Below are 55,558 nucleotides of genomic sequence, written 5' to 3' on the forward strand. Positions count from 1 at the left end.
ACCCAGAGGTCGCATGGAAGCGGCTTACTGTTACCAATTCGTGACTTTTACCATGGCCCTGCCTCTTTTGGCCTTTACCCATACTTTCAGAGGCGCAGTGAATCCTATCTTCCCGTCTCATCGTGCACTGGCGCGTTAACAGCAGGCTTTGATGGTGAATCCGACCATCACACCTCAGAGAAGCCGGGCCAGCTTACAACGGTCATATAAGCGTTATTGGTGCCATCAGTGATCTGCGTGTATTCGCTATCGGTAAGCGTAATCGTCTCGGTCGCCATCGTTATGCCTCGTACTCAATGCGCGTCATGTATCTCTCGCCCCAGTGAGTAGTAGCAAACGGGACGGTTACCGATGCGGCACCGTTAAATGGAATAGTGGTGTTGGTGTTGTCGCTGAAATAAATCTTGATGCCGCTGGCGTTGCCGTCTCTCTGGACAGTTACCGATGATGCCGCGCGCGTGACCGTTGAGGTTGACTCAGTGACGATCGGAGACGTTGCATAGGGATAGTTGCCCATCTCTATCATTTCCAGGCCGGGAACGTTACGCCGTCATCGCTGGCTTTAACGAACCATGAGAAGACATAATTACCGGCGGTCACGTTAGCGCTCTGCGTTAATCATAGAGAAGGCTGGCCGTTGCTGGCATCTGCATTGCGTCCCAACCAGATTCAGACACGGCTGGAATCAGTCACCCTTGCGGCTGCGGCCATGCGCTGCCACTTGCTGGCGAGGTTGTATCGGGCTAGCGGCACTATCTGAGTACCGCCCACATCCTGGCTGACTATGTAGCTACTGGCGGCCACCGGCAGGCGCCCAATCGCTTTACCGTCCGGTGCGCCGGTCTGGTCTACCTCGATAGAGAACGTGCCGGACTTCTGCACGTTGGTGCTTTCCGCAATTGCTCGCCCGTTCACCTGAATGTTTGTACTGGCCGGTTCCGACTGATGCCTGCCGATCGCCACGCCATCACGGTATTCGAGAGGCCAAGCATTAGTGGCTGAGGTTGACAGCTTGCCTGAGGCGTCCCAATAAAGATGTGCCGGGCCATTATATGAGATGCGGCTGTCAAGGCTCTGCGCGGTCAGGTCAATGGCCTTAATGCCAGCCTTTACCGCCCTGCCAATGCTTATCGCGCCAGGCACCCAGATACCGCTGAATGACTTCGACCCGATTACCGGAGCACTCGGGATTGTTGCCATATTCACTCCAATAAAAAACCGCCCGGAGGCGGTTACGATCATTGCTTAACGAGTTAACTTTGCTTTCTTTTTAGAACCATCCGCAATTTTTTTCCGTCAAACTCTACTTCTTCATAATCTTTAAAGAGCGCAACAAGCAACCCAACCCCTAAAAAGCATGCGGCTATAATTGCAGCAATTTCGAATCCAGTTAAGGCTGCCACAGGCGCAGCAGCAAACATAGATAGCCCGCCAGTAACAGGGGCAGCAGCGACTGCTGCTCCAATCAACCCTAATGTTCCTGCTCCTGCATAAGCGATCTTTTTACTTTTTTTTACTTTGCTAGCTAGCTCACCCTCAATAATTATTATTGAGGATTTGTTTTTCCTTGCGGTATCAAGCTCGCTTTTAGTTCTTACCAATACCTCGTTCATAGCTGAGTTCCCCCTGTCATAAGTGATTGACGACAACCTTGAGAGTACCATCGGCCATTATGTATAAAAGTTTAGATTCTATTATCAGGCGTATTCGTAAATGAGCCTTGTGAAGCCCTCTGTGACCGTAATCTGGTCGTGCCGCTGGCCACAGGCTTAGGTCGCCTGATTTGATGAAGATGCCAAAGACATTAGTCTGGCCAATGTCAAACAAGCGCTTCAGCACATAATCAGCATTAACCTCTACACGATCATTGCGCTGTACTTTTAGTTCAGCGATTCTAGTCTGAACGCCATGCTTTGACAGGTTATCTAACGTGGTACAGTTCGCTGCCTATCACTGAACCCCACCCGAATGGCCGCTTGCGTGGCGTTCAAATCGATGAGGCACTCGCGACAGAAAATCTATTTTTTGTCGGTGAGTGCCATGGTCAGCTCATTATTAGTTATAGAGGTTAGCGGATATATATGGATCAAGAAAAATTAGACATAATCAATGAAATTTGCTTAAAAACAAGGCGTTATCTCGAAACTAATCCAGCATTTTACACGCAACACATCAAAAGTCCGTTCCCAAAAGGATGGTGCGGAAAATCAGTCGAATTGCTTATTATCGCACTCTCTAAGAAAGGATTAAGTGTTGAAAAATGCTCTGGAAATGTCTTCCCCAACGCGAAAGTAAAAATAAATCACGCTTGGCTTGAATGTGAAGGTTACATAATAGATATCACTGCTGATCAATTTAATGATATGGGGTATTCAAACCCTCCAGTAATGGTAACTGATGATGACACCTTCCATAGAATATTTGTCAGATAGAGCGTCATAAATAGTTCATCATCATGCGCACTCGTAAATGCGCATGATGATGATACTTACAGTTAGCATACGTCTCTGTGATAGCCTGCAAGGCAACTCGATCCCGCTGAAAGACTTAACCCCGAACGCCGGAGCGTTCGGGGTTGCGAGCGTGTTCTATCCACTTTTAAAAAGCTATATAGTGATTTTTTATTTTTACATAACTTACCTGGATAATTATTCTTTTTTCGCTTGCTCATTTTCGTGTTTGGTAAATGACCAAGTTATTATTTTATTTGTATCTAACTTATCTCTCTTACCTTGTATGTGCTTTCTGAATAAAATTAAAAATTCCCTATAAGACCTTGCATTCTCATCGTGTCCTAGCATCCTAGATAATTCTTCGGCCAAATCGGCAGGTAACCACAAAAATGCTTCGTTTGTCAGTTGCCTCAGCTTTTTCCTGTCCTGAGGCATGGATGCCCATTCAGCCATTAATTCAGCTATTAACGCCGATTTCATTTTTATTTCATGCCTACGCTTGAACGATTGTTCAATCCAGCTTTTAACCAATATTTGGCCGATAAAGAGTACAAGGGCGATAACTGCTGCCCAATCACCTAAGTCATAACCTTTTAAGTATTCCACATTACCTCCTGCACCTGTTTACCTAACAAATCGGCTTTCAGGAGGATAACTTTAATTATGTTAGTTTAATTCAATCTGCCTGATAGCAGCCCTATCAATGTTGGCCTGGCCCAGCAATCCGTACAGCTCAGCGGATAACTCCACCGCCAGGCCGAACATAATATTGTCCGGCACCGGAGGTACGTTAATCGGGCCGGTTAACTCAGCAGGTAGCGGAAGGCTTGGTTGGCTGATTGTCCGGTACTCCACCAGCGGTTTTTGCTGCGTCGCACAGCCGGTCAACAGCGCCAACCGAATCGGGATAGGCCAGGAGCCCTTTCCCTCTCTTCGCCTTGATGAGAATAATTCTCGATTGATGGCATTTAATGATATTTCAACAGGTTGATAATGGATGCGCTGATACCGGTTTATCGTACCCGTCAAACTCTTCCAGCCAGGAAGAAGCTGCTTTTCCGGGCCGCCTATGAGCTACAGAACCTCACGTTATCAGGCTGGCAGGTAAATTTGTCGGTTCAAAACAGCCTTTTGTTGGTTCAGTGTTGGTTCAGTTTCTGAATTAAAATTCTTATAAATCATTACTCTTTAAAAATTGAACTAACTGAACCAACTGAACCAACATTATTTCTCTTATGTGTGAGATTTATTCCTCGGCTGATTCATCCTCTGGACGGTACTGGATCACATAGACGTTGTACTGCCGCTTGTTAATCCTCGGTGATTTTCGTTGGTAGCCCCTGCCGCTGGCTGGTGGTGTCAGCATCCCGCTTTCCACCAGCACACGGGCAAACTGCTTGGGATTGAAACCGCAGGCGATCTCCTGCTCAAATGTTGCCGGGAAGGTGTAGAACACTATCGGATCATCGTCATGGCTGCCGCTGGCGCGATAACCCGCCATATCGCGTACAGGCAGCGATTGAGGGTCATACGGGAATGGCGCAAATCGGCTGTAGCCGTTGGCGTTAAGAAACGCCTCACATTGGGCGATGATCTGCTGATGTTCTTTGTTGCCGGTGCCGAACTCTCTCACCCAGGCGTTATAGCTGTGCTGAATGGCATCCTGGCACGTCTGCTCGTCCCACCCGGTAATAACGCGGCCCAGCAGCAGCGCGGCCTCAAGGATGGCAAAGCGAGCGCCTACGCGGTGAACCTGCTCACCGTATTCTGCCGGTATCAGACTGCGCCAGCGTTCCTCAGCGTTTCTGACCGCTTCCATAGCCAGACGCTGATTATCCGCTAACCACTTAATCCATTCCTTACCCGCTGAGCCGTGGTGGTTCTGCCAGGCATCTTTGAGTGCGTCAGCGTGCTGTTTGCCGTTCGCATACTGATGGAATCGCACCGCCTTACTCAACGGAATGTTCAGCAGCCTGACCAGCTGGCCCGCTTTGGCTTTTCGTCCGGCCATAGCGATGAACGTTTCTAAATCCATTTCGCCAGTGCTGATGGCCACGGTGCGCCAGCGCTTCAGGTCACGGTTACCACCCTCTTTGGCTCCCTGCAGTTTCCCCACACCGTTGAACAGCGCATAGGCAGACTGTGAGACGCTAACCGGATCAGCACCCTGACCCACCTCATCCAGCGGCATCAGCGCATCGTTGTGGGCAGCAGCTTCGTTAGCCAGCCCTAATGCGGTGCCGTACCACGTCAGGCGCAGCTGGTCAGGATTACCGTAGAGGCTGCTGGCAACGTTCGCGGTTGTGGTTTTACCGGCGCTTGATTGCTCATAGAAGTGAATGCCGAAGCCATCCGCACCTGCCAGGCCAATCAGGGGCGCAGCCAGCGCGGCAGCAATGCCAGTCATCATCGAATAATTACCGGCAGCCAGTGCCCCAACATTTTGACGCCAGCTTTCTGCGCTTCCCCGGCAGGTGTAACCGGCTGCGGCAGAACTGCGGCCATTGAAGAGTACCGGCTTATCAGGTATGCCGATAACCTCCCCATCCGGCATGATATAAGCGCCGCACTGCCACCCTGTAGCGTGCGCCACTCTCCAGACTTCTCGTGACCCATTTCGCTGTAGCCAGTCCGCCAGAATCGCTCTCAGGCCGCTTTTGGTTGTGACGTTCACACCACCAGCTTTGAGCGTTCTCCATCCCTCACGTTCGCCGATGTCAGCCAGCGGGATTGCCTGTATGGTTTCACTGTCTGAACCCCATGCCTGCCAGCGCAGAATCAGAAACTGGTCTTTATCATCGCGCCCGGTGCCGATAACCTGTAGAGGGGAACACAGCCAGCTTTCGCGGTTGATGATTTCACCGGTCTGTTTATCGGTATTTGGCTCAATCCAGTACACACCATCCTGGCGGCTTTCAATCCGGGGCTTGAGCGCATCGCGATCCGGCGTTGTTGTTTTGCCACCCTCAATCACTTCCAGTTGAGCGCCCATGTTTTCCTCCTGCGGTTGATACATGCCGGATGCAAAATATTTTGCTGCTGCTTCCAGTCCGTTTTGCTGACGGTAATCGTCCCAGTCCGCCTTATAGCTGGTCGGGGGTAATGATACTGAGCCATTGACGGCTTCGGCGGCTCTTTCAGCAAACACCTTGCCGCTGTTCACCTTCGGCTTACCGCTGGCATCGGGTTCTCCTGCCTCATGCCAGTCGTTATCACCGGCGATGATGAATGTGGCATTCGGATGCAGGCTGCGCATAGCCTCCGCGACGGGCGACAGATTACCGGCGTCAAGCGCCACCACTGCCAGCGCATCAGGACGCATCAGGTGAGCGGTGAGGGTTGTTGCCAGCCCTTCACCAATGATGATTTCCTTCACTTCCTGCGGCTGGTTAACGAGGTACCACGCTCCGCGCTTGGCTGAGCCATAGAGCACTTTCTTTTCACCCTGCGGCGTGATGGTCTGTGCTGCGGCCACATCGCCGGATTCGTCCACCAGCGGCAGCAGAATTGAACCATCGGACAAGCAAGGCAGCATGAAGCCGTTCAGCCCTCTGGCAATTAGATATTCGCTTTCGCCTACCTTGGTTTGCGCTGCGAGCCTCTGATAGTGACTCACAAAGCTGTCGCGGCGCTGTGCTGCTTCTGTCGCCTCCTTCTGCTGGCGCTCCTGCTCATGCTGGTGGCGCTGTTCGTCAAGCTGCTGCCTTCTCTGGCTGGCGGCTTTCTGGTCTGTTTCTGTTCCCCGGTAATCAATACCCAGCACATCAGCCGCCATGCGGGCGGCCTCAGTGGTACCGCACTGATTAACCTTCTGGATTAGGTCTAAGCCATCACCCGCGCCGCACTGGTTGCAGAAGAAACTACCGCGCCCTTTATCATCGAAACGGAAGCGATCTTTACCGCCACAGGCGGGGCATGATGCGTGCTGGCGGGGTGAACGGGGGACGTCAATGCCCAGCTGGCTCAGTACCATCGGCCAGCGGTCAGCCGCGGCGGCAGTCGTCTCCCGAATAAGGTCATAGTTACGCATGGAAACTCATCTCCCCTTTAGAAAGAGAGGTGCTCATGTCATTAATCATGCTCTGCCAGATGCTTTCACCGCGATCAGTGAGGCTGCTGCCGTCTGTGCAAAGAGTCAGTAGATTGCCCGCCAGCGCCTCCCAGTGCGGATATTCCTGCTTTATCGGCTTAAGCAGATAGCTATTCACCAGCAGCCTGATACCGGCTGAACCGTCCACAATGGCAACCTCAACTCGCTGGCCCTTGATTTCCATCGGGAACCAGTCGCCGCCGTTCTGCCGTTTGAGATGGTCATAAATTGCTGCTGAATACTGGTTCGCCAGCGCATTAAGTCGGAAGTTTTTGGTAATTAGCGTCATTGTTTGGCCTGCCCTTCCTTGTATTTAGAATTGCGGCCAGCATCTACTGACACTTTGTACGTCCTGGATTCTCTTTGCGCATCGCACTCTTCAAAGCGGGTCAGGTTATGGATTTCTTCCACCCAGCGATAAACCTCTTCACGCAGAAGCTCGGGGGATGTGTTGGGGATCACTTCCGTCAACAGGTGGCATAACCCGGCCTGCGCACGCAGCAGTCGGTCGCGTGAAATGTTCTCTGCCGTGGCGGGAACAGGCGCAGATTCACGGCCAACTACAGCCAGAACGTGGCGCAAGTTGTCTTTGTATGAAGAGAGGTTGTTATCACGCATGAGCCACCTCCTGAACCGGCAGGCGGGCAGCTAATGACAGGATGAAATGGGGTGCCAGAACGCGGCGGGCTTCTTTCTCGCTGGCGGCCTCAACGGAGACGCGGCACGGTTTAGACAGCATGTCAGCGCGTGACAGTGCCAGAAAGCGAAACTGAAATTTGGGTATAGCTTGGGTGAGGGTAGTAGCCATGATGGCAGCCTCCAGTAGATAGCGGGTAACGCTACCACCGGAAACGCCAATTTCACTGGTGGTAGCCCAGACAGGGTTGGCGTAACCGGCTCTACTGGATACCGGCGAACCTTTCGGTTCCCCTGCCTGAGCCACCATTGCTCTTGAAAGGCACCGGATTATATCCGATTGCCAGAAAAAAGGGTGAGTCAGTCTTACGACACAAAAAAAGACGCCAGGCGCGTCGTGTGTCGCCAGTAGAATTCTCAGGACGCCAATCCCGGCACTGAATTTTGCCAGTGCAAGTTGAGGATAGTCCGAAGTTTGCGGAGAGGGCAAGCGGTTTTTTAACTGTTTGTAATAACCCGCACTACCAGTGTAAGACGCTGCCTTACACAATATGGAGTTAGCTGCTGTCAGGCACAAAGCCAAATTTTTGGCTGAGTGGATGTCAGGTTTTGACAGGTTCCCAGGGCTAACTTTTGCTAACAGGCCAGCCAGCGGGAAAGATCCTTTCTGGAAGGCGTTCATTAGTGAACCTCTGGCAACTGAGGTTGGTACTTCAGCCAAAGCGCAGCCTCTTCAACAGCAAGGCTGGCTTTCTCCCCCTTACACGCCTGCAGGTCTTTACCGCGTTTGCTGGCCTTCTTGTCATAAGCAGCCTGGCGCTTACTGTGGTTGTTCAGGAATGCGAATGGCACGCCGTATGAGCCGGTTTTACGGATTGATGGGATAACCTCACGGAATACCCAGTTGCTGAAGCGGTGGGCGAATGTGCCAGGCGTGGTGGCCTTGCGGCTGCGTGCAATCAGCTTGTAAAAGCCGGATTCACCAACCGTACGCATAAGCTGCTGGCCTCCGGGGGTGGGTGTTAAACACTCCCCCTTCTCATCATTATCTAATCGACGCAATGCGACTTTGTGATCGGAAATTTCCAGCGCCTCACAAATATCTTTGGCAATAAACCAAGGCTCACCACAGACGCTGACGATTCGCACCGATTTACCCTCGAATTTAATCACCGAAATATTATCTTCATCAGCGATGAAAGTAGTTGTCATGCTGGTGGCGGGCTGAGGGGTGGCCTCAAAAATTAATCTGCTTTTTTCATTTTTCATTTATCAGGCTCCGTTAAGCGGCGTTGAACGCATCCGGGTAGAGGGAAAGAATGTCGTTAATCTCACGCCGAGACAGGCCGGTATATCCACCAGCAGCGGCATTACTATTAACCAGTTGAATCACTCGCATCACGTCAGCGCGGCAGGTGATCCGGTAACGGAAGTGGCTACCGATGCCATCACCGTTAGGCTCGTCGATGCGCTCCAGGTGAATATCAAGCCTTCTTTCCAGTTCTGTCGCGTAGTTACGGGCGCTGGATAAGCGGCAGTAGCGAAGGATCTCGTTCTCAGTGAAGCCATTAACGCCGGTACGCATCATGTAAACGCGAGCGCGGTGTTTCTTTGGGGTTGGCTTAATGACTGCGGCAGGCGTAATATCAGAGGCGTCAACTACCTGATTAGCCGCCTGTAAGGGGCGGTTTTTCATTTTCATCATGCCACCTCGCCGCGAGATTCAGCGATGCGCTGATTAATCCACTCGTCAATTTCACTTTCGATAAAAGCAATGGCACGGCTACCAATTTTGATGGAAGAAGGGAAGCGCTCTTCTTTGAGTAAGCGATATATCCAAGCCTTACTGTAGCCAGTGCGGCGTTGTACTTCTGATAAGCGAATTAATGATTCAGACATATTTACCTCGTAACGTCTATTGCGGTTTACGAGATTTATTTCATCAAAGTTGGATTACTTATAGTGGAAATTAACAAAAGAAAGATGGAAGGGTTCATTAGAAGACGAAGCTAAAAATGATACTTTTGTTGAGGGTTTTGGAAATGGAGAGGCGGCAAATGCGGGACTTTAGAAATCGCGCCCGCATAAAATTTATGGTTGGAAATGTCCACTACTCACTTTGAGGAAGAATCGTTTCTAAAGCCTCTTTGATAAGGTTCGTCATTTGCTTATCTGTCACAACCATCCCTTGATAATTGTGGCTCGCAAGGTTTTGAGCCACAGTCCGAGCTATAGCAAGCTTGTTTAATTTTTCACCATACTTAAATGACTTACTTGATTTTTCTAGTGCTAAGGCCATGCCAGCAATCATCATTAGAGCAGTATTCTTCCCCGGGAACTCCCCCCACTGATCAAGATATTTGGTCTCTAATACCTGCGTAGTTTCTGAATTTTTACGGGTAACCGGAAGAGGCCAATGAAAATCATGCTTTCTTACCCAAGACTCAACTTCAGTGCGAATTAATACACAATCCCTTCGGTCATGATCATAATTGTCATAATGAGTTATATCCTTTGCATTTAGCTCGCCGCTGTCTACGGCATCCCATAATGAGTCTTTGTATGAGTTAACAACTGTCTGCGCTTCGATTTTCAAACCAAAGTTCGGGTTTTCATCCGCAATGAAGTAAGCAGCATTTTCCAATGAGATATTAACCCTAGATAAATATGGAACCATCCACTTAGGAAGACTATTTTTTAAAGCCCACGAGTATTCATCTAAATTGTCGTGCAGGTTAATACCCAAAAGCTTCTCAATTTCAGAGCGATCAAACCCCACAAAGTCAAAAGAATTCATTCTCCCCTCCTCAAAAAGGAACGTTGTCATCAAAAATTGACTTGCTACTATTTTGCAAATCCTGCTCGTTGGTTCTTGATGGGGACCAACCTTCGTAAGGCGCTTCATCCATGTCAGGATTTACCATTACCTTATTAAGAAGCTCATAAGAGTTGAAACTCGGATCGCTATAATTCGGCCTTCTCGTTAAACCGCGGGAGTCCTGTATAAGCAATTTAGGTGCATATTCTTCAGCTTCATCCAATTTTATAATTATCCAATTTGCAATTTGATCTCGAGTCATGTTAGGAAACTTACTTTCTATCCTAATGATTAACTCTCGGATGCTAATAAACTGCTGCTTTTTGGCCTTTAACTCAATTATTGGATTTGTCACACGCCACCTCACGCCCTCTTAATTTGGCGGCTATGTCAGCCCGCAGAGGTGTGCGGGTTTTCGGGGATCAGCCTAGACATAGCCTATTCTTTGTTCGTCTACAGAAGTCTACTACCTTCGCCTAATACTGTCTATTCATCCAGTTAAGCGCGTTTCCCAAACGACCCATGAATCACGTTATCGCCCTTTTCCAGCGCATCCATATAGTCGGCATACCACTGGAGCATTTCTCTGCGGCCGTCCAGATATTGGGCATGGTTATAGGTACCGCGAATGCTGTTCTTATCGGCGTGAGCCAGCTGCGTTTCAATCCAGGCAGTGTTGTAGCCCTGCTCATGCAGAATGGTACTCATGGTGTGCCGGAAGCCATGCCCGGTAGCTTTACCGTCATAGCCGATACGTTTGATCACCTGATTAATACTGGCCTCGCTCATTGTCTTACCGGCATCGTTGCGTCCTGGGAATACAAAGCGCCCTCTTCCCGTTAGCTGGTGGATTTCTTCAAGGAGGGATTTAGCCTGGATGGAAAGCGGCACTACGTGAGGGCGGCGCATCTTCATCCGCTCTGCAGGTATTTGCCAGATTCCTTTCTCTAAATCGAATTCAGCCCACTCAGCAGCACGCAATTCAATCGTGCGCGTACCAGTAAGCATCAGTAATCGGGTGGCGTTTTGTGTAACCTTACTGCCAGTATATTCACTGAGTGCGCGAAGAAAGCCGCCAATCTGCTCGGTGAGAAGATGAGGAAAGTGCTTTTGCTTTGGCGCTTTGAGTGCGCCGGCGAGATCGGTAACAGGGTTATGCTCTGCCCTACCAGTGATAACGGCATAGGTGAAAATCTGGCGGCAAGCCTGACGAGTTTTCTTCAGCTTATCCAGAACGCCGCGCTGCTCCATCTTTCTGAGCACCAGCAGCATTTCTGCCGCTTTGATTTCTGCGATGGCACGCTTACCGATAAACGGGAAAACATCTTTCTGCAGGTATTCCAGGATATCGCTGGCATAGCCCTGTGACCAGTTAGGGCGCTTATGCTCGTGCCATTCAATCGCCAGCGCCTCGAAGCTATTGCTGACGGCCAGAATCTTAGCCTGCTTTTCTGCCTGTTTAACTTCGCCCGGATCACCACCAGCAGCCAAAGTGCGCTTTGCTTCGTCACGCTTTGCCCTGGCATCAGCCAGAGATACATCAGGATATACCCCCAACGCCAGCAGCTTTTCTTTTCCCGCAACGCGATACTTTAAGCGCCAGTAGCGTGATCCATTGGTGTTAATGAGAAGGTAAAGACCGCCGCCGTCAGAGAGCTTGTAGGCTTTATCTCTGGCCTTTGACGTGTCCACTGTACGGGCATTGAGTTTCAATTTGGGGGTATCTTATTTCATTGAACAGAACCATACCCCCAAATGTACCCCCACATGGCTGTAGATTTCAATAGATGTGAGTAGACGTTGAGATAATGATATTCGCGAGAAAGTGCTTACTGGCTGGGGTTTTGTGGGCTTTGGTAGACTACGGGAGAAGTAAGAATGGTACGCCCTACAGGATTCGAACCTGTGACCTACGGCTTAGAAGGCCGGTGCTCTATCCAACTGAGCTAAGGGCGCATGGGGAACAGGGTCGGATTATACGGCGCGAAGCCGTCGAGTCAACGATTTTGCTTACTAAGCCAATCTGTTGCTGCACTATTGAACAGCCTGCTCCGAATCTGTGCCTGACAGCGGCGCGCGCTTCTGCCAGAATAGGCGCCATCTCACGTTTCAACTCAACACAGATGGATCCTCTCTCTGATGGCAGCAAAGATTATTGACGGTAAAACGATTGCGCAGCAGGTGCGCCTTGAGGTTGCAGAAAAAGTGCAGCAGCGTCTGGCCGCGGGTAAACGCGCGCCTGGCCTGGCGGTGGTACTGGTAGGTGAGAACCCGGCTTCACAAATCTACGTGGGCAGCAAACGCCGTGCCTGTGAAGAAGTGGGCTTTATCTCCCGCTCTTACGATTTGCCGGCCTCCACCAGCGAAGCGGAGCTGCTGGCGCTGATCGATAAGCTGAACGACGATAGCGAAATTGACGGCATTCTGGTGCAGCTGCCGCTCCCGGCAGGCATTGATAACGTTAAGGTGCTGGAGCGCATCTCGCCGTCAAAAGACGTCGATGGATTCCATCCTTATAACGTTGGTCGCCTGTGCCAGCGCGCGCCTAAGCTGCGTCCCTGTACGCCGCGCGGCATCGTCACGCTGCTAGAGCGTTATAACATTGACACCTTTGGCCTGAACGCCGTGGTGGTTGGCGCGTCCAATATCGTTGGTCGTCCAATGAGCATGGAGCTGCTGCTGGCAGGCTGCACCACTACCGTTACCCATCGCTTTACCAAAAACCTTCGTCACCATATCGAACATGCCGATCTGTTGGTGGTGGCCGTGGGTAAACCAAACTTTATTCCTGGCGACTGGATCAAGCCTGGCGCGATCGTGATTGACGTGGGCATTAATCGTCTGGAAAGCGGCAAAGTGGTTGGTGACGTAGATTTTGCTGCAGCTTCCGAGCGGGCAGCTTATATTACGCCGGTTCCAGGCGGTGTTGGCCCGATGACCGTGGCAACGCTGATTCAGAATACCCTGCAAGCCTGCGAAGAATTTCATGATGGAGCAGTACAATAATGGCAACTTTTTCTCTGGGTAAACATGCCCACGTCGATTTATGCGATCTGCTGAAGCTGGAAGGTTGGGTGGAAAGCGGCGGTGCGGCAAAAGACGCAATCGCGGACGGCCAGGTTACGGTAGATGGCAAAACAGAAACCCGTAAACGCTGTAAAATCGTTGTGGGCCAGACCGTCAGCTTTAACGGCAACAGCATCACCGTCGCTGAGTAAAGTCAGCTGCAGGCTGCATTTTAAAAGCTGAGCGGTCGGTGAAGAAAGTAAAAACCATTCAGGAGCCAATTGGCTCCTGAACTTTTTTAGCTTATTTACGACGCCAGCTGGTTCCCTGCGGGCCGTCTTCCAGCACGATCCCCATTTCGACCAGCTTGTCACGCGCCAGGTCAGCCTGCGCCCAGTTTTTCTCTTTACGTGCATCCAGGCGCATTTTGATCAGCGCTTCGATCTCGGCGACCTCATCGTCGTTACTTTGCGCACCGCTCTGCAAAAAGACTTCAGGATCCTGTTCCAGCAGGCCCAGCACGCCAGCCAGCTGACGCAGTTTTGCCGCCAGCCCGTTTGCGGCCGCCCTGTCTTCGGTTTTCAGGCGGTTAACGTCGCGCGCCATATCAAAGAGCACGGAATAGGCTTCCGGCGTGTTGAAATCGTCGTCCATCGCCTCGCGGAAACGGGCTTCAAAAGCCTCGCCGCCCACGGCTTCAGCCTGCGGATCGGTGTTGCGCAGCGCGGTATAAAGCCTCTCCAGCGCCGCGCGCGCCTGCTTCAGGTTATCTTCGCCGTAATTCAGCTGGCTGCGATAGTGGCCCGACATCAGGAAGTAGCGCACGGTCTCGGCATCGAAATAGCCCAGCACGTCGCGCACGGTAAAGAAGTTGTTCAGCGACTTGGACATCTTTTCACGGTCAACCATCACCATGCCGGAATGCATCCAGTAGTTGACGTAGGGGCCGTCATGCGCGCAGGTAGACTGGGCGATTTCGTTTTCATGATGCGGGAACATCAGGTCGGAACCGCCGCCGTGAATATCGAAGTGCTCGCCAAGCTGCTTGCAGTTCATGGCGGAACATTCAATATGCCAGCCCGGACGCCCCTCGCCCCACGGCGAAGGCCAGCCCGGCTCATTGGCCTTGGACATTTTCCACAGCACAAAATCCATAGGATTACGTTTAACGTCGGCGGCCACCTCAACGCGCGCACCGGCCTGGAGCTGTTCCAGATCCTGACGCGACAGCAGGCCATAATCGGCGTCGCTGGCAACAGAGAACATCACGTCGCCGTTGCTGGCGACGTAAGCATGGTCGCGCTCAATAAGCTTGCTGACCAGTTCAATGATGTCGGCGATATGGTGCGTAGCGCGAGGTTCCAGATCCGGCGGCAGAATATTCAGCGCGGCGAAGTCAGCGTGCATTTCCGCGATCATCCGATCGGTCAGCACGTCGATAGTTTCGCCGTTTTCGTTGGCGCGCTTGATGATTTTGTCATCAATATCGGTGATGTTACGCACGTACTTCAGCGAGTAGCCTAAATAGCGCAGATAGCGGGCGACCACGTCAAAGGCAATAAAGGTGCGCCCGTGACCAATATGACACAGGTCATAGACGGTGATGCCGCACACGTACATGCCGATTTGACCGGCATGAATAGGCTTAAATTCCTCTTTTTGACGACTCAGGGTGTTGAAAATCTTTAGCATTGAGACATTCCGTTTTTAACGTGTGCGATCGTGATAGTAACAGGCATATTCTGCCGTATTGTTAACGCAAGCGCCACGCAAAGCAAGGTTCGGCACGCTTCCGTTTATGCGGCGGTGCTGACTCGTCATCACATTTTGTGATATAAGAGCCCTCTATTTTATCGCCTGTCAGCCTGATTATTCCGCTGACGGCAGCTAAATCCACCCCTTCAACCTTTACAGGATGAGAATATGGTCACTTTCCAGACTAACCATGGCGATATCGTTATCAAAACCTTTGACGATAAAGCGCCTGAAACTGTTAAAAACTTCCTGGATTACTGCCGTGAAGGTTTTTACGACAACACCATTTTCCACCGTGTTATCAACGGCTTTATGATCCAGGGCGGCGGTTTTGAGCCTGGCATGCAGCAGAAAGCCACCAAAGCGGAAATCCGTAACGAAGCCAACAACGGCCTGAAAAACACCAAAGGCACGCTGGCGATGGCCCGTACCCAGGCGCCACACTCCGCGACCGCGCAGTTCTTCATTAACGTGGCGGACAACGACTTCCTGAACTTCCGTGACGAAAGTCTGCAGGGCTGGGGCTACTGCGTCTTTGCTGAAGTTGTGGAAGGTATGGACGTGGTTGAGAAAATCAAAGCCGTTTCTACTGGCCGCAGCGGAATGCATCAGGACGTGCCAAAAGAAGACGTCGTGATCCAGAAAGTCACCGTTAGCGAATAATGTCGCATACGCTGTTTATCGCAGATTTACATCTGTGTGAAGAAGAACCGGCAATCACTGCCGGTTTTCTTGCTTTTTTGCGGCGTGACGCGCGTCAGGCCGATGCACTGTACATCCTCGGTGACCTGTTTGAGGCCTGGATTGGCGATGACGATCCCAATCCGCTTCACGCCAAAGTCGCCGCCGCGCTTGATGAATTAAGGCTCGCGGGCGTTCCCTGCTACTTTATTCACGGCAACCGCGATTTCCTGCTCGGTCAGCGCTTTGCAAAATCATGCGGTATGCGGCTGCTGCCGGAAGCGCAACGGCTGGAGCTGTATGGTCGGCCGCTGCTGATTATGCATGGCGACACGCTGTGTACTGATGACGAAGGCTATCAGCGCTTTCGCCGCAAGGTCCATCAGCGCTGGCTGCAAAAGCTTTTCCTGTCGCTGCCGCTGTCGCTGCGTCAGCGTATCGCTCAGAAAATGCGTGCTGGCAGCAAGCAGGCCAACAGCAGCAAAACGATGGCGATTATGGACGTCAATAACGAAGCCGTTACCTATACGATGAGCCGCTATCAGGTGCAGTGCCTTATTCATGGCCATACGCACCGCCCCGCCGTTCATACGCTCACCGTTAACGGTCTGCCCGCCGAACGCGTGGTGCTGGGCGCCTGGCACACGGAAGGATCGATGATCCGTGTGACCTCATCCGGAACGGAACTGATCGCTTTTCCCCTGTAAATTCTTCCCATATTACCGTCGACCAAAACGCTTGCTGTCTGAGCTACGCCAAAAGCCTCCCGGCTTAACGTTCCGGCATCTGATGCAGTGGCTTTAAGCCTGCTGCTGGTCAGCTGACAGGCGCGAAGTTCCCCATTCCGTGATGCGATTGAACCGACGCAACCGTTTTCCTGCCCGGTGAGTCATGCTATTCTCTCAGCCCTTCCTGTCTGGCTGACCGACCAGCTTTCAGACACTGTTTGTATAATCACAGGAGTCACACCCGCATGTCTTCTACTGCCGCACCGGCCCGCATCGCCATTGTAATGGGTTCTAAAAGTGACTGGGCAACCATGCAATTCGCCGCGGACATTCTCACCAGCCTGGCCGTTCCTTTTCATTGTGAAGTGGTTTCAGCGCACCGTACGCCGGACAAGCTGTTCAGCTTTGCCGAACAGGCCGCAGAAAACGGTATTCAGGTTATTATCGCCGGCGCTGGCGGCGCGGCGCACCTGCCCGGCATGCTGGCGGCGAAAACGCTGGTGCCCGTGCTGGGCGTACCGGTGCAGAGCGCGGCGCTGAGCGGCGTTGACAGCCTTTACTCCATTGTCCAGATGCCGCGCGGCATCCCGGTCGGCACGCTGGCTATCGGTAAAGCAGGCGCGGCTAATGCGGCGCTGCTGGCCGCACAAATCCTGGCGCTACACGATGCGGAGTTAAACCAGCGTCTGTCCGCCTGGCGTCAAAGCCAGACTGACGAAGTTCTGAATAACCCGGATCCGCGGGAGGAAGCATGAAGCCAGTCTGCGTATTAGGAAATGGTCAGCTGGGGCGGATGCTACGCCAGGCTGGTGAACCGTTGGGAATAGCCGTTTATCCTGTCGGGCTGGATGCGGAACCGGAAGCGCTGCCTATCCAACAAAGCGTGATCACGGCGGAAATCGAACGCTGGCCGGAAACGGCGCTGACGCGTGAACTCTCGCATCATAATGCCTTTGTAAACCGCGATATTTTTCCGCTGCTGGCCGATCGTCTGACGCAAAAACAGCTGCTGGATCGGCTGAACCTGGCTACCGCGCCCTGGCAGCTGCTGAGCGATGCCGCGCAGTGGCCCGATGTTTTCGCCAGGCTGGGCGAGCTGGCTATCGTTAAGCGCCGTACGGGCGGCTACGATGGTCGCGGCCAGTGGCGTTTACGGCAGAACGATGTCGCTTCCCTGCCTGCGGATTGCTACGGCGAGTGCATTGTGGAACAGGGCATTAATTTTTCCGGCGAGGTGTCTCTGGTTGGCGCTCGCGCTCATGACGGCCGCACGGTTTTCTATCCCCTCACCCACAATCTGCATCAGGACGGTATTCTGCGCGCCAGCGTCGCGTTACCGACGCCGGATGCGGAACGTCAACAGCAGGCTGAAAGTATGCTGGCCGCTATTATGAACGAGCTGGACTATGTAGGCGTTATGGCCATGGAATGCTTTGTGGTGCCGGAAGGACTGCTGATTAACGAGCTGGCGCCCCGCGTGCACAACAGCGGCCACTGGACGCAGAACGGCGCTTCCATCAGCCAGTTCGAGCTGCATCTGCGCGCCATTCTGGATCTGCCTTTGCCTGCGCCCGTCGTCAGCACGCCGTCGGTTATGATTAACCTGATCGGCACGGCAGTTAACCTTGCGTGGCTGGAGCACCCGCTGGTTCGCCTGCACTGGTATGAAAAAGAAGTGCGTCCGGGACGCAAGGTAGGGCACCTGAACCTTTGCGATACCAGCCGTGAATCGCTTCAGCAGGCACTGAGCGCGCTGGCGCAGGATTTACCTGCCGATTATGCTGAAGGCATTGCCTGGGCAAACACCCATCTGAAAAAAGACAGTGCTTAACTGTACTTAAGTATGGCTATTAATTTGTTGGTGAAAGTCGTATTGTATTGGCGAACAAAACAATAAATACATAATACTATTAAGTAATTAGAAGTTTTTTTTGCCAACACCAAGGGAACCACTCTCAGATTTTCTGGATAAACACGTAAATTTTGCTTCATGATTGACGTGTCAGGGTCTGGTTTGGTTCTCCTCCCTCGCTTCTCTCATCAAATTGTGCCCTTACGTCAACACCCTGTTTCTTCAGCTTCCATAAAAAGTTACTATGATTTTTCGGCTGCGCCGGACGTGCTGAACATTATTCCGCCATTTACTTTAACGCCGCTCATCTACGGCAGCCTGTCTGAGCAGGGTGCATCGTTAGGTCTGGCTTTAAAAACATGGTAAAGTCGGCTATTGACGATGGAAGCCCCACTTTCTCAGGGAGATAATTACATGTCTAAATCATATTTTAGTAATCAGGTTATCAATTCCTCCATAAAAGATTACCTTGAGAGGAAACTGACTCAGTTCAGTAACGTTAAGTATGCCTATGCGATTATGAGTAAACGCAACCCTGCGGATTTCTCTATAATTTCTAACAGGCCGGAATGGTTTCAGGTTTATGTCGAAAACAACTTTCAGTTTATCGATCCCGTTCTGATCACGGCGCTTTACCGTGTTTCGCCCTTCTCATGGGACGAAAACATTATGCTGAACAAGGGCGTCAAGGTTCCTAAGCTTTTTGATATGGCGCGTAACCACAATATCATCAACGGCTATACGTTTGTTCTTCACGACCACAATAACAATCTTGTCGTGCTCTCAATCATGCTGGACGAGCACTGTGACGATAATATTGAAGAAGTGATCCAGACGAATAAAAGCAAATTGCAAATGCTGCTGATTAACGCCCATGAAAAGCTGACGGAGCTGTATCAGGAGCAGGCAAGAAAAACTGATTTTGATGAAATGAACACGCGGGAAATATTCTCTAAAAGAGAGAATGAGATTATTTACTGGGCCAGCGTGGGCAAATCCTACCAGGAAATCGCGTTAATTCTGGGCATCAAGCTCACCACGGTTAAATATCATATTGGTAACGCGGTGAAAAAGTTGGGCGTTACCAATATGAAACATGCCATCAGATTAAGCATTGAGCTACAGCTAATCAGGCCGGTGCTGACTGACGGGGAATGAGAGCGGCCAGGCATCCAGGGCCATTGTTAACTCGGGTGCCTTAGATTTTACCAGGTCAATCAATATACGCTGGTTATCATCATCTACAGGCATAAAGATCAGAAATATCTTTTCTTTTTTCTCGGAAAGACTTTGTGCCTCTACCGAAACCTTCCAGCCAGAACGCTTAAAAATGAGATACATAGGATGGCTGACGATGGCGTATATGCCGTCATATTTATAGTGACGTGCATAATTAATCATCGATAAAAAAAGCAGCGCGCTGACGGGTTTCTCACGCAGCTTTAACATCGTCATCCGCTCTTTATCGATAAACAGACGGCTGGCCTCTACGTAGTTCCCTTCGGGAAGCGTAAAATCTTTAAACCATGACCGGAACGTGCCGGTAATCATATTCGGGTGTTGGGTTTCTATAAAGCGAAGGCTACAAACGCAGGTATCCTGGTGGACGCCAAAAACATAAGTGGTTTGTTCATTATCATATTCATCGAACTCCATCTCATCCTGGCTGTTGACCATCCAGTTGAGTCTGTCTTTAAATACTCTTTTTCTTAAACCAAATAGCTCAGTTGACTTCATTTCAGAGAGATGACGATATTTTATATCCAGCAGATCCAACATTTCAGCTATTTCCCTATTCCACTATCTACGTTATTTATGACCTTTATCACAGCCCGCAGGAAAGCAAAACCGGTCAGGCGAAACGATTCAGAGGTTCCCGGCCGCCTCAGAATACGAAAGAAAATAAATGATAAAGGCCGATACATATCGGCCTTTATTCTACGCTGCGTTATACCCTCGGAACAATGCCTTTCCTTTAAGTAACCTTATGCCTAACCAGCCGCCGCACAGCGACAGTAAACAGGTGCCGGCCAGAGGCAACGTTACCCACAGGAGATAGTCGGGCTGCCACGGGAAATCAAACACCTTACGCTGCAGGCCCCACAGCGCCGCCTCGGCGCCCAGCGTGGCGGCGATGCCGGAGACGCAGCCCAGCAGCGCAAACTCGCACCACAGCGTGTGCCTCAGCAGCTTTTTACCGGCGCCCAGCGTTCGATATACCACCAGCTCCTGCCTGCGCTGACGCATCCCGACCTGTATCTGCGCCAGCAGCAGTAAAATACCGCAGGCGGTGACCAGCACGACCATGATCTCCAGCGCCTGGCTCACCTGCGCCAGCACCTGCCCTATTTGTCGCAGGATAGTGCCGATATCCAGCAGGCTGAGTGTAGGAAAGGCACGATTCAGCTGCGCCAGCAGCGCATTATCATGATCAAGCCGAAAGCTGGTCAGCCAGGTTTGCGGCTGTCCATCCAACGCGCCGGGCGGAAAGATAAAGAAAAAGTTGGGCTTGAGGCTTTCCCAGTCCACTTTGCGCAGGCTGGTAATTTTTGCAGAGAAGGTTTGCGTATCGCCGGTGAAGGTCAGCGTATCGCCAGGCTTAACGCCCAGCCTCTCCGCCAGCGCTTCTTCTATCGAGACTTCGCCCGCCCGGGGCGGCCAGCTACCGGCAACCAGCGGATTATGGTCGGGCAGCTTTTCAAGCCAGGTCAGGTTAAGCTCGCGGTTCAGCGCGTTATCCAGCGACGGATCGGCAGGCTGCTGATTAATCGAGGTTAGCCGCGCTCTGACAATCGGATAAAAAGTCTGTGGCTGGATATGATGTTGCTCCAGGAAAGCACGCACCGGCGAGATTTGCTCCCCGGTTAAATTAAGCAGGAAATAATTAGGGCTGTCGGGCGGGAGCTGCTGCTGCCAGCGATCGAGCAGATCGCCGCGCATAACCAGCAGTAGAGCCAGCAGCATAAAAGAAAGCGAAAAAGCGGCCAGCTGGCTGAAGGTCGCCGAGGGCTGACGCAGCAGTCGGTTAACCGCCAGCCGGAAAGCCAGGTTACGCACGCGCAGCCGCCGCAGCAGCAACAACGCGCTCCACCCCAGCCCGCCCAGCAGCAGCGTCAGTAGCAGGATGCCGGCGATCAGCGCCCAGAGCAGCCTGCTGCTGCCGACCAGCAGCGCAAGCAGAACCACTATCGTCAGCGCCATTATCGGAAGATAAAATTTCAGCGGCCAGACGGAAGCGATGACATCCCGCCGCAGCACCCGCAGCGGCTGGGTAGCCAGCAACAGCCGATAGGGCCGCAGGCCAACCAGCAGGGAAATGGCAAACAGCGATCCCGTTGCCCACAGCCAGGGCCAGAAACTGGCCGCAGGCAGTTCGCCCGGCAATACCGGCCGCAGCATTCGCAGCAGCAGCGCCTCAAAGCCTTTTCCCACGATGCCGCCGCAAAGCGCCGCCAGCAGCAGCACGGCCAGCCACTGACCGACAATCAGTTTGCGCAGGGCCGCTCTGTTGGCGCCCAGCGTCTTCAACACGGCAACCAGATCGTAACGGCTGCGGCAGTAGTGGTTCATGGCGACAACCACGGCGGCAATCGCCAGCATCAGCGTCAGCAGCGCTGAAAGCAGTAAAAATTGCTGCGCGCGCTGCATCGATTTGCCGAGGGCGTCCTCTGAGTTCTCCACGCTGATCCAGCGCTGTTCGGGCTGAATACGCGCCGCGATAAAGCGGTCGTAGTTCGCCAGCTGCGAAGCCGTCCCGGCAAATTTATAACGCCATGTCACCCGGCTTCCCGGCTGAATGGCGCCGGTCTTTGCCACATCCGCCAGGTTCATTAACAGACGCGGCGCGGTCTGAAAGGGATTAAACCCGGCGTCGGGTTCCTGAATGACCTCTCCGGCTACGTGCAGCGTGGCATCGCCCACGTCCAGCTTGCTGCCCGCCTTCACATCCAGCAGCGCCAGCAGCCGCGGTGCGGCCAGCACGGTGCCCGCCACGGGACGCAGCCCGGCGGGTTCGGTAGCAAGCTGGCCGAACATCGGATAGCGGTCGTCCACGGCTTTTACGGCAGCCAGCTGCGGCGTGTCGCTGGCGAAGGTCATGGTCATAAACGTCAGCTGACGGCCCACCTGCAACCCTTCGCGGCGTGCCTCATCCAGCCAGGCTTGCGGCACCTCGCGCGAGCTTTGCAGCGTGCGGTCGCCCGCCATATAGTCGCGGCTTTGCTGGGTCAGCCCCTTTTCCATCCTGTCGCTGAGCGATCCCAGCGCCAGCACGCAGGCCACCGCCAGCGTTAGCGCCAGCCAGACGATCAGCAGCGAAGGCGATTTCCATTCCCGCCAGAACCAGCGCCAGATCATACTTCCTCCTGAAGTTTGCCATCGCGCATTCTTAAGCGGCGATCGCAGCGGGCGGCCAGCTGCTCGTCATGAGTCACCAGGATCAGCGTGGTGGCAAAATCGCGATTCAGTGAAAACAGCTGCTCGACGATCCGTTCGCCCGTCTGGCGATCGAGATTACCGGTCGGCTCATCGGCGAACAGCAGCGCCGGACGTCCGCTAAAGGCACGCGCTAACGCCACGCGCTGCTGCTCGCCGCCGGAAAGCTGCGACGGCAGATGGCTCAGGCGCGCCGACAGCCCCAGCTGGCCCAGCAGGTTTTTCGCCTGTTCGCGGCTTTGCGCATCGCTTTCGCCGCGCAGCAGCGCTGGCAGCTGCACGTTTTCCAGCGCGTTCAGCGTCGGCACCAGCATAAAAGACTGAAACACAAAGCCGACGCTTTTAGCACGCAGCGCTGCCCGCTGTTCCTCATCCATCTGATGTAAAGGCGACCCCAGCAGAAAAACTTCGCCTTCGCTGCCGTCGTCCAGACCGGCCAGGATCCCTAACAGCGTCGACTTCCCGGAACCGGACTCGCCGATTAGCGCGATGGTCTCGGCCGGTTTGACAACCAGCTCAACTCCGGTAAGGATGGAAAGCTGATGCTCACCCTGACCGACGGACTTACTAAGACGATGAACTTCAAGAATGTTTTCCGCTGGCATTACCTTATCCTGTTATTTTTGGCTCTGACGACGCTGCGTGCGGCGGCGGCGGACAAATTGCTGGTGCTGGGCGACAGCCTGAGCGCGGGCTATCGCATGTCCGCCAGCGCCGCGTGGCCAGCGTTACTCAATGATAAATGGCAGAAATCTCCCGTCATTATTAACGGTAGCATAAGCGGCGATACGGCGGCGCAGGGTCTGGCCCGCCTGCCCGCTTTGCTGCAGCAGCATCAGCCTCGCTGGGTGCTGATTGAGCTGGGCGGCAACGACGGGCTGCGCGGTTTTCCTCCTCAGCAGCTGGAGCAGGAACTGCGGCAAATTATTCGCCTGGTGAAAACGGCTGGCGCTCAGCCGCTACTGATGCAGGTTCGCCTGCCGCCTAACTATGGCCGCCGTTATACCGAAGCTTTCAGCGACGTTTACCCCCGGCTGGCGAAAGAGTTTTCTCTGCCGCTGCTGCCCTTTTTTATGGAGCGGGTTTATCTGAAGCCGGAATGGATGCAGCAGGACGGCATTCACCCGAATCCTGATGCGCAGCCCTTTATTGCCGAGCAGATGGCAAAAGCGCTGGCTCCGCTAGTTAACCATGAGTAACCGAGATTGCAGATCGCCTACAGGTAAAGTTATGCAAAAAACAGTTGTTATTACCGGCTGCTCCAGTGGGATCGGCCTGGTCGCCGCCAACGATCTGCTGCGACGCGGCTACCGTATTCTGGCCGTCTGCCGTAAACCAGAAGACGTGCAGCGCATGGACGAGCTGGGTTTTACCGGCGTCGAAATGGATCTGGACAACAGCGAAAGCGTTATCCGCGCCGCAGAGCAGATCCTTGCTTTAAGCGATAACCGGATTTTCGCGCTGTTTAATAACGGTGGCTATGGCGTTTACGGCCCGCTTACCGCAATTAGCCGTCAACAGATGGAACAGCAGTTCGCCACCAACTTTTTCGGGGCGCATCAGCTAACGATGCTGTTGCTGCCGGCTTTGCTCGCCAGCGGCGACGCGCGCATTATCAATACCAGCTCGGTGATGGGCCTGATCGCCACGCCGGGACGCGGCGCCTACGCGGCCAGCAAATATGCGCTGGAAGCCTGGTCCGACACGCTGCGCATGGAGCTGCACGGCAGCGGCGTTCAGGTCAGCCTGATTGAGCCAGGCCCGATCAAAACCCGTTTTACCGACAATGTGAATCAGGCCGAACGGGAGAAACCGGTAGAAAATCCCGGTATCGCCGCCCGCTTTACATTGCCGCCGGAGGCTATCCTGCCGAAGCTGCGCCACGCGCTGGAGAGCCCGCGACCTCGTTTACGCTATCCTGTAACGGTGGTCGCTCACGCCATCACGCTGCTGCGACGTATTTTGCCGGGCCGGATGCTGGATCGCATTTTGCGCGGTAAACCGGCGCAGACGCCAACAAAACCTTGAAGCCAAAGCATCCGCCCCAATAAAGTAAGAAACCCGGAATAAAGAGACGAATTCATGTCATCACAAGCTGCTATTGTCACCATTAACGAAAGCAACCTGCATCAGACGCTTGAGCAGTCGATGCAGATCCCCGTGCTGTTTTACTTTTGGTCTGCGCGTAGCCAGCACTGTCAGGAGCTGACGCCGCTGCTGGAGCGCCTGGCGCAGGAGTATGCCGGTCAGTTTATCCTTGCCGAGCTGGACTGCGACGCGGAGCCTGCCGTTGCCCAGCAGTTTGGCCTGCGCGCCATTCCTACCGTTTATCTGTTCCAGAACGGTCAGCCGGTAGACGGTTTCCAGGGCCCGCAGCCGGAAGAAGCCGTGCGCGCGCTGCTGCACAAGGTGCTGCCGAAAGAAGAAGAGCTGAAGGCGCAGCAGGCCATGCAGCTGGTGGAGGAAGGTAAGCCGCTGGAAGCGCTGCCGCTGCTGAAAGAAGCCTGGCAGTTAAGCAACCAAAACAGCGAAATGGGCTTTCTGCTGGCCGAGGTGTTAATTAGCCTGAACCGCAGCGATGAAGCGCAGGCGGTGCTGGACGTGGTGCCGTTACAGGATAAAGATACACGCTATCAGGGGCTGATCGCCCAAATCGACCTGCTGAAGCAGGCGGCCGATACGCCGGAAATTCAGCAGCTGCAGCAGCAAATTGATGCCGATCCTGACAACCCTGAACTGGCGACCAGGCTGGCCGTTCAGCTGCATCAGGTCGGCCGCAACGAAGAGGCGCTGGCGCTGCTGTTCGGCCATTTGCAAAAAGATTTAGGCGCGGCGGACGGCCATGCGCGCAAGATCCTGCAGGAGATCCTGGCGGCGCTGGGCACGGGCGATGCGCTGGCCGCAAAATACCGTCGCCAGCTCTATTCCCTGCTTTACTAACAAAGCATCCGGGCTGAATGGATCAGCCCGTTTTTCAACAACCCGGAGGTTATATGTTGACTGTTATTCCCGTTATTATTCTTGTCGCGCTGGTGCTTGTCTGGTCCGGCATCAAAATTGTGCCGCAGGGCTACCAATGGACGGTCGAACGTTTTGGCCGCTACACCAAAACGCTGCAGCCCGGCCTTAACCTTCTGGTGCCCTTTATGGATCGCGTTGGTCGCAAGATCAACATGATGGAACAGGTGCTGGATATCCCCTCGCAGGAAATCATCTCGAAAGATAACGCCAGCGTGACTATCGATGCCGTCTGCTTTATTCAGGTAATCGACTCGCCACGCGCGGCCTACGAGGTCAGCAACCTTGAGCTGGCTATCGTGAATTTAACCATGACCAATATGCGTACCGTACTGGGCTCGATGGAGCTGGACGAGATGCTGTCGCAGCGCGATAACATCAACACCCGGCTGCTGCGTATCGTGGATGAAGCGACCAACCCGTGGGGCGTCAAAATTACCCGCATTGAAATTCGCGACGTGCGGCCACCGGCCGAGCTGATTGCCTCTATGAACGCGCAGATGAAGGCGGAACGTACCAAGCGCGCCGATATTCTGGAAGCGGAAGGCGTCCGCCAGGCCGCGATCCTGCGTGCGGAAGGCGAGAAGCAGTCACAGATCCTGAAAGCGGAGGGCGAGCGCCAGTCAGCTTTCCTCCAGGCCGAGGCGAGGGAACGCGGCGCAGAAGCCGAAGCACGCGCCACCAAAATGGTTTCAGAAGCCATCGCCGCCGGGGATATTCAGGCCATCAACTACTTCGTGGCGCAGAAATACACCGATGCGCTGCAGAAGATTGGCACCTCGCAAAGCAGCAAAATGATTATGATGCCGCTGGAATCGTCAAGCCTGATCGGTTCGGTCGCTGGCATCGCCGAGCTGCTGAAGGAAACCAAAAAAGACAGGCAAAGCTGATGGCGAGCGAACTGTTCGCCAATCCTGCCTGGCTGTGGCTGACGCTGGGCGGCATCCTGCTTGCGGCGGAAATGCTGGGCGCCAGCGGCTATCTGCTCTGGAGCGGCGTCGCTGCCGTGCTGGTCAGCCTGCTGGTCTGGCTGGTGCCGCTGCCCTGGGAGTGGCAGGGTTTATGCTTTGCCATCCTGACCATCCTTTCCGCGCTGTGGTGGTATAGCTGGCTGCGCGGCCGGGATCGTAAGCAGCCGCCCTCCTCGCTTAACCAGCGCGGCAGCCAGCTGATTGGCTCTGCGCTACGGCTGGAGGAAGCGCTGCACGACGGTATAGGGCATATTCGCGTTGGCGACAGCAGCTGGCGCGTCCAGGCTACGGAAAACCTTCCTGCCGGTACGCCGGTTACGGTGGTGGCGGTGGAAGGGATTACGCTGCGGATCGTCAGGCGAGATCCCAACAACGAGCAATCGGCGTAGCCCTTTCGATTTTTACGGGCCGTAAAGATGCCTTAGCGAGCGCCCGCTTAACGCCCCTTGCTCTCGTGGCAGCATCCCGCCAGGTTATCAATAATAGGGCAATCGGCGCCCTCATCGCCCGGACAGCTGGCCGCCAGCGCCAGCAGCCGCTCGCGCATCAGGTTCAGTTCGCTGATATGCGCTTCGATTTCCGCCACTTTATTCAGCGTTCTGGCTTTTACCTCGGCGCTATGGCGCTGCGGATTGTGGAAGAGCAGCAGCATTTCACGGCACTCTTCCAGGCTAAAGCCCACCTGGCGCGACTGGCGCAGCAGCGTCAGCTCCTCCAGATGCTTTGTCGTGTAGTGGCGATAGCCGTTCTCGCCGCGCGAAGGCGCGGTCAACAACCCTTTTTCCTCATAAAATCGGATGGCCTTGCTGGTCAGCCCGGTTTTTTTAGCTACGTCGCTAATGTTCATATAGGGATCCGCCTGTCTGCTATCGCTTAATTTTAACACTCTTCACGGTGGGACTAAAATTGTCCGTGCCGGCCAGAGACAAGCTTGACCCTCCCCTTGATGGAAGGTTTATCCTTAATCCTGACGGTGTTCCGACTAAGCAAAGGAGTTTTTATGTCACAAACAACGGTATTAAAACTGGATGGCCTTTCCTGCGGTCATTGCATAAAAAGAGTCAAAGAAACGCTGGAGAAACGGGATGATGTGGATCAGGCCGAGGTATCTCTGGATGAAGCCCGCGTAACCGGCGACGCTGCACCGCAGGCGCTTATCGCGGTGGTAGAAGAGGCAGGCTATCAGGCCGCGCTGGCGGACGACGCGCGCCCAAAGCCTGAACCGCTGACAGTATCAGATCCCCAGCCGGAAGCGCTGACAGCGGCCCCTTCTCAGCTTCCGGCAACCGATGACAGCTTTCATCTGTTAATTGGCGGCATGAGCTGCGCCAGCTGCGTCAGTCGCGTTGAGCACGCGCTGCAGCAGGTGCCTGGCACGCATCAGGCGCGGGTAAATCTTGCCGAACGCAGCGCGCTGGTGATGGGCGACGTTTCGCCCGATGCGCTGATTCAGGCGGTGCGCAACGCGGGCTACGATGCCGAAATTATCGAAGATGAAAGCGAGCGCCGCGAAAAACAGCAGCAAACGGCGCTTAAAGCGATGCGTCGTTTTCGCTGGCAGGCGCTGCTGGCGCTGGCGTTTGGTCTGCCCCTGATGGGCTGGGGCATGCTCGGCGACAACATGATGTTAACCGCCGATAACCGCGTCACCTGGCTGACACTGGACGCCGTGACGCTGGTAATTATGGTCGTTGCGGGCGGCCATTTTTATCGTAGCGCCTGGCGCAGCCTGCTGAACGGCAGCGCGACGATGGATACGCTGGTCGCGCTCGGCACGGCGGCGGCCTGGCTCTATTCCAGCGCGGTCACCCTGTGGCCCGCTGCTTTTCCTTCAGAAGCGCGCCACCTTTACTACGAAGCCAGCGTAATGATTATTGGCCTGATTAACCTTGGCCATATGCTTGAACAGCGCGCGCGCCAGCGATCTTCTCAGGCGCTGGAGCGATTATTGGATCTCACCCCGCCTTCCGCCCGTGTGGTTATCGCCGGTGAAGAGAAAGCGATGCCGCTCAGCGAAGTGACGCCCGGCATGACGCTGCGCCTGACCACGGGCGATCGCGTGCCCGTTGATGGCGTCATCGTCCAGGGCCAGGCCTGGCTGGATGAGGCGATGCTGACCGGCGAAGCGCTGCCGCAGGAGAAAAGCGCGGGCGACAAGGTTCACGCGGGCACGGTAATGCAGGACGGCAGCGTGCTGTTCACCGCCAGCGCGGTCGGAAAAAATACCACGCTGTCGCGCATTGTGAATCTGGTTCGCCAGGCGCAAAGCAGCAAGCCCGAGCTCAGTCGCCTGGTAGATAAAATTTCTGCGATTTTCGTGCCCGCCGTGGTCGCTATCGCGCTGCTGAGCGCGGCCGTCTGGTATTTTATCGGGCCTGCGCCGCAGCTGGTTTATACGCTGGTTATTGCCACGACGGTGCTGATCATCGCCTGTCCCTGCGCGCTTGGGTTAGCCACGCCGATGTCGCTTACCGCCGGGATGGGCCGCGCCGCCGAGTTTGGCGTGCTGGTGCGGGACGCGGACGCGCTGCAGCGCGCCAGCACGCTGAATACGCTGGTTTTTGATAAAACCGGTACGCTGACGGAAGGCAAACCGCAGGTGGCGGCCATCCGGGTGTTTAACGGTGCCGACGAGCAGCAGGCGCTCTCGCTGGCGGCCGCGCTGGAGCAAGGTTCGCAGCATCCGTTGGCCCGCGCCATTATCGGGCGCGCCGGTCAGGCTGCTTTGCCCGAGGTCACCGGCTTTCGCACGCTGGGCGGCCTGGGCGTCAGCGGGCAGATCCAGGACGAAACCTGGCGGCTGGGCAACCGTACGCTGATGGCGCAACACAATGTGGTTGAGGAGGAAATGGACAAGGCGATCGCCTCTCAGGCCGCGAAAGGCATGACGCCGGTGCTGCTGGCAGCGGGCAATCAGCTTAAAGCTATCTTTTTCCTGCGCGATGCCCTGCGTCAGGAAAGCGTCGCCACGCTGCAGCAGCTGCGCGAGCAGGGTTATCGTTTAGTGATGCTGACGGGCGACAATGAAATCACCGCGCAGGCTATTGCCAGCGAAGCCGGCATCGATGACGTTATTGCCGGGGTCTTGCCGGACGGGAAAGCAGAAGCGATTAAAAAACTACAGCAGCAGGGAGCCAGCGTGGCGATGATTGGCGACGGCATTAATGACGCACCGGCGCTGGCGCAGGCGGATGTGGGTATCGCTATCGGCAGCGGCAGCGACGTGGCGATTGAGACGGCAGGCATCACGCTGATGCGTCACGATCTGCACGCCGTGGTGGACGCGCTGGCCGTGGCAAAAGCGACGCTGCGCAATATGAAGCAGAACCTGCTGGGAGCGTTTATCTATAACGCCTGCGGCATCCCGATTGCGGCTGGCGTGCTCTATCCGTTAACCGGCACCCTGCTCAGCCCGGTCGTAGCCGGTGCCGCGATGGCGCTCTCTTCGGTAACCGTCGTCAGCAACGCCAACCGACTGCTTCGCTATCAGCCGCCAAAGTAACGCACAGTCTTGTCTGAAAGCCCGGTCTCCGTCTGTCCTTCGGTGGGCTAAACCGTTAGCATAAGGGAAACTAACGGAGCGGAGCCTATGGGAAAATTACTGCAAAAGGCTGTCGCGCTGTGGCGCAAACTCTCGCCCATTAGCTATGCCTATCCGGCGCAGGATATGGCGCTCGGCGCCCGCCATCTGCATCTGGTGGGCAGTATTCATATGGGCACGCAAACCATGATGCCGCTTCCGGCGGCGCTGCAAAAAAAACTGGCGCGGGCCGATGCGCTGATTGTGGAGGCGGATATCACCTCCGGCGCCTCGCCTTTTAGCGCCAGTGAAATCTGCCCGCCGCTGGCGGAGCGTCTGAGCGAGCGGGAGCTGGAGGAATTGCAGCGTGTCTGCCGCGAGGTCGCTATTGACGCAGAAGTTATCGATCGGCTGCCCGCCTGGCAGATAGCCTTAATGCTGCAGGCGCAGCAGGCCCAGCGTCTTGGGCTGCGGACGGATTACGGTATCGATTTCCAGCTGCTCAGCGCCGCCAAAGCGCAGGGGAAAAAAATCATCGAGCTGGAAGGGCCGCAGGCGCAGCTGGATCTGTTGAAAGCGCTGCCCGATAACGGTCTGTCGCTGCTGCAGGATACGCTGCAGCACTGGCACACCAACGCGCGCCTGCTGCAAACCATGATTGGCTGGTGGCTGGAAACGCCGCCTGCGGACAGCCGACCGGCCCTGCCCGGTACCTTTAACAGCGCGTTAAACGAGGTGCTGATGCTGCAACGCAATCAGCGCTGGCGGCAGGATCTGACGGCGTTGCCGCCAGGGGAGTATGTGGTGGCCGTGGGCGCGCTGCACCTGTATGGCGAAGGCAATTTGCCGGACCTGCTGAAAAAAGGCTAAAAAAAAAGGCCAATATCGCTACCGGCCATGAATAAGATCTGTTTTATGATTTTAGTTCGCCTTCGACAAAGGCCGAAGGGGCAAAGATTGTCGCCTGGATCCCACATTTTCGCCAGTACTTTTTTTCGCCAGTTGTTCCATGCGCCACCTGAGGAGAAGCGTCGTGACGCCAGCCGTAAAACTGCTTGAAAAGCAAAAAATAAAATTTCAGCTGCACAGCTATGAGCACGACAGCAGCGAAACCCACTTTGGCGATGAAGCCGTACGGATGCTGAACCAGGATCCCGATCGGGTGTTTAAAACGCTGTTGGTTTCGCTGAACGGCGAGGCGAACACGCTGGCGGTAGCCGTCACGCCCGTTGCCGGCCAGCTGGATTTAAAAAGCGTCGCCAAAGCGCTGGGCGTAAAGAAAGTCGAAATGGCCGATCCGCAGATCGCCCAGCGAATCACGGGCTATCAGCTGGGCGGCATCAGTCCGCTGGGGCAAAAAAAACGTTTGCCCGTAGTGGTGGATACGCTGGCGCAGCAGTTTCCCACCGTGTTTGTTTCCGGCGGACGACGCGGGCTTGAGATAGAGCTGGCTCCGCAGGATCTGGCGCGGCAGCTCAACGCCAGCTTTGCCGCTATCGCGAAGCGCGACCGCAGCTAGTTGGTCTGCGCCAGCAGCCGATCGATCATCCAGCGCCCGGCCGGGCCGGGCGGCGACAGCCGCGACCAGGCGACATCCACCGAAAGATTCTGCGGCCAGCCGGCGATCGGCAGCTCGCGCAGCACCTGATGGCCGAACTGCTCCACCAGCCAGCGCGGCAGTATCGTCCAGCCAAAGCCCTGTTCCGCCATCTCCAGCAGCAGCAGATAAGAAGGCGCAGACCAGACGCCGTTGCCCGGCCGGGGCCGCCCCTTCTCTACCCACGTGTTCAGACAGAGCTGCCGCTCGCTTTTTAACGCTTCGCTGCTGACGACAGCCTGCCGCGTCAGCGGATGATCCTGATGCAGATAAATAGCCATCTGCGCTTTAACCTGAAGCCTTGCAGTGGCGATATCAGCCGGGTAATGCGGCTGCACGCGGATCACCCCAATATGCGCCCTTCCGGCCTGGATCAGATCGATAACGTCGGCATCTTCGGCAATCATGCATTCAAATTCAATCTGCGGATAGCGATCGGCAAAGCGTCTCAGCAGCGATTCATGGTAATCCGCCTGCCAGAAATCGGAGATCGCCATGCTCAGGCAGGGTTCCACATCGCCAGTCAGGCGGATAGCTAGCTCATCCAGCCGCTCGCTGGCCGCCAGTATTTCCCGCACCTGTGCCAGCGCCCGCTGCCCGTTCTCTGTCAGCACCGGCGAGCGCCCGTCGCGGCTGAACAAGGCGAACCCCAAATCTGTTTCCAGGTTGGCCACGGCAGCGCTGACGGTGGACTGGCTTTTACGCAGCGCTCTGGCAGCGGCAGAAAAGGAGCCGCTTTCCACCGTCTGTACAAACGCCTGTAACGATTCCGGTGAATATCGCATTTAAGTATCGCTTTTTCCGATGGGTAATCATTTTATGTTAGCAAACCGGGCAGGCAAAATACCGGTCTGATTTTAAGGAGAACCAATGAGCCGTACACTGAAAGAACGTTTTTTCCACGCCCTGGGTTTTGAAGCATTGGCCGTGACGATAGTTTCGCCGCTGGCCGCGTGGGCAATGGATAAACCGCTGTTCCAGATGGGCGCGCTGGCTATTATGCTGTCGACCGTCGCCATGCTCTGGAACATGGTTTACAACGCCGGTTTCGACCGTCTGTTCCCGAACGGCCGTCAGAGCTGGCTGCTGCGTATCGTGCACGCGCTGGCTTTTGAAGGCGGGTTTATTCTGATTGGTTTGCCAATCGCCGCCTGGATGCTGGGCGTTTCGCTGTGGCAGGCGCTGCTGCTGGAAATCGGCTTTTTCCTTTTCTTCCTGCCCTATACGGTGGTCTATAACTGGTTATACGATACGCTTCGCGCCAAATGGCAGCGCAAAGCGCATCCTGTGTCTTCAGAACAGTGACGACCAGACCTGGCGCATAGCCAGTTCAATACGCGGCAGCCGCCATTTTTTCGGCGGCTCGTCGGCTTTTTGTTCCGTCACGGCGGCCTTCTGCTGATAAAGAATTTCGTCGTGCGGTGCAAAAGCGCTGGCTTTCAGCGGCGAGTGCTTCTCAATATACTGTTTCAGCACCTCGGCATCGACAAAGCCGGTGTTTACGTAGCCCGGCATAGAGGTGATAACAGGATAGCCGTCGCCGCCGGTCGCGTTGAAGCTGAGCGTCGCCATGCGGTAGGTTTTGTCCGCCTGGAGCGGTTCGCCTTTGATTTTTACGTCATGAACGCTGCTGCCATCGGCCGTCAGGCTAACGTTGGCCAGCTGCGCGTAGGCGCCGGAATCGACCTGTTTATTCGCCACTACCGCCAGATATTTTTCAACTTCGCTGCCCTTCATATCGACATAGACGACCGTGTTGCCGAAAGGCTGCACCTTCAGCACATCCTTGTAGGTGATGTCGCCGGGTTCGATGGAGTCCCGCACGCCGCCGCCGCTCATTACCGCGAAATCAGCGCCGGTTCGCTCTGCCTGCGCGCTCAGGAGCACACGGGCAAGGTTGGTCTGCACAAAGCGCACCTTGCTGCGATCCCCCTCCAGATGGCCGTCTACGCTGCCGATTTTTACGTTAAGCTGTGCCTCTCCCTTTTTCTGGAAAGGCGTCAGCAGTTTCATCATCGCCGGATTTTTGGCGATTTCCTGGGTGTAATTCACCCAGCTGACGCTGCCGTCGGCATTGGTCACCTTATGCCGCAGATTGATCGGCACCAGTTCGTAATGTTCCAGCGTCAGCTTGCCGTTCAGGAAGGTAAAATCGGCCCGGCCGATATATTTTCCCCATTCGTGCGCCTGAACAATCCAGGTGCCGTTTTGCCGATCCGGCTGGCACGGCGTGCCCGGCACGTAATCCGCCTGCTTAACGTTTTCCTTCGCCATACAGACCGGATCCTGAGAATGGCCGCCCACAATCATATCCAGATAGCCTGCCGGCAGCGCCCGAGCCATCTCCACGTCGCCCGGCGCGTTGGAGCCGTGATTGCCGTTATCGTAGTGGCCCATATGCGTCGCCGCGATAATCACGTCCGGCTTCTCCTGCTGGCGCAGCGCTTCCACCACCGCCTTCGCTTCCGTCGCCGGTTTATGAAAAACGATGTCGGTAAAATTCTCTGGGTTGCCGATTTTAGCCGTGTCGTCAGTGGTCAGTCCGATCACCGCGATTTTCAGTCCCATCCGATTAAACAACGCATAGGGCTGGAACAGGCGCTGTCCGGTGCTTTTCTGATAAATGTTGGCGGAAAGCAGCGGGAATTTCGCCCATTTTTGCTGCTGACGCAGCACGGAAAGCGGGTTATCAAACTCGTGATTGCCGATCGCCATCGCATCGTAGCCAATCAGGTTCATGCCGCGAAAGTCGGGCTCGGCATCCTGTAAGTCCGATTCTGGCACGCCGGTATTGATATCGCCGCCGGAGAGGATCAACACCGCGCCGCCGTGCGCCTGCACGTCGTAGCGGATCTGATCCATCATGGTTTTTTGCGCCGCCAGCCCGTACTCGTCATGCTCGTTTTGCCAGAAGCGGCCGTGATGATCGTTGGTATGCAGCACGGTGAATTTATAAACCCGGTCTTTAACCCAGGCCTGCGCGGCAAGCGGCGCGCTGAGTAAAGCCAGCGCCAATAGCGTCAGCGAGTTTTTTTTCAGTGAAAGCACAACGGATCTCCTTGTTGAAGCACTTATAAGGCTGGCGTAACCAGCAATCTACTACAGGCGCGGCGAATGGCAAGCGGTGCCGGTTTTCGGCAGCGCGTCGCGGGCTCTTAAAACAAGCGCGACGGCCAGATGAGTGCTAAATCTGCGGCCTTGCTGCATACGCATCCTGTTTAGTGCGGTTGTTTGCAGCTGTGTCGCAAAAAAGCGGCCTGCGTTTTGAAAGATAACTGCATAATCTTTATTATCAGAACAGTCATTATTCAGCTCTCCAGCCACTTAACACATTAAAATCACGCGATCCTGTGTGTTTTTGCTACCAGCGCTTTTTTTCACATTTTTACCTGAATAAGGCAGGCAGACTAGCCGGATATACCATACACTTTAAGCTTACATTCGGATACATTTGCACATACAAGGAGAGAAGCATGCACCACACTACCCCGCTTATCACCACCATTGTCGGCGGGCTTGTTCTCGCTTTTCTCCTGGGTATGCTGGCCAATCGGCTGCGGGTTTCGCCGCTGGTTGGCTATTTGCTGGCTGGCGTGCTGGCCGGCCCATTCACGCCCGGTTTTGTCGCCGATACCAATCTGGCACCCGAGCTGGCGGAGCTGGGCGTCGTGCTGCTGATGTTTGGCGTTGGCCTGCATTTCTCGCTGAAGGATCTGATGGCGGTTAAAGCGATCGCTATCCCCGGTGCCGTGGCGCAGATCGCCGTCGCCACGCTGTTGGGTATGGGGCTTTCCTCGCTGCTGGGCTGGCCGTGGATGACCGGGCTGGTGTTCGGCCTTTGCCTTTCCACCGCCAGTACCGTGGTGCTGCTGCGCGCGCTGGAAGACAGGCAGCTTCTTGACAGTCAGCGCGGGCAGATCGCTATCGGCTGGCTGATTGTGGAAGATCTGGTAATGGTGCTGGCGCTGGTGCTGCTTCCGGCTATCGCGGGCATGTTTGAGCAAGGCAACGCCAGCGTAAGTATGCTGCTGGTCGATCTGCTGATTACCATCGGCAAGGTGGTGGCCTTTATGGTGCTGATGATGGTGGTCGGTCGACGCGCGGTGCCCTGGATCCTCGCTCGCAGCGCCGCAACCGGTTCCAGAGAGCTGTTTACCCTGGCGGTGCTGGCGCTGGCGCTGGGCATCGCTTTTGGCGCGGTAGAGTTTTTTGACGTTTCCTTTGCGCTGGGCGCCTTCTTTGCGGGCATGGTGCTGAACGAGTCCGAGCTGAGCCATCGCGCCGCGCATGATACGCTGCCGCTGCGTGACGCCTTTGCGGTGCTGTTTTTCGTCTCCGTCGGGATGCTGTTCGACCCGATGATCCTGCTGGAACAGCCGCTGGCAGTTGCGGGCGTGCTGGCTATTATCGTGCTGGGCAAATCGCTGGCCGCGCTGCTGCTGGTGCTGCTGTTCGGCCATTCCCGCCGTACCGCGCTGACCATTTCGGTGAGCCTGGCGCAGATCGGCGAGTTCGCCTTTATTCTCGCCGGACTGGGGATCTCGCTAAAGCTGCTGCCTGATGAAGGCCGCAATCTGGTGCTGGCAGGCGCCATCCTTTCCATCATGCTTAATCCGCTGCTTTTCGCGCTGCTGCAGCGCTATCTCGGTAAAAAAGAGGCCGAGGAAGAGCAGCAGCAGGCCGCAATAATGGAAGAGGAAAACCCGATCCCGGTTAATCTCTGTAACCACGCCATCATCGTCGGTTTTGGCCGCGTCGGCAGCCTGCTGGGCAGGAAACTGATAGAAAATGGCGTGCCGATTGTGGTGGTTGAGAACAGCCGGACGCGGGTGGATGCCTTAAGGGCGGAAGGGATCAGCGCTGTGTTGGGCAACGCTGCCCGCACGGAGACGATGGATCTGGCGCGTCTGGACTGCGCGCGCTGGCTGCTGCTCACTATCCCTAATGGTTTTGAAGCGGGCGAAATCGTCATCGCCGCACGAGAGAAGCGCCCGTCGATTGAGATCCTCGCGCGGGCGCATCATGACGAAGAGGTGCACTACATTACCGAGCGCGGCGCAAATCAGGTGGTGATGGGCGAGCGGGAGATTGCCAACAGCATGCTGAATATTATGCTCGCCAATGAAAAGGCAAGCGCGCCGCAACCCAGCCCGATCTGAAAAGGCGAGTTTGATGACAAACTTAAAAGCCTGCGGCTTACACTGCCATTTTTACAGCGATCCAACCGCTTCACAGCGGCGGAGGCTGAGCGGATAAGCGGACCGTTTTCGCGCATGGACGCGCGAAACGAGCCTACATGGACGTGCGCGTCCGTGTTCCGCTCTGCCTCTGCGGCTATTTACCAGACTGATAGCCAACTGATGGCTGAGCATAGCTTTGTTAACAGTCTCAGGCGGTCTCTGGAAGAGGCCGCGCTCGTCTTATCTTTCCCAGTAGGACTCTTCCAGGCTGTCTTCGCGCTCCGGCAGCCCTCGGGTCAGGCGCGGCGAGTGCTGATTCAGCACCTGATAGCTGACGCGGTTGGCGTATTTACAAACCTGCGCCAGCGAGGAATAGGTCAGGTAGCGACGACCGTGTTTGCTGGAGTTCGGCACGTTCAGACGATGATAGTCGTTAGCGGTGATATCGTGCAGCACCGCCGCCAGCGCGCCGTCGCCCGCGCCGTTGGTGTTCATGATCTTCTCCGGGCCGCCCATATAAGGCGCGATATGCGAGAAAATGCGCAGCGGCTGCTCGCAGTCCTGGTGGCGCATCGCGCGGCTGAACTCATACTGGTTGAACTCCGGGATCGCGCCTGGCAGCAGCGGATGCTGCGTTTTGCGCTTGCCCTCTTCCTCAGTGTAGCCCGCCATATACAGACCGTTCGGCCCGGCGGTGCACAGCACCAGATCCACCCAGTCCAGCGCCATATTCGCCGCCTGTAGCGGATCGCTGAAGCCGGTCAGCGCCTCGCCCTCTTCCTCGTTCATCGCCACCACGGAAACGTGATCGCGCAGGAAATCGCGCCAGAACTGCGGATTGTCGCCAATCACGTATTTCGTGCCCAGCGTCAGCACCACCGGTACGTTATGCTTTTTCGCCCAGGCGATGGCCTGCATCGTTGCTTCCGCCATCGGTTCGCCCGGCTTGCAGCGCAGCAGATAAGAGGTCAGCAGCAGCGCGGACGCGCCCGCTACCACCTCTTCAGGAATGCTTTCCTTGCTCAGCTGGTTCATCATGCCCGGACTGATGGCAAAGGTACGCTCGCCGTGTTCGCCAATCAGCGTAAAGCAGCGGCCGATAGCGCCGTCGACGCCCTGCAAATAGTTCAGATCGGTACGGCTGGAGGTATTGCACAGGTAGCGATAGGCGTAGCTCCCGATCTGCACGTTGCTGCACATCACGCCCAGCAGCACCGAGCGGTCGTCGGCCAGCACCGAGTAGTTGTGCAGCGTGTTGCCGATGGTACCGCCCGCAAACTGATGGGTGATCAGGTTGTTTTGCGTCAGCTCTGCATACAGCGCTTCGGCAACCTCGTCTTCAATCACCAGCGAGTGGCCCGCACTCAGGCCGTAGCGCGCCACAAAAGCGTCATCCACCTTCGCTTCGATATCCACCAGGATCTGATCGATACCCGCTATCCAGCTGGTCGCGGTTTCGCTTTCCGGCTGCACGGGCTGGAGCAGCGGGTCGCGCGCGCTGACGGGAAAGTAGTGTTTGGATTTACGCTGGCCGGGAAATTTCATATTGCTGACTTCTGGAAAGAATAGGAAGCAGCCAATGATAACAGGGATGCGGCTAAGTGCCCACACCCCTCTTTTTTAGCGCTGGCTGTTGACCAGCTCAACCATCATATCGATATGTAGCTCATCGTCGTTCAGCGCCGGGATATATTCAAACTTGGTGCCGCCCGCGTGCATAAAGAATTCGCAGTTCTGCTCGCTGATCTCTTCCAGCGTTTCCAGACAGTCGGCGGAGAAGCCAGGGCTCATGACCTGTACATGCTTCACGCCCTTTGCCGGCAGCGACTGCATCGTTTCGTCAGTATAGGGCGTCAGCCACGGCTCGCGGCCAAAGCGCGACTGGAAAGTCAGCATCGCTTCGTGTTCGGCCAGGCCCAGCGCGGCAATCAGCGCCTCGCTGGTTTCCCGACAGCGCAGCGGATAATCGTCGCCCTGATCGGCAAAACGCTGCGGAATGCCGTGGAAAGACATCACCAGCAGATCCGGCTTGCCATGTTTAGCAAACGACCGTTCGACCGACGCCTTCAGCGCGGCAATATAGGCCGGATGCGTGGCGTAATCGCGGATAAACTGCACCGAAGGCAGGCTGCGATAACCGGCAAAGACCTCGGTGATGCCGTCCCAGACCGCCGCCACGGTAGAGCAGGAAAACTGCGGGTACAGCGGCAGCACGATCAGGCGGGTTACGCCCTGCGCCATCAGGCTGTCAAGCGCGCTTTTCAGGCTCGGATTGCCGTAGCTCATGCCCAGTTCCACAGGCATAGGTAGCCGGGCCGCCAGCGCTTCGCGCTGCCGTTTGCTGTAGACCATCAGCGGCGAGCCGTCTTCCATCCAGACCGATGCGTAAAGTTTTGCAACGCGCGGCGAACGGATCGGCAGGATCACGCCGTTCAGGATTGGCCACCACAGCCAGCGCGGCGTATCGACCACGCGCTTGTCGCTGAGGAACTGTTTCAGGTAGCGTTTAACAGCAGGCGTGGTTGGCGCGTCAGGTGTACCTAGGTTCACCAGCAGCACGCCGGGTTTATCTTGCCTCATTGTTATTCCTTCTCTGGGCATGTCAGGTGATGAAAACGAGAATCATTCTAGCGGAAAATCAGGAAGGGGTAACCAATTGCTGTAGTAGGGCCAGCTTTTGCTGGCCCCGGAAGGTATTAACCGAAGATTTTTTCCAGTTCGGCGCTGACTTCAGACACTTTACGGGTGCCGTCAATTTTGTGGTAAGCGGTGTGGCCCGCTTCCGCTTCTTTGCTGTAGTAGGCAATTAGCGGCGCGGTCATCTGATGATATTCCACCAGGCGCTTACGCACGGTTTCTTCCTGATCGTCTTTACGCGTGGTCAGCTCTTCACCGGTCACGTCGTCTTTGCCTTCCACCTTAGGCGGGTTGAAGGTCACATGGTAAACGCGGCCGGATGGCGCATGAACGCGACGACCCACGATACGTTCAACAATCAGCTCGTCCGGTACGGCGAACTCCAGCACGTTGTCGATTTTGATGCCCGCTTCCTTCATGGCGTCAGCCTGAGGGATAGTGCGCGGGAAGCCATCAAGCAGGAAACCGTTACGGCAATCTTCCTGCGCGATGCGCTCTTTAACCAGGGCAATAACCAGTTCATCAGTGACCAGTTTGCCTGCATCCATCAGTTCTTTGGCCTGTTGACCCAGCTCGCTGCCGGCTTTAACCGCTGCGCGCAGCATGTCGCCCGTGGAGATCTGCGGAATGCCGTATTTCTCCATAATAAACTGAGCCTGTGTCCCCTTACCTGCACCCGGAGCACCGAGCAGAATAATACGCATTGCGTAAATCCCCTTGCGAATCGCTTTAATCAAGTTATGTAGGGCATGAACATACCATCATGCCCCTGTATCCACAAGGAACGCGGCCGTTAAGCTGGGTTATCGCCCGGTAAAGTTACCGGTAACGCCAGGGGGTTTCGGCATTATTGACGCCGCTTTAGCGCTTTACGGGCGCCGTCGTGCCGAAAGCCTTGTTTTCAGACAATTTCACCTTTTCGCCAGCAGGATCGCTACCGGTATAGTCCCTTGAGAGACGCGGTTTTCGGCAGGATCGCGCTTGCGGGAAAGCGTCGGGATGACAGGGAGTTGAGTTAAGAACCAGGCAGGAGGGAAACCAAACAGAAAGGCAGAGGGCGTTGCCCCCTGCCTTTGACCGATTTAGCCCAGCAGCAGCTGGTTCATGCGGCGGATAAACTGGTTAGGATCTTCCAGCGTGCCGCGCTCGGCAAACATCGCCTGATCGAGCAGCAGCTCAATCCACTCGCCGAAGCGGGCTTCATCCTGCGTATCCGCAGCGCGTTTAACCAGCGCGTGCTCCGGGTTCAGCTCAAACAGGTACTTCACTTCCGGCACCGGCTGGCCCGCAGCGGCGAACAGCTTCGCCATCTGGGTGCTCATGTCGTTGGCGTCGGTGGTGACGATAGCAGGCGTGTCGGTCAGGCGGTGCGTCAGACGCACATCCTTCACGCGCTCGCCCAGCAGCGTTTTCACGCGGTCGACAAACGGCTCCAGCGCTTTTTCCGCTTCTTTCTGCTCTTCGCTTTCTTCGTCTGCCAGCTTGCTCAGCGCTTCGTCCGCCTTGCTGACGCTCTGGAAGGTTTTGCCATCGAACTCGGTCAGATAGCTCATCATCCATTCGTCGATACGATCGGAGAGCAGCAGCACCTCGATGCCTTTCTTACGGAACAGCTCCAGATGCGGGCTGCTTTTCGCGGCGGCATAGCTGTCGGCGGTGATGTAGTAAATCTTCTCCTGCCCTTCCACCATGCGGCTGACATAGTCTTCCAGCGACACGGTCTGCGCGGAGCCTTCACTGCTGGTAGAGGCAAAACGCAGCAGTTTGGCGATGGTTTCTTTGTTGGCGCTGTCTTCAGCCGGGCCTTCTTTCAGCACCAGACCGAACTGCTGCCAGAATTTCTGATACTGCTCTTCGTCATCCTTCGCCACTTTCTCCAGCATTTGCAGCGCGCGCTTGCTCAGGGCGTTACGCAGATTCTGGGTAATGCGGCTGTCCTGCAGGATTTCACGCGAGACGTTCAGCGGCAGATCGCTGGAATCTATCAGGCCGCGCACGAAGCGCAGGTAGTTCGGCATAAACTGCTCGGCGTCGTCCATGATAAACACGCGCTGCACGTAGAGCTTCAGCCCGTGCTTGTGATCGCGGTTCCACATGTCCCACGGCGCCTGCGAAGGGATATACAGCAGGCTGGTGTACTCCTGCTTGCCTTCTACGCGGTTGTGGCTCCAGGTCAGCGGATCGGCAAAATCGTGCGAAACGTGTTTGTAGAACTCTTTGTACTCGTCGTCGCTGATCTCAGACTTGTTGCGCGTCCACAGCGCCTGCGCCTTGTTGATTTTTTCCCAGCTGGAGGTTTTCTCTTCTTCGTTATGCTCTTCGATCTCTACCGGCAGCGCGATGTGATCGGAATATTTGCTGATGATGCTGCGCACGCGCCACGCGTCCAGGAACTCGTCTTCGCCTTCGCGCAGATGCAGCGTAATCTCCGTACCACGATCTTCTTTCGTGATATCGGCAATGGTGTACTCGCCTTCGCCTGCGGATTCCCAGAACACGCCTTCATCCGCAGCGGCGCCGGCAGCGCGGGTGCGCACGGAAACCTTGTCCGCCACGATAAAGGCGGAATAAAAGCCGACGCCGAACTGGCCGATTAGCTGGCTGTCCTTCGCCTGATCGGATCCTAATGATTCCAGGAAGGATTTGGTGCCCGATTTGGCAATGGTGCCCAGATTCTCAATGACTTCGTCTCGCGTCATCCCGATGCCGTTATCGCTCAGCGTCAGGGTACGATTTTCCTTATCAACAGAAACACGCACGCGCAGATCGCCGTCGCCCGCGTAAAGTTCCGGCGAAGAAAGCGCGCGGAAGCGCAGCTTGTCGGCCGCATCGGAGGCGTTGGAGATCAGCTCACGCAGGAAGATTTCTTTGTTTGAATAGAGGGAATGGATCATCAGGTGCAGAAGCTGTTTTACCTCTGACTGGAAGCCACGCGTCTCTTGTCCTTTCATGGTCATTGCTACCTCAGTTAACTTGGCGGTTTACATTGAGAAGTAGAATGGGGACGACTGGCGGGTTTTCAAGACGGCACGACGCATCGTGCCGTTAAATGACTAAAATTTAATCTTGTGGCGCCCGGCCAGAGAGTGAGACAGCGTGGTGCCGTCCACCATCTCCAGCTCGCCGCCAACCGGCACGCCGTGGGCGATGCGGCTGGCGTCAACGCCATACTGACCGCACAGCTCGGCAATGTAGTTGGCGGTCGCCTCGCCTTCAACCGTAGGGTTAGTGGCCAGGATCACCTCCTGAATCGCCTCTTTTTCCAGCCGTTGTTCCAGCCGGTCAAGACCGATATCGTTCGGGCCAATGCCATCCAGCGGCGAAAGGTGCCCCATCAGCACAAAGTAGCGGCCGGCGAACTGCCCGGTCTGCTCAATGGCGTGAATGTCGGCCGGGCTTTCTACCACGCAGATAAGACCCGTCTGCTGACGACGAGTATTCGCGCAGATGGTGCAGATTTCCTGCTCGGTAAAGGTGCGACAATCTGCACAGTGTCCAATTTCCGACATGGCGCGCGTCAGCGCCTGCGCCAGACGCATTCCGCCGCTGCGATCGCGCTGCAGCAGCTGGAACGCCATACGCTGGGCCGATTTCGGCCCCACGCCGGGCAGACAGCGCAGCGACTCCATCAGGCTTTCAAGGAGCGGGCTGGTCTGCATCAGAACGGCATCTTGAAGCCAGGCGGCAGCTGCATCCCGCTGGATACCGCAGACATTTTCTCTTTCTGCGCTTCCGCTACGCGACGGGCGGCATCGTTAAATGCGGCAGCGACCAGATCTTCCAGCATATCTTTGTCGTCTTCCAGCAGGCTTGGATCAACCTCTACGCGACGGCAGTTGTGTGCACCGTTGATGGTGACCTTCACCAGTCCCGCGCCCGATTCGCCCGTTACTTCCATGGCCGCGATCTCTTCCTGCACCTGCGCCATTTTGTCCTGCATTTGCTGGGCCTGCTTCATCAGGTTACCCAGTCCGCCTTTTCCAAACATAATTTTCTCTCTTAAGAAGGGCCGTACTCATGCCGCAGCACGGGAACAGCGTTTCAAAGGGGGCGAATACTCTCTTCATCCACGTCCGCATCAAAAAAGCGACACAGCGTCTGAATATGATTATCCGCGATAATTGACTGACGCGCCTGCGCCAGTTTCTCTTCGTAGATTTTTTGTCGCCACTCCAGCGGCGTCAGCACCGTCGGATTATCGTCTTCAATCAGCGTCAGTTCAACCGGCTTGCCTGCCGCCGCGCTCAGCGCCTCGCTCAGCGCTTTCTGCGCCGACGGCGAGTTCAGGTGACGCTGGCTGGAACGCAGGTGCAGACAGATCCCGTCTGCCGTCTGCTCTTTCCAGGCGTTCAGCGCCAGCTGCTGCACCAGCTTCGGCAGCGTCAGCCCGGCGATTTCCGCCGCCCAGGCGTCGCGCTGCTGCGATTCCGTGGTCAGCTTCGCCATCAGCTCCGGGGTTTTCTCATGTTCTAACGCCGTGCGCAAGGCTTTGGGCGTGGCCACCGGTTCTGGCTTCGCCTCGACGGTTTGCGCTTTCCAGCGATAGGCCTCCGGCTTTACCGGTTCAGTCGCGATAACGGCGCTTTGCCGCTTCTGACCACGCTCGGTCGCGGCAGCCAGCCGCTCCAGCGCCGAGCCTGCCGGCCGCGCATTGGGCGCTGCCGGCTCACTCTTTTTTAGTTTGGTCGCTCCCTGCTGGCGCATCAATTGCGTTCGCGCCTGCAACAGCTGGCTGGTGGTATCAGGCAGCGGCGCGCTGGCCTGCACGGTATGCGTCGGCGCCGGGCCTGCCGGCGGCTGGCTCTGCGCTGCGGACGGCGACGGGATCGTTTCCTGTTGGCCCGGCGCTGAAGGCTGAGCCTGCGGCACCATCGCAGGACGCGCGACCGGCTCTGCAATCACCTGTTTAGGATGAAAAGCCAGCGCGCGCAGCAGCGCCATCTCTACGCCCATGCGGCGATCGGGTGCCAGCGGCAGCTCTTTGCGGCCGACCAGCAGCGTTTGATAATAAAGCTGTACGTCGGCAGGCGGCAGAACGCGCGCCAGCTCGCGCAGGCGCTGCTCGGCAGTGGCGAACTCTTCGCCCAGCGCGGAGGGCAGCAGCTGTATCATCGCCACGCGGTGCAGCAACGTCAGCATTTCTACCAGCAGCGCTTCCCACTCGACGCCGCGTGAAGCGGCCTGGTCCAGCAAAGACATGACCTGCTCGCCTTCGGCGTTCACCAGCGCTTCGATCAGCGCCAGCGGCTGCTCGTCGTCCAGCGTGCCAAGCATAGTGCTGACCGTCGCCGTGGTGATCTGCCCCTGCCCCATGGCGATAGCCTGGTCGGTCAGGCTTAACGCGTCGCGCATACTGCCATCGGCGGCTCTTGCCAACAGCTGTAACGCGCGCGCTTCGGAGGCGATCTGCTCCGCTTCCAGCACGTGCTCAAGCTGGCCACGGATCTGGCCAACGTCCAGCGCCTTCAGATGGAATTGCAGGCAGCGCGATAAAATAGTGACCGGCAGCTTTTGCGGATCGGTAGTAGCAAGCAAAAACTTCACGTGCTCGGGCGGCTCTTCCAGCGTTTTCAACAGCGCGTTAAAGCTGTGCCGCGAAAGCATATGCACTTCATCGATCAGATAAACTTTAAAGCGGCCGCGCGCGGGCGCGTACTGCACGTTATCCAGCAGATCGCGAGTATCCTCGACCTTGGTGCGCGAGGCGGCGTCGATCTCAATTAAGTCGACAAAGCGGCCCTGTTCGATTTCGCGACAGTTGTCGCATTTTCCACAGGGCGTAGCGGTAATGCCGGTTTCACAGTTAAGGCCTTTTGCCAGAAGACGGGCAATAGTGGTTTTTCCCACGCCCCTGGTGCCGGAAAAAAGATAAGCGTGATGGATGCGGCCAAGCGACAGGCCGTTCGCCAGCGCGGTCAGCACGTGCTCCTGACCGACGACATCACTGAACGCCTGGGGACGCCACTTGCGGGCCAGTACCTGGTAGCTCATTCGTGATTCATCATTGATTTATAGAGAATAATTCATCTAAACACCGTTAACCCGTGTTTTAGCCTCGTTGCTGATTGCCGCTACAGTGTACCAGTACGGCCTGGGTCATTCCTATCACTTTGCGTAAAACCAGCGGCTAAATCCGCTTGTGGCCAGCACCAGTAAAAACGCCGTTCAGATAATGATAAAAAAAGAATAGCGTGAAGTTGGGCAGAAAATTACCTGTTGCAGCCAGAAAACCGCACAACCCGAAAATCAGTCACTTTTCCTAAAATGACAAAACAGATTTACCCTCCAAAAATTAACGTATTTAATAACGACACCCTAAAAAATATCTTTATTAAACAATAGCTGGAGGAGCTGGAGTTATTTAAGAGTCAATCAAATTACATTATATTTAACCAATTGAAAATAAGCGATTTTATAAGAAAAATTTATACAATCCTTGTCAAATAAAACTAATGGACTGGTAAAATGGAAAATAAGAAAAGGACATTTCATCCTGAAAAGCCGGGTATGCAGAATAAAAAAAGATGGCTCGGCGCTTTTAACGCGCTGGCGATCTTTATCTCGCCCGGCACCGTTTTTATTCATTCTGCCCAGGCGGAAGATAATATTACCGTCGGCGCCCAGGGCGGCGATGGCGGCAGCGGCAGCACCGCCAGCCTGCCGGGTGAAGCAGGCACCGGCGGCAACGGCGGCAACGGTGCTAACGCGGCGGGAAACGGCAACGGCAGCAGCGGCAGCAACGGCGTGTCGGGCAGCAACGGCGCCAACGGCACGCCGGGCGTCGACGGCGCGATCGGCACCAGAGGCTCCGACGCGACTGGCTCATTGCATAATGTGAAAGGACAGCTGGGCATACTGCAAATTGGCGGCGGCGGCGGCCATGGCGGTCTGGCGGGCGAAGCCTCAGCCGGTGCCGGCGGCGGCGCGGCAGGAAAAGGCGGAAACGGCGGCAGCGGCGGTAATGCAGGCATGGGCGGCGATGGCGGTAACGGTGGCGACGGCGGCAGCGGCGGTCATGGCGCGAACGGCGGCAGCGGCGGCGTCGCGGCGGCAGGCGGAAACGGCACGCTGACTATTAATCAAAGCGCTTTTACCAGCACGGTTCTGGCCGTCGGCGGTGATGGCGGCGCCGCCAGTGCGGGAGGAAACGGTCAGCCCGGCGGCGGCGGCGGTGCCGGAAAAAGCGGCGGCGAGGCGGGCGTCCCCGGTTTGCAGGCTGCCGGTGGGATGCCGGGCAACGGCGGCAGCGGTGGCGCGGGCGGCAAAGGCGGCAGCGGCGGCAACGGAGCCGATGGCGGTAACGGCGGCAGCGGCGTATTGACCCTCAACGGCACTACGGTAACGGTCAGAAGTACGCTGGCCGTCGGCGGCGCAGCCGGTGACGGATCGGACGGCGGCGATGGCGCAAACGGCGGCAACGGCGGCGATGCGGGACACACCGCCGATCCCTATGTCGAAACCAACGTCACAGGCGAAACGGGCGACAGCGGCAACGGCGGCGGCGGCGCTAAAGGCGGAAACGGCGGGCGCGGCGCTAACGGCGGCAACGGTGGCGAAGGCAGGCTGTTGCTTAACAACAGCACCGTAAACGCGCAGGCGCTGAAGGTTGGCGCTAACGGTGGGAAAGGCGCTAACGGTGGCAACAGCGGCAGCAACGGCCAGGCAGGCGCGGTGGATAGCGTTGCGGCAGCCGGAAAAGGCGCAGCTGGCGGCCAGGGCGGTTTGGGCGGCAACGCCGGACAGGCCGGCACCGGCACGCTGACGGTGGAAGGCAGCACGCTGACCGTGACCTCCGGCATATCTCTTGGCGGCGACGGCGGCAGCGGCGGCAACGGCGGTGCGTTACAGGGCAGCGCCGCCGCCGGTAGTGGCGGCAATGCTTCCAACGGCGCGGCCGGTACGCTGTGGTTTAACAGCGGTACGCTCAACAACGGCGGCACGCTACAGCTGGGCGGCCAGGGAGGCGATGCGGGCGATGGCGGCAGCAACAACGGTGCCAAAGGTCGCTCGGGCAACGGCGGCAAAGCGGGTAACGGCGGCAACGGTATCGCCATCTTCACCAGAGGCAGCGGCCAAATCGGTACAACCGTTCAGCTCGGCGGGGCCAGCGGCAGCCACAACGGCGTATTAAACAGCAGCGCCTGGGCGCAGACAGCTGGCGCTGGCGGCACGGGCCAGCTGGAACTGCGCGGCGGCACCTTTACCGCCGGCACGCTGGCTATCGGCACCGCCACGGTCTGGAACGCGCTGACCGGCGTCGCCTCAACGGCAGACGGGCGCTATTTGCAGAGCGGCGGGACTTTCCGGGTCAATAATACGGAACTGAACAACGGCAGCCTGATCGTCAGCGGCGGCACCTTTACCAGTAAAACGCTGGAGGCGACGCAGGGAACGCTGACCGTCAGCGGCGACGGCTCGATCGTTTTTGGCTCTACGGAGCTGAACGCGCATCACTGGCAGGAAAGCGTGGCGCAGCTTCAGCAAGCGCTGCAAACAAGCTGGAACGGCAAGCTGATCCTGAGCGGCGACGGCACGATCGATTTCGCCAGCAACGAGCTCGCCTGGCGGATCGGCGGCGATGAGGCAACGCAGGGATTAGGATCCTCTTCGCTAACGGTGATCCATGCCCGATCCTACATAGACTCCGGCAAAGTCGCGCTGGCGCTGGGCAATGCGCAGATTGACAATAAAGCCGGCCTGCTGGTGCTGACGGATGATGGCGTAGCCGCCGGTGAAAGTTTTACGATAGCAACAGGAGCAAACCCCCTGACGACGCCCGGCTGGCAGCAGGCGAACATTAATACCACCAGCCGTCTGATAATGGCGACCTCATCGACCGATGCAGAAGGAACGCTGCTTACGCTCGGCAATGCCGATTACAGCGCCGCCTTGCCGAAACTCTCTGCCGGCTCGGTAAAGCTGCTTAAGGCGATGACCGCCGAAGTAGGGGTAAACACGGCTTCCGACAACGCTGCCCAGCAGTTCCTTTCACAAACGATGGACGTGCGCTACGTCAGCGATGCCGCGACCGCTGCACGCCTGGTGGAATCCGCCATTAACTTCGCCTCCGTGGCTAACGTTGCAGGCGCCAGCTATCAGACGATGTCTGCCGCGACCCGCGCCCTCGCCCGCCATCTTTCCCAAAGCGAACATCTTTTTGACGGTACGCCGCCGGAAGAAGGCTTTAATCTGTGGACATCGCTGTTCTACGATAACGCCCGTCTGAAAGGCTATAGCGCTGGCGGTTTTGACAGTAAAAGTAAAACCAGTATGGGCGGCGCTTTTATCGGCGCTGAAGATACGTTGATTACGCAACAGGGCGCGATCCTGAAAACCGGCGTCGCACTGCATACCGGCCGGGGAAAAAGCAGGACGAGCGGTAATCTCTATCCGGTGAAAAACGACCTGGATTTCTGGGGCGGCTCCCTGTACGGCAGCTGGTTGAACAATAACTGGGATCTGGTGGCTGACGTAGACTACTCGCGGGTGAGCCATGATATGAAGATGTCGCTTCCGGCTGCGGGCTACCCAACCCTCTCAGGCGAAGCGAAATCAACCATCATAAGCGCCGGGCTGACGGCGGAGTATCTGTTCAACCTGGAATATCTGGATGTGATACCGCATATCGGCCTGCGCTACACCCGGCTGAAAACCAATAGCTTTACGGCGAAAAGCAGCGGTAAATCCTTGTTCAATAACGCTGCCGCTTCGGCCTCGCTCTGGTCGGTGCCGCTGGGAGTCAGCCTGGCTCGCGAATTTCAGTACGAATCGGGCTATACGCTGAAGCCCAGAGTGGATCTTTCATTTATCGCCACCACCGGCGATACCACTCACGGTACCCGCGTCAGCATGGCCGACGTTAGCGGCACGGGCTGGAGCGAGTCCCGGCTTGCCGACGGTTCGGCTTTCAGCTTCAGCACGGGCGCGGTGCTGCAAAAAGGCGATCTGACCTATGGGTTGCATTACGACCTGCAAAAATCGTCGCACGAAACTGCTCAGGCGGTTTCGGCCTCCTTCAACATAAAATTTTAAATAAAAAAAGGCTGGCAAGCGCCAGCCTTTTTTTTTCTGCAACGGCTTAGTGACCGGGGAAGTTCACCAGGCTGAAGCACTCCAGCCCCATCGCCTTCAGGCGCGCTTCGCCACTCAAATCAAACAGATTGATGATAAACGCCGCGTCTTTTACCTCGCCGCCTGCGCGACGGATCAGTTTGACGGTCGCTTCAATCGTGCCGCCCGTAGCCAGCAGATCGTCTACCACCAGCACTTTGTCGCCCGGTCCGATGGCATCGCAATGCAGTTCCAGACAGTCCGTGCCGTATTCCAGCTCGTAGGTTTCAGCGAAGGTTTTACGCGGCAGCTTGCCCGGCTTGCGTACGGGCACAAAGCCTACGCCAAGTGCCAGAGCCACCGGCGCGCCAAACAGGAAGCCGCGCGCTTCGGTACCTACAACTTTAGTAATACCTGCATCACGATAGCGTTCAACCAACAGTTCAATGCTGAGTGCATAGGCTTTTGGATCTTCCAGCAGGCTGGTGACGTCACGGAACAGAATGCCTGGCTTAGGATAATCCTCAATGCTTTTGATACTGTTTTTAAGAAATTCAAGCTGCTGCGCAGTCGCGGTCATAGTGTTATGCCTGGTAAATACAAATCTGACTCGCGCAGCTTCGTTGCTCTGGCGAGGAAGTCGCAGAGCAAGACGGGAGTGTCCGGGGGAAGCCACGCACGAAAACGACCAAATCTATGCAAATCGTCCGACAATTGCAACCGTCGGAAGCAAAATCCACGTATTTGTTGCCCTTAATCAACCTGAGTCGCTCAGGAAAAAGCAGACCAGCGCACAGATCGATCAAATTAAGCGTATTATAGGCGCGGCTCACCAGGGGAGAGAGAAAAATGAAAAGCGCCCATTTGCTTGAGCAGCTGGAAGCAAAGCTGGAACAACTGGCGCAGACCATTGCGCCTCACGCTAACCAACGCACCGCGAAAGCGCGTTTTGACAGCCAGCTGTTTCACTGCCACGGTACGCGGCTTGCCGACTATCTACAGGAAGCGCGGCAAAGTATGGCCTTACTCAGGCAAAGCGTAAACGGCCACCGCACGGAGCGCGTTGCCTGGATGGCCGAACGCGTGGTGCTGCAGATAAGCGCGCTACAGCGCGAGTTGGCTACGCTAAAGCTGCGCAACAGCGAAACCAGACCGGAGCCAGAGCCGGAGAATCTTTACGAGAAGCTGGCGAAACATCAGGATTACGAGCGCCGCCTGCGCGCAATGGTCGCCGATCGGGAAAGCCAGCTTGCTCATCAGGAAACGCTGGCGCAGCAGCGGAAGCTGCAGCAGGAAATCGCGGCGCTGGAGGGGCGGTTACAGCGTTGTCTGCTGGCATTAAAAAAAATCGAGCGCGCGATTGAAAACCGCGACCGACAATGAGTACGCAGCGGCGTTGCTATACTTTTTGAAAAAGCTGACTGGAGATCGCAAATGGGACTTCTCTCCTGGATAATCATCGGGCTATCGGTAGGATTCGTTACCCGCTATGTCTTTCCTGGCCGCCCCGGCGGCCTGATAGCGACGCTGGCGCTGGCCATCATCGGCTCGCTGGTCGGCGGCTATATCGGGGTCTTTTTTAATTATGGCAGCCTGGCCGTAGCGGAACCCAGAGCGCAGCTGATTGCGCTGGCTGGCGCGCTGCTGATGGTGCTGGTTGCTAAAAAACTCCGTATTTAAATCGGGAGAAGAATATGTCGCTGGAAAGCGCGCCAGAAGAAGTAAAGCTGGCTGTTGATTTGATTATGCTGCTTGAAGAGAACCAGATCGCGCCGCAAACGGTACTGGCTGCTTTAGCTATCGTGCAACGAGATTTTGAGAAAAAGGCGCGCGGCGAAAATCCAGGCGCCCTTCCCTAGCAGGCGGCCTTGCGGAGCGCCGGGCTGTGCATGACGGTATCAAGCAGCACCTCTACCAGCTGCGGCGCATCCGAAGCCAGATCGAAGCTTTCCGGCATAAACAGCCAGTTTTCCATAATACCGGTTATATAGCCGCGCATGACCACGGCCGTTCGCCGCGTATCCAGCTCGCCCGGCAGCTGCTGCTGCGTCATGCACTGCCGCAATACATCTTCAATTTTGTCGTAACATTCCAGATATAACGTTTGCTGCATCATTTGCAACGTGGTCATTTCGCCGACAAATTCGCATTTATGAAAGATAATTTCCATCAGCGCACGCCTGCGCGTATCCCTTACCGTAGCTTCAAGGACATAAGTCAGCATGGCGCGTAAAACAGAGAGTGGATCGGATGGGTATTTTAATTGATACTCAAGCTCTATATTCTCCAGTCCGGTCTCGGACTGCGCCCATATTTCATTGAGCAAATCGGTTTTGTTTTTGAAGTGCCAGTAAATTGCGCCACGCGTTACGCCGGCAGCGGCGGCGATGTCGGCCAGAGAAGTTTTCGCTACACCATGCTCGGAAAACCTGGCGATAGCTGCGTCAAGGATATGATTTCGTGTTTCTAACGCCTGCTGTTTGGTTTTTCGTGCCATAAGGGGATGTTAACAACCAGGGTGCACTTACATACATTTGCGAATGTATGTACCATAGCACGACCATAATTTAAACGCAGCAATGGGTTTATGGATTTTGTGATCCATTGAACAATCGATATCGGACACTCGAGGTTTATTTATGAACAAAAACAGGGGGTTAACGCCTCTGGCGGCCGTTCTGATGCTTTCAGGCAGCCTGGTGCTAACGGGATGTGATAACAAAGACGCACAACAGGGCGGTCAGCAAAAAGCGCCGGAAGTGGGCGTACTTACCCTGAAAAGCGCACCGCTAACCATTACGACCGATCTTCCGGGTCGTACTTCCTCGTTCCGTGTTGCAGAAGTTCGCCCTCAGGTTTCGGGCATCATTCTCAAGCGTAATTTTGTGGAAGGCAGCGATGTAAAAGCCGGTCAGTCACTTTATCAGATTGACCCGGCGCCTTATCAGGCGACCTACGACAGTGCGAAAGGGGATTTAGCTCAGGCTCAGGCCAACGCGCAAATCGCCGCGCTGACCGTTAAACGCTATAAGCCGCTGATGGGTACCAAATATATCAGTCAGCAGGACTACGATAACGCCGTATCGACGCAGAGCCAGACCGCCGCAGCCGTACAGGTGGCAAAAGCCAGCGTAGAGACTGCCCGCATCAATCTGGCCTACACCAAAGTGATTTCGCCTATCAGCGGTCGCATTGGTAAATCTGCCGTGACCGAAGGCGCGCTGGTTCAGAGCGGCCAGACCACTGCTCTCGCCACAGTTCAGCAGCTTGATCCTATTTACGTCGACGTCACGCAATCGAGCGAAGATTTCATGCGTCTGCGTCAGGAGCTGAACTCTGGCAAGCTGCAGCAGGCCGACGGTAAGGCAAAAGTGAAACTGTTATTACCGGATGGTAGCGAATTCGCGCAAAGCGGAACATTGGAATTCTCCGATGTGACGGTGGACGAAACGACCGGTTCCATTACGCTGCGCGCCGTGTTCCCTAATCCGGATCATTCGCTGCTGCCCGGTATGTTTGTGCGCGCTCGCCTGGAAGAAGGCACCAATCCTTCCGCGCTGTTAGTGCCGCAGCAGGCCGTTACCCGCACGCCAACCGGCCAGGCTACGGCAATGGTCGTGGGCGCGGACAATAAAGTGGAATCCCGTAATTTGACCACGGAACAGGCAGTTGGCGACAAGTGGCTGGTTACGGCAGGTCTGAAAGAGGGCGACCGTGTCATCACCACCGGTGTACAGCGAGCCAAAGCGGGCGCCACTGTGACTCCGCAGGAAGTGAGTGCAGACGACGTGACCAAAACGCAGTCTGACCAACCGAAGTCTTAAACAGGAGCCGCTGATACATGGCTAAGTTCTTTATCGATCGCCCCATCTTCGCATGGGTCATCGCCATCATTATTATGCTGGTGGGCGTGCTGTCGATTCTAAAACTGCCGATTGAGCAATATCCTAATGTTGCGCCACCGGCCGTACAGATTCGCGCCACCTATCCGGGTGCCGATGCTAAAACGCTGCAGGACTCGGTAACGCAGGTTATCGAGCAGAACATGAACGGGATTGACGGCCTGATGTATATGTCGTCAAACAGCGATTCATCGGGCACGCTGCAGCTGACCCTGACCTTTGAGTCAGGTACCGATCCGGATATCGCGCAGGTTCAGGTGCAGAACAAACTGCAGCTGGCCACGCCGCTACTGCCGCAGGAAGTTCAGCAGCAGGGTATCCAGGTACAAAAATCCTCCAGCAGCTTCCTGATGGTGGCAGGTTTCGTCAACGAAGACGGCACCATGACGCAGAATGATATTGCGGACTACGTGGCGTCAAATATCAAGGATCCTATCAGCCGTACTACCGGCGTAGGCGATACCCAGATATTTGGTGCTCAGTATGCGATGCGTATCTGGATGGACCCGCACAAGCTGAATAACTATCAGCTGACGCCGGTTGACGTCATCAGCGCTATCACCGCGCAGAATGCCCAGGTGGCCGCCGGTCAGCTTGGCGGTTCGCCGCCGGTGCCGGGCCAGCAGCTTAACGCCTCTATCATTGCGCAGACCCGTCTGACCTCTACCGACGAGTTCGGCAAAATCCTGTTGAAAGTCAACACGGATGGTTCTCGCGTGCTGTTAAAAGACGTGGCGAAAATCGAGCTGGGCGGTGAAAACTACGAGGTTGTCGCGCGTTATAACGGCAAACCGGCCTCCGGTATCGGTATCAAACTGGCTACCGGCGCTAACGCGCTGGACACGGCGGCAGCGGTCAAAGCGGAGCTGGGCAAGCTGGAACCGTTCTTCCCGGCCGGCCTGAAAGTGGTTTATCCGTACGACACTACGCCGTTCGTTAAAATCTCCATCATGGAGGTGGTAAAAACCCTGATCGAAGCGATCGTGCTGGTCTTTATCGTCATGTATCTGTTCCTGCAGAACTTCCGCGCCACGCTGATCCCGACGATCGCTGTGCCGGTCGTATTGTTGGGGACCTTTGCCATTATCAGCGCCTTCGGCTATTCGATAAACACGCTAACGATGTTCGGGATGGTGCTCGCCATCGGCCTGCTGGTGGATGACGCCATCGTGGTGGTGGAGAACGTCGAACGCGTGATGGCGGAAGAAGGTCTGCCGCCTAAAGAGGCTACCCGCAAGTCCATGGGGCAGATCCAGGGCGCGCTGGTCGGTATTGCGCTGGTGCTGTCGGCAGTATTTATTCCGATGGCCTTCTTCGGCGGCTCTACCGGCGTTATCTATCGCCAGTTCTCCATCACGATTGTTTCCGCGATGGTGCTGTCGGTTATCGTAGCGCTGATCCTGACGCCTGCGCTGTGCGCAACGTTACTCAAGCCGATCAAGAAAGGCGACCACGGTAAAACCACCGGCTTTTTCGGCTGGTTTAACCGCATGTTCGACAAAAGTACCAACCACTATACCGACAGCGTTGGCCATATCATTCGCAGCACCGGCCGCTATCTGCTGATCTATCTGGTGATTGTGGTCGGCATGGCTTATATGTTCGTGAAGCTGCCAAGCGCCTTCCTGCCGGAAGAGGATCAGGGGCTGCTGCTGGCTCAGGCTTCGCTGCCTGCCGGCGCGACTCAGGGCCGTACGCAGAAAGTGCTGGACCAGGTAACGGACTACTTCCTGACCAAAGAGAAGGATAACGTGCGTTCGGTGTTTACCGTTAACGGCTTCGGTTTTGCGGGACGCGGCCAGAACACCGGTATTGCCTTCGTCAGCCTGAAGCCGTGGGACGAGCGCAGCGGGTCGGAAAACAAAGTGGAAGGCATTGCCGGTCGTGCCATGCAGGCTTTCGGCGCCATCAAAGATGCGATGGTGATCCCGTTTAACCTGCCGGCGATTATCGAACTCGGTAACGCCACCGGCTTTGACTTTGAGCTGATTGACCAGGGCAACCTGGGCCATGAAGCCCTGACCAATGCCCGTAACCAGCTGCTCGGCATGGCTGCCCAGCATCCGGATACGCTGGTAGGTATGCGTCCAAACGGTCTGGAAGATACGCCGCAGTACAAGCTGACTATCGACCAGGAAAAAGCGGAAGCGCTGGGCGTGTCTATTTCTGATATCAACACCACGCTGGGTGCGGCCTGGGGCGGCTCTTACGTCAATGACTTCATCGATCG

Annotated in this window: 56 protein-coding genes, 1 tRNA gene and 1 other annotated feature (1 of these 58 cut by a window edge); of the genes, 25 read left to right on the forward strand and 32 right to left on the reverse strand. The window is 55.9% G+C overall.

What is annotated here, in order from left to right; all coding sequences use genetic code 11:
* Nucleotides 1-280: 280 nt before the first annotated feature.
* The 3 genes from AB6T85_RS17695 to AB6T85_RS17705 form a co-directional block, all read right to left on the reverse strand.
* A complete protein-coding gene (locus tag AB6T85_RS17695) occupies nt 281-517 on the reverse strand; it encodes a hypothetical protein (protein ID WP_369896298.1) in 237 nt (78 codons plus the stop codon).
* A gap of 152 nt (nt 518-669) precedes the next feature.
* Complete coding sequence (locus tag AB6T85_RS17700; protein WP_369896299.1) at nt 670-1,200, reverse strand: hypothetical protein; 531 nt, start codon at nt 1,198-1,200, stop codon at nt 670-672.
* Nucleotides 1,201-1,253: 53 nt separating this feature from the next.
* Nucleotides 1,254-1,613 (reverse strand): PM1101 family membrane protein, encoded by a 360-nt coding sequence (locus tag AB6T85_RS17705; RefSeq protein WP_369896300.1) that lies wholly within the window; start codon nt 1,611-1,613, stop codon nt 1,254-1,256.
* Between the two features lie 468 nt (nt 1,614-2,081).
* On the opposite strand from AB6T85_RS17705, the gene AB6T85_RS17710 reads away from it, so the two are divergent.
* Nucleotides 2,082-2,432 (forward strand): hypothetical protein, encoded by a 351-nt coding sequence (locus tag AB6T85_RS17710; protein ID WP_369896301.1) that lies wholly within the window; start codon nt 2,082-2,084, stop codon nt 2,430-2,432.
* Between the two features lie 216 nt (nt 2,433-2,648).
* Here the strand turns inward: AB6T85_RS17710 and AB6T85_RS17715 are convergent, their stop codons facing one another.
* The 13 genes from AB6T85_RS17715 to AB6T85_RS17775 form a co-directional block, all read right to left on the reverse strand.
* Nucleotides 2,649-3,059: a hypothetical protein gene (locus AB6T85_RS17715; protein ID WP_369896302.1), complete on the reverse strand. Its 411-nt coding sequence runs from the start codon at nt 3,057-3,059 to the stop codon at nt 2,649-2,651.
* A gap of 60 nt (nt 3,060-3,119) precedes the next feature.
* Complete coding sequence (locus AB6T85_RS17720; protein WP_369896303.1) at nt 3,120-3,482, reverse strand: hypothetical protein; 363 nt, start codon at nt 3,480-3,482, stop codon at nt 3,120-3,122.
* 217 nt (nt 3,483-3,699) lie between these two features.
* Nucleotides 3,700-6,483 (reverse strand): DUF927 domain-containing protein, encoded by a 2,784-nt coding sequence (locus tag AB6T85_RS17725; protein WP_369896304.1) that lies wholly within the window; start codon nt 6,481-6,483, stop codon nt 3,700-3,702.
* Nucleotides 6,476-6,832, reverse strand: coding sequence for a hypothetical protein (locus AB6T85_RS17730; RefSeq protein ID WP_369896305.1), 357 nt, complete (start codon nt 6,830-6,832; stop codon nt 6,476-6,478). Before AB6T85_RS17730 ends, AB6T85_RS17725 begins: the two co-directional genes overlap by 8 nt.
* Nucleotides 6,829-7,161, reverse strand: coding sequence for a transcriptional regulator (locus tag AB6T85_RS17735; RefSeq protein WP_369896306.1), 333 nt, complete (start codon nt 7,159-7,161; stop codon nt 6,829-6,831). The genes AB6T85_RS17730 and AB6T85_RS17735 overlap by 4 nt, the downstream gene beginning before the upstream one ends.
* The gene (locus AB6T85_RS17740) at nt 7,154-7,861 is read right to left on the reverse strand and encodes a host cell division inhibitor Icd-like protein (protein WP_369896307.1); all 708 of its coding nucleotides are present in this window, start codon (nt 7,859-7,861) and stop codon (nt 7,154-7,156) included. The genes AB6T85_RS17735 and AB6T85_RS17740 overlap by 8 nt, the downstream gene beginning before the upstream one ends.
* A complete protein-coding gene (locus AB6T85_RS17745; RefSeq protein WP_369896308.1) occupies nt 7,861-8,448 on the reverse strand; it encodes a BRO-N domain-containing protein in 588 nt (195 codons plus the stop codon). Before AB6T85_RS17745 ends, AB6T85_RS17740 begins: the two co-directional genes overlap by 1 nt.
* A gap of 13 nt (nt 8,449-8,461) precedes the next feature.
* Entirely contained in the window at nt 8,462-8,881 is a 420-nt protein-coding gene (locus AB6T85_RS17750; RefSeq protein ID WP_369896349.1) for a PM1773 family protein, read from the reverse strand.
* Nucleotides 8,881-9,078, reverse strand: a complete 198-nt coding sequence (locus AB6T85_RS17755) for a helix-turn-helix transcriptional regulator (protein ID WP_369896309.1) — start codon at nt 9,076-9,078, stop codon at nt 8,881-8,883. Before AB6T85_RS17755 ends, AB6T85_RS17750 begins: the two co-directional genes overlap by 1 nt.
* A 211-nt stretch (nt 9,079-9,289) precedes the next feature.
* Nucleotides 9,290-9,976, reverse strand: coding sequence for a hypothetical protein (locus AB6T85_RS17760; RefSeq protein ID WP_369896310.1), 687 nt, complete (start codon nt 9,974-9,976; stop codon nt 9,290-9,292).
* Nucleotides 9,977-9,986: 10 nt separating this feature from the next.
* Nucleotides 9,987-10,352, reverse strand: a complete 366-nt coding sequence (locus AB6T85_RS17765) for a hypothetical protein (RefSeq protein ID WP_369896311.1) — start codon at nt 10,350-10,352, stop codon at nt 9,987-9,989.
* A gap of 143 nt (nt 10,353-10,495) precedes the next feature.
* Nucleotides 10,496-11,710, reverse strand: a complete 1,215-nt coding sequence (locus AB6T85_RS17770; protein WP_369896312.1) for a tyrosine-type recombinase/integrase — start codon at nt 11,708-11,710, stop codon at nt 10,496-10,498.
* Nucleotides 11,711-11,876: 166 nt separating this feature from the next.
* Nucleotides 11,877-11,953 (reverse strand) — tRNA-Arg (locus AB6T85_RS17775).
* Nucleotides 11,954-12,136: 183 nt separating this feature from the next.
* Here AB6T85_RS17775 and folD point away from each other — a divergent pair.
* Nucleotides 12,137-13,003 carry a bifunctional methylenetetrahydrofolate dehydrogenase/methenyltetrahydrofolate cyclohydrolase FolD gene (folD, locus tag AB6T85_RS17780; RefSeq protein WP_301252380.1) on the forward strand — a complete coding sequence of 289 codons (867 nt, stop codon included), beginning with the start codon at nt 12,137-12,139 and terminating at the stop codon, nt 13,001-13,003.
* Nucleotides 13,003-13,215, forward strand: coding sequence for a ribosome-associated protein YbcJ (gene ybcJ, locus AB6T85_RS17785; protein ID WP_369896313.1), 213 nt, complete (start codon nt 13,003-13,005; stop codon nt 13,213-13,215). The genes folD and ybcJ overlap by 1 nt, the downstream gene beginning before the upstream one ends.
* A 91-nt stretch (nt 13,216-13,306) precedes the next feature.
* On the opposite strand, the gene cysS is transcribed toward ybcJ, so the two are convergent.
* Nucleotides 13,307-14,695 carry a cysteine--tRNA ligase gene (gene cysS / locus AB6T85_RS17790; RefSeq protein WP_253454989.1) on the reverse strand — a complete coding sequence of 463 codons (1,389 nt, stop codon included), beginning with the start codon at nt 14,693-14,695 and terminating at the stop codon, nt 13,307-13,309.
* Nucleotides 14,696-14,926: 231 nt separating this feature from the next.
* Here cysS and ppiB point away from each other — a divergent pair, with 231 nt between their 5' ends.
* The 6 genes from ppiB to AB6T85_RS17820 all read left to right on the forward strand — a co-directional run bounded on the left by ppiB (nt 14,927) and on the right by AB6T85_RS17820 (nt 19,177).
* Complete coding sequence (ppiB, locus tag AB6T85_RS17795; RefSeq protein WP_125288486.1) at nt 14,927-15,421, forward strand: peptidylprolyl isomerase B; 495 nt, start codon at nt 14,927-14,929, stop codon at nt 15,419-15,421.
* Nucleotides 15,421-16,146: a UDP-2,3-diacylglucosamine diphosphatase gene (gene lpxH / locus AB6T85_RS17800; protein ID WP_253454990.1), complete on the forward strand. Its 726-nt coding sequence runs from the start codon at nt 15,421-15,423 to the stop codon at nt 16,144-16,146. The genes ppiB and lpxH overlap by 1 nt, the downstream gene beginning before the upstream one ends.
* A 266-nt stretch (nt 16,147-16,412) precedes the next feature.
* Nucleotides 16,413-16,922 carry a 5-(carboxyamino)imidazole ribonucleotide mutase gene (gene purE / locus AB6T85_RS17805; protein WP_253454991.1) on the forward strand — a complete coding sequence of 170 codons (510 nt, stop codon included), beginning with the start codon at nt 16,413-16,415 and terminating at the stop codon, nt 16,920-16,922.
* Nucleotides 16,919-17,998: a 5-(carboxyamino)imidazole ribonucleotide synthase gene (gene purK / locus AB6T85_RS17810; RefSeq protein WP_369896314.1), complete on the forward strand. Its 1,080-nt coding sequence runs from the start codon at nt 16,919-16,921 to the stop codon at nt 17,996-17,998. The genes purE and purK overlap by 4 nt, the downstream gene beginning before the upstream one ends.
* A gap of 159 nt (nt 17,999-18,157) precedes the next feature.
* Nucleotides 18,158-18,385, forward strand: a complete 228-nt coding sequence (locus tag AB6T85_RS17815) for a hypothetical protein (protein WP_253454993.1) — start codon at nt 18,158-18,160, stop codon at nt 18,383-18,385.
* A 48-nt stretch (nt 18,386-18,433) separates the two neighbouring features.
* Complete coding sequence (locus tag AB6T85_RS17820; RefSeq protein ID WP_125288482.1) at nt 18,434-19,177, forward strand: helix-turn-helix transcriptional regulator; 744 nt, start codon at nt 18,434-18,436, stop codon at nt 19,175-19,177.
* On the opposite strand, the gene AB6T85_RS17825 is transcribed toward AB6T85_RS17820, so the two are convergent.
* The 3 genes from AB6T85_RS17825 to ybbA all read right to left on the reverse strand — a co-directional run bounded on the left by AB6T85_RS17825 (nt 19,145) and on the right by ybbA (nt 23,058).
* Nucleotides 19,145-19,798, reverse strand: coding sequence for an acyl-homoserine-lactone synthase (locus AB6T85_RS17825; RefSeq protein ID WP_253454994.1), 654 nt, complete (start codon nt 19,796-19,798; stop codon nt 19,145-19,147). The two genes, AB6T85_RS17820 and AB6T85_RS17825, sit on opposite strands and share 33 nt — an antisense overlap.
* A 159-nt stretch (nt 19,799-19,957) precedes the next feature.
* Nucleotides 19,958-22,375, reverse strand: a complete 2,418-nt coding sequence (gene ybbP, locus AB6T85_RS17830) for a putative ABC transporter permease subunit YbbP (RefSeq protein ID WP_369896315.1) — start codon at nt 22,373-22,375, stop codon at nt 19,958-19,960.
* The gene (gene ybbA, locus AB6T85_RS17835; RefSeq protein WP_301729874.1) at nt 22,372-23,058 is read right to left on the reverse strand and encodes a putative ABC transporter ATP-binding protein YbbA; all 687 of its coding nucleotides are present in this window, start codon (nt 23,056-23,058) and stop codon (nt 22,372-22,374) included. The genes ybbP and ybbA overlap by 4 nt, the downstream gene beginning before the upstream one ends.
* Here ybbA and tesA point away from each other — a divergent pair.
* Genes tesA through AB6T85_RS17860 form a run of 5 tightly spaced genes read left to right on the forward strand, consistent with a single transcriptional unit; the run spans nt 23,029 to nt 26,831 of the window.
* Nucleotides 23,029-23,652, forward strand: coding sequence for a multifunctional acyl-CoA thioesterase I/protease I/lysophospholipase L1 (gene tesA / locus AB6T85_RS17840; RefSeq protein ID WP_369896316.1), 624 nt, complete (start codon nt 23,029-23,031; stop codon nt 23,650-23,652). The genes ybbA and tesA overlap by 30 nt on opposite strands.
* Nucleotides 23,653-23,683: 31 nt before the next feature.
* A complete protein-coding gene (locus AB6T85_RS17845; protein WP_369896317.1) occupies nt 23,684-24,481 on the forward strand; it encodes an SDR family oxidoreductase in 798 nt (265 codons plus the stop codon).
* A gap of 54 nt (nt 24,482-24,535) precedes the next feature.
* Nucleotides 24,536-25,393 carry a co-chaperone YbbN gene (locus AB6T85_RS17850; protein ID WP_253454998.1) on the forward strand — a complete coding sequence of 286 codons (858 nt, stop codon included), beginning with the start codon at nt 24,536-24,538 and terminating at the stop codon, nt 25,391-25,393.
* 53 nt (nt 25,394-25,446) lie between these two features.
* Complete coding sequence (locus tag AB6T85_RS17855) at nt 25,447-26,361, forward strand: SPFH domain-containing protein (protein WP_253454999.1); 915 nt, start codon at nt 25,447-25,449, stop codon at nt 26,359-26,361.
* Nucleotides 26,361-26,831: an NfeD family protein gene (locus tag AB6T85_RS17860; protein ID WP_253455000.1), complete on the forward strand. Its 471-nt coding sequence runs from the start codon at nt 26,361-26,363 to the stop codon at nt 26,829-26,831. Before AB6T85_RS17855 ends, AB6T85_RS17860 begins: the two co-directional genes overlap by 1 nt.
* Before the next feature lie 47 nt (nt 26,832-26,878).
* Here the strand turns inward: AB6T85_RS17860 and cueR are convergent, their stop codons facing one another.
* Nucleotides 26,879-27,289 (reverse strand): Cu(I)-responsive transcriptional regulator, encoded by a 411-nt coding sequence (gene cueR, locus AB6T85_RS17865; RefSeq protein WP_253455001.1) that lies wholly within the window; start codon nt 27,287-27,289, stop codon nt 26,879-26,881.
* Nucleotides 27,290-27,442: 153 nt separating this feature from the next.
* Between cueR and copA the strand changes: the two genes are divergently transcribed.
* The 3 genes from copA to ybaK all read left to right on the forward strand — a co-directional run bounded on the left by copA (nt 27,443) and on the right by ybaK (nt 31,481).
* Nucleotides 27,443-29,944 carry a copper-exporting P-type ATPase CopA gene (gene copA, locus AB6T85_RS17870; RefSeq protein ID WP_369896318.1) on the forward strand — a complete coding sequence of 834 codons (2,502 nt, stop codon included), beginning with the start codon at nt 27,443-27,445 and terminating at the stop codon, nt 29,942-29,944.
* An 87-nt stretch (nt 29,945-30,031) separates the two neighbouring features.
* Complete coding sequence (locus AB6T85_RS17875) at nt 30,032-30,832, forward strand: TraB/GumN family protein (RefSeq protein WP_253455004.1); 801 nt, start codon at nt 30,032-30,034, stop codon at nt 30,830-30,832.
* A gap of 163 nt (nt 30,833-30,995) precedes the next feature.
* Complete coding sequence (gene ybaK, locus AB6T85_RS17880) at nt 30,996-31,481, forward strand: Cys-tRNA(Pro)/Cys-tRNA(Cys) deacylase YbaK (RefSeq protein ID WP_125288471.1); 486 nt, start codon at nt 30,996-30,998, stop codon at nt 31,479-31,481.
* Here the strand turns inward: ybaK and AB6T85_RS17885 are convergent.
* Nucleotides 31,478-32,344, reverse strand: coding sequence for a LysR family transcriptional regulator (locus AB6T85_RS17885; protein WP_253455006.1), 867 nt, complete (start codon nt 32,342-32,344; stop codon nt 31,478-31,480). The genes ybaK and AB6T85_RS17885 overlap by 4 nt on opposite strands.
* Before the next feature lie 85 nt (nt 32,345-32,429).
* On the opposite strand from AB6T85_RS17885, the gene AB6T85_RS17890 reads away from it, so the two are divergent.
* The gene (locus AB6T85_RS17890) at nt 32,430-32,864 is read left to right on the forward strand and encodes a multidrug/biocide efflux PACE transporter (RefSeq protein ID WP_253455007.1); all 435 of its coding nucleotides are present in this window, start codon (nt 32,430-32,432) and stop codon (nt 32,862-32,864) included.
* Here AB6T85_RS17890 and ushA read toward each other — a convergent pair.
* Complete coding sequence (gene ushA, locus AB6T85_RS17895; protein ID WP_301289738.1) at nt 32,853-34,598, reverse strand: bifunctional UDP-sugar hydrolase/5'-nucleotidase UshA; 1,746 nt, start codon at nt 34,596-34,598, stop codon at nt 32,853-32,855. The two genes, AB6T85_RS17890 and ushA, sit on opposite strands and share 12 nt — an antisense overlap.
* A gap of 434 nt (nt 34,599-35,032) precedes the next feature.
* On the opposite strand from ushA, the gene ybaL reads away from it, so the two are divergent.
* Nucleotides 35,033-36,718, forward strand: coding sequence for a YbaL family putative K(+) efflux transporter (gene ybaL, locus AB6T85_RS17900; protein ID WP_301252358.1), 1,686 nt, complete (start codon nt 35,033-35,035; stop codon nt 36,716-36,718).
* A gap of 261 nt (nt 36,719-36,979) precedes the next feature.
* Here the strand turns inward: ybaL and AB6T85_RS17905 are convergent, their stop codons facing one another.
* The 7 genes from AB6T85_RS17905 to dnaX all read right to left on the reverse strand — a co-directional run bounded on the left by AB6T85_RS17905 (nt 36,980) and on the right by dnaX (nt 45,367).
* A complete protein-coding gene (locus tag AB6T85_RS17905; RefSeq protein ID WP_125288466.1) occupies nt 36,980-38,284 on the reverse strand; it encodes an inosine/guanosine kinase in 1,305 nt (434 codons plus the stop codon).
* Nucleotides 38,285-38,359: 75 nt separating this feature from the next.
* Nucleotides 38,360-39,319, reverse strand: coding sequence for a ferrochelatase (hemH, locus tag AB6T85_RS17910; protein ID WP_253455011.1), 960 nt, complete (start codon nt 39,317-39,319; stop codon nt 38,360-38,362).
* 116 nt (nt 39,320-39,435) lie between these two features.
* Entirely contained in the window at nt 39,436-40,080 is a 645-nt protein-coding gene (gene adk, locus AB6T85_RS17915; protein WP_253455012.1) for an adenylate kinase, read from the reverse strand.
* A 378-nt stretch (nt 40,081-40,458) separates the two neighbouring features.
* Nucleotides 40,459-42,333 (reverse strand): molecular chaperone HtpG, encoded by a 1,875-nt coding sequence (gene htpG / locus AB6T85_RS17920; RefSeq protein ID WP_253455013.1) that lies wholly within the window; start codon nt 42,331-42,333, stop codon nt 40,459-40,461.
* A 96-nt stretch (nt 42,334-42,429) separates the two neighbouring features.
* A complete protein-coding gene (gene recR, locus AB6T85_RS17925; RefSeq protein WP_125288462.1) occupies nt 42,430-43,035 on the reverse strand; it encodes a recombination mediator RecR in 606 nt (201 codons plus the stop codon).
* The gene (locus AB6T85_RS17930; protein WP_125288461.1) at nt 43,035-43,364 is read right to left on the reverse strand and encodes a YbaB/EbfC family nucleoid-associated protein; all 330 of its coding nucleotides are present in this window, start codon (nt 43,362-43,364) and stop codon (nt 43,035-43,037) included. The genes recR and AB6T85_RS17930 overlap by 1 nt, the downstream gene beginning before the upstream one ends.
* A 53-nt stretch (nt 43,365-43,417) precedes the next feature.
* Nucleotides 43,418-45,367 (reverse strand): DNA polymerase III subunit gamma/tau, encoded by a 1,950-nt coding sequence (gene dnaX, locus AB6T85_RS17935; protein ID WP_253455015.1) that lies wholly within the window; start codon nt 45,365-45,367, stop codon nt 43,418-43,420.
* Nucleotides 44,012-44,073: a sequence feature (DnaX frameshifting element), on the reverse strand. Its footprint overlaps the gene before it by 62 nt.
* A 516-nt stretch (nt 45,368-45,883) precedes the next feature.
* Between dnaX and AB6T85_RS17940 the strand changes: the two genes are divergently transcribed.
* Nucleotides 45,884-49,408 (forward strand): hypothetical protein, encoded by a 3,525-nt coding sequence (locus tag AB6T85_RS17940; protein ID WP_369896319.1) that lies wholly within the window; start codon nt 45,884-45,886, stop codon nt 49,406-49,408.
* Between the two features lie 46 nt (nt 49,409-49,454).
* Here AB6T85_RS17940 and apt read toward each other — a convergent pair whose 3' ends face one another.
* Nucleotides 49,455-50,006 (reverse strand): adenine phosphoribosyltransferase, encoded by a 552-nt coding sequence (apt, locus tag AB6T85_RS17945; protein WP_253455016.1) that lies wholly within the window; start codon nt 50,004-50,006, stop codon nt 49,455-49,457.
* Between the two features lie 269 nt (nt 50,007-50,275).
* Between apt and priC the strand changes: the two genes are divergently transcribed.
* From priC to rsmS, 3 genes are read left to right on the forward strand one after another with little or no spacing between them, the layout of a single operon-like run.
* Nucleotides 50,276-50,809: a primosomal replication protein PriC gene (gene priC, locus AB6T85_RS17950; protein ID WP_301729882.1), complete on the forward strand. Its 534-nt coding sequence runs from the start codon at nt 50,276-50,278 to the stop codon at nt 50,807-50,809.
* A 51-nt stretch (nt 50,810-50,860) separates the two neighbouring features.
* Nucleotides 50,861-51,106 (forward strand): GlsB/YeaQ/YmgE family stress response membrane protein, encoded by a 246-nt coding sequence (locus tag AB6T85_RS17955; RefSeq protein WP_253455019.1) that lies wholly within the window; start codon nt 50,861-50,863, stop codon nt 51,104-51,106.
* A gap of 14 nt (nt 51,107-51,120) precedes the next feature.
* Nucleotides 51,121-51,285 carry a pleiotropic regulatory protein RsmS gene (gene rsmS, locus AB6T85_RS17960; RefSeq protein ID WP_253455020.1) on the forward strand — a complete coding sequence of 55 codons (165 nt, stop codon included), beginning with the start codon at nt 51,121-51,123 and terminating at the stop codon, nt 51,283-51,285.
* On the opposite strand, the gene acrR is transcribed toward rsmS, so the two are convergent.
* Nucleotides 51,282-51,923, reverse strand: a complete 642-nt coding sequence (acrR, locus tag AB6T85_RS17965; RefSeq protein WP_301252353.1) for a multidrug efflux transporter transcriptional repressor AcrR — start codon at nt 51,921-51,923, stop codon at nt 51,282-51,284. The genes rsmS and acrR overlap by 4 nt on opposite strands.
* Nucleotides 51,924-52,065: 142 nt before the next feature.
* Here acrR and AB6T85_RS17970 point away from each other — a divergent pair, with 142 nt between their 5' ends.
* Both AB6T85_RS17970 and acrB read left to right on the forward strand, forming a co-directional pair.
* On the forward strand, nt 52,066-53,250 hold the full coding sequence (locus AB6T85_RS17970; protein WP_253455023.1) for an efflux RND transporter periplasmic adaptor subunit: 1,185 nt from the start codon (nt 52,066-52,068) through the stop codon (nt 53,248-53,250).
* A 17-nt stretch (nt 53,251-53,267) separates the two neighbouring features.
* Nucleotides 53,268-55,558, forward strand: the 5' portion of a protein-coding gene (gene acrB, locus AB6T85_RS17975; RefSeq protein WP_253455024.1) for a multidrug efflux RND transporter permease subunit AcrB. The gene runs 856 nt beyond the window's last position; only the first 2,291 of its 3,147 coding nucleotides appear in the window; its start codon is at nt 53,268-53,270; its stop codon lies off the right edge, out of view.

The organism is Erwinia aeris (assembly GCF_041224955.1).
Classification (GTDB): Bacteria; Pseudomonadota; Gammaproteobacteria; order Enterobacterales; family Enterobacteriaceae; genus Erwinia; species Erwinia aeris.

Excerpts from the sequence above, each read along its gene's own strand:
- AB6T85_RS17695 (WP_369896298.1), bottom strand. The coding sequence starts at position 517 with ATGGGCAACTATCCCTATGCAACGTCTCCGATCGTCACTGAGTCAACC.
- AB6T85_RS17700 (WP_369896299.1), bottom strand. The coding sequence starts at position 1,200 with ATGGCAACAATCCCGAGTGCTCCGGTAATCGGGTCGAAGTCATTCAGC.
- AB6T85_RS17705 (WP_369896300.1), bottom strand. The coding sequence starts at position 1,613 with ATGAACGAGGTATTGGTAAGAACTAAAAGCGAGCTTGATACCGCAAGG.
- AB6T85_RS17710 (WP_369896301.1), top strand. The coding sequence starts at position 2,082 with ATGGATCAAGAAAAATTAGACATAATCAATGAAATTTGCTTAAAAACA.
- AB6T85_RS17725 (WP_369896304.1), bottom strand. The coding sequence starts at position 6,483 with ATGCGTAACTATGACCTTATTCGGGAGACGACTGCCGCCGCGGCTGAC.
- AB6T85_RS17730 (WP_369896305.1), bottom strand. The coding sequence starts at position 6,832 with ATGACGCTAATTACCAAAAACTTCCGACTTAATGCGCTGGCGAACCAG.
- AB6T85_RS17735 (WP_369896306.1), bottom strand. The coding sequence starts at position 7,161 with ATGCGTGATAACAACCTCTCTTCATACAAAGACAACTTGCGCCACGTT.
- AB6T85_RS17740 (WP_369896307.1), bottom strand. The coding sequence starts at position 7,861 with ATGAACGCCTTCCAGAAAGGATCTTTCCCGCTGGCTGGCCTGTTAGCA.
- AB6T85_RS17745 (WP_369896308.1), bottom strand. The coding sequence starts at position 8,448 with ATGAAAAATGAAAAAAGCAGATTAATTTTTGAGGCCACCCCTCAGCCC.
- AB6T85_RS17750 (WP_369896349.1), bottom strand. The coding sequence starts at position 8,881 with ATGAAAATGAAAAACCGCCCCTTACAGGCGGCTAATCAGGTAGTTGAC.
- AB6T85_RS17755 (WP_369896309.1), bottom strand. The coding sequence starts at position 9,078 with ATGTCTGAATCATTAATTCGCTTATCAGAAGTACAACGCCGCACTGGC.
- AB6T85_RS17760 (WP_369896310.1), bottom strand. The coding sequence starts at position 9,976 with ATGAATTCTTTTGACTTTGTGGGGTTTGATCGCTCTGAAATTGAGAAG.
- folD (WP_301252380.1), top strand. The coding sequence starts at position 12,137 with ATGGCAGCAAAGATTATTGACGGTAAAACGATTGCGCAGCAGGTGCGC.
- ybcJ (WP_369896313.1), top strand. The coding sequence starts at position 13,003 with ATGGCAACTTTTTCTCTGGGTAAACATGCCCACGTCGATTTATGCGAT.
- cysS (WP_253454989.1), bottom strand. The coding sequence starts at position 14,695 with ATGCTAAAGATTTTCAACACCCTGAGTCGTCAAAAAGAGGAATTTAAG.
- ppiB (WP_125288486.1), top strand. The coding sequence starts at position 14,927 with ATGGTCACTTTCCAGACTAACCATGGCGATATCGTTATCAAAACCTTT.
- lpxH (WP_253454990.1), top strand. The coding sequence starts at position 15,421 with ATGTCGCATACGCTGTTTATCGCAGATTTACATCTGTGTGAAGAAGAA.
- purE (WP_253454991.1), top strand. The coding sequence starts at position 16,413 with ATGTCTTCTACTGCCGCACCGGCCCGCATCGCCATTGTAATGGGTTCT.
- purK (WP_369896314.1), top strand. The coding sequence starts at position 16,919 with ATGAAGCCAGTCTGCGTATTAGGAAATGGTCAGCTGGGGCGGATGCTA.
- AB6T85_RS17815 (WP_253454993.1), top strand. The coding sequence starts at position 18,158 with ATGATTGACGTGTCAGGGTCTGGTTTGGTTCTCCTCCCTCGCTTCTCT.
- AB6T85_RS17820 (WP_125288482.1), top strand. The coding sequence starts at position 18,434 with ATGTCTAAATCATATTTTAGTAATCAGGTTATCAATTCCTCCATAAAA.
- AB6T85_RS17825 (WP_253454994.1), bottom strand. The coding sequence starts at position 19,798 with ATGTTGGATCTGCTGGATATAAAATATCGTCATCTCTCTGAAATGAAG.
- ybbP (WP_369896315.1), bottom strand. The coding sequence starts at position 22,375 with ATGATCTGGCGCTGGTTCTGGCGGGAATGGAAATCGCCTTCGCTGCTG.
- tesA (WP_369896316.1), top strand. The coding sequence starts at position 23,029 with ATGAACTTCAAGAATGTTTTCCGCTGGCATTACCTTATCCTGTTATTT.
- ybbA (WP_301729874.1), bottom strand. The coding sequence starts at position 23,058 with ATGCCAGCGGAAAACATTCTTGAAGTTCATCGTCTTAGTAAGTCCGTC.
- AB6T85_RS17845 (WP_369896317.1), top strand. The coding sequence starts at position 23,684 with ATGCAAAAAACAGTTGTTATTACCGGCTGCTCCAGTGGGATCGGCCTG.
- AB6T85_RS17850 (WP_253454998.1), top strand. The coding sequence starts at position 24,536 with ATGTCATCACAAGCTGCTATTGTCACCATTAACGAAAGCAACCTGCAT.
- AB6T85_RS17855 (WP_253454999.1), top strand. The coding sequence starts at position 25,447 with ATGTTGACTGTTATTCCCGTTATTATTCTTGTCGCGCTGGTGCTTGTC.
- AB6T85_RS17860 (WP_253455000.1), top strand. The coding sequence starts at position 26,361 with ATGGCGAGCGAACTGTTCGCCAATCCTGCCTGGCTGTGGCTGACGCTG.
- cueR (WP_253455001.1), bottom strand. The coding sequence starts at position 27,289 with ATGAACATTAGCGACGTAGCTAAAAAAACCGGGCTGACCAGCAAGGCC.
- copA (WP_369896318.1), top strand. The coding sequence starts at position 27,443 with ATGTCACAAACAACGGTATTAAAACTGGATGGCCTTTCCTGCGGTCAT.
- AB6T85_RS17875 (WP_253455004.1), top strand. The coding sequence starts at position 30,032 with ATGGGAAAATTACTGCAAAAGGCTGTCGCGCTGTGGCGCAAACTCTCG.
- AB6T85_RS17885 (WP_253455006.1), bottom strand. The coding sequence starts at position 32,344 with ATGCGATATTCACCGGAATCGTTACAGGCGTTTGTACAGACGGTGGAA.
- AB6T85_RS17890 (WP_253455007.1), top strand. The coding sequence starts at position 32,430 with ATGAGCCGTACACTGAAAGAACGTTTTTTCCACGCCCTGGGTTTTGAA.
- ybaL (WP_301252358.1), top strand. The coding sequence starts at position 35,033 with ATGCACCACACTACCCCGCTTATCACCACCATTGTCGGCGGGCTTGTT.
- AB6T85_RS17905 (WP_125288466.1), bottom strand. The coding sequence starts at position 38,284 with ATGAAATTTCCCGGCCAGCGTAAATCCAAACACTACTTTCCCGTCAGC.
- hemH (WP_253455011.1), bottom strand. The coding sequence starts at position 39,319 with ATGAGGCAAGATAAACCCGGCGTGCTGCTGGTGAACCTAGGTACACCT.
- adk (WP_253455012.1), bottom strand. The coding sequence starts at position 40,080 with ATGCGTATTATTCTGCTCGGTGCTCCGGGTGCAGGTAAGGGGACACAG.
- htpG (WP_253455013.1), bottom strand. The coding sequence starts at position 42,333 with ATGACCATGAAAGGACAAGAGACGCGTGGCTTCCAGTCAGAGGTAAAA.
- recR (WP_125288462.1), bottom strand. The coding sequence starts at position 43,035 with ATGCAGACCAGCCCGCTCCTTGAAAGCCTGATGGAGTCGCTGCGCTGT.
- AB6T85_RS17930 (WP_125288461.1), bottom strand. The coding sequence starts at position 43,364 with ATGTTTGGAAAAGGCGGACTGGGTAACCTGATGAAGCAGGCCCAGCAA.
- dnaX (WP_253455015.1), bottom strand. The coding sequence starts at position 45,367 with ATGAGCTACCAGGTACTGGCCCGCAAGTGGCGTCCCCAGGCGTTCAGT.
- AB6T85_RS17940 (WP_369896319.1), top strand. The coding sequence starts at position 45,884 with ATGCAGAATAAAAAAAGATGGCTCGGCGCTTTTAACGCGCTGGCGATC.
- apt (WP_253455016.1), bottom strand. The coding sequence starts at position 50,006 with ATGACCGCGACTGCGCAGCAGCTTGAATTTCTTAAAAACAGTATCAAA.
- priC (WP_301729882.1), top strand. The coding sequence starts at position 50,276 with ATGAAAAGCGCCCATTTGCTTGAGCAGCTGGAAGCAAAGCTGGAACAA.
- AB6T85_RS17955 (WP_253455019.1), top strand. The coding sequence starts at position 50,861 with ATGGGACTTCTCTCCTGGATAATCATCGGGCTATCGGTAGGATTCGTT.
- rsmS (WP_253455020.1), top strand. The coding sequence starts at position 51,121 with ATGTCGCTGGAAAGCGCGCCAGAAGAAGTAAAGCTGGCTGTTGATTTG.
- acrR (WP_301252353.1), bottom strand. The coding sequence starts at position 51,923 with ATGGCACGAAAAACCAAACAGCAGGCGTTAGAAACACGAAATCATATC.
- AB6T85_RS17970 (WP_253455023.1), top strand. The coding sequence starts at position 52,066 with ATGAACAAAAACAGGGGGTTAACGCCTCTGGCGGCCGTTCTGATGCTT.